Origin of the sequence: Enterobacter sp. T2 (genome assembly GCF_010692925.1) — a bacterium.
Lineage (GTDB): Bacteria > Pseudomonadota > Gammaproteobacteria > Enterobacterales > Enterobacteriaceae > Enterobacter > Enterobacter kobei.
Map to the genome: position 1 here is coordinate 2,009,311 of NZ_CP048736.1, position 56,218 is coordinate 2,065,528.

Annotated in this window: 56 protein-coding genes and 1 pseudogene (2 of these 57 running past the window's edge); 21 read left to right on the forward strand and 36 right to left on the reverse strand. The window is 55.8% G+C overall.

Annotated features, from left to right (window positions below):
• The 4 genes from tus to rstA all read right to left on the reverse strand — a co-directional run.
• Positions 1-783 carry the 5' portion of a DNA replication terminus site-binding protein gene (gene tus, locus G0034_RS09580; RefSeq protein WP_023330261.1) on the reverse strand. Its footprint begins 147 nt before the window's first position, so 783 of the gene's 930 nt are visible here — the first part of the coding sequence; the start codon lies at positions 781-783; its stop codon lies beyond the left edge, outside the window.
• Between the two features lie 73 nt (positions 784-856).
• Positions 857-2,155: a two-component system sensor histidine kinase RstB gene (gene rstB, locus G0034_RS09585; RefSeq protein ID WP_014883593.1), complete on the reverse strand. Its 1,299-nt coding sequence runs from the start codon at positions 2,153-2,155 to the stop codon at positions 857-859.
• 75 nt (positions 2,156-2,230) lie between these two features.
• Positions 2,231-2,491 (reverse strand): hypothetical protein, encoded by a 261-nt coding sequence (locus tag G0034_RS09590; RefSeq protein WP_014883594.1) that lies wholly within the window; start codon positions 2,489-2,491, stop codon positions 2,231-2,233.
• A gap of 237 nt (positions 2,492-2,728) precedes the next feature.
• Positions 2,729-3,445: a two-component system response regulator RstA gene (gene rstA / locus G0034_RS09595; protein ID WP_045269494.1), complete on the reverse strand. Its 717-nt coding sequence runs from the start codon at positions 3,443-3,445 to the stop codon at positions 2,729-2,731.
• A 128-nt stretch (positions 3,446-3,573) separates the two neighbouring features.
• Here rstA and G0034_RS09600 point away from each other — a divergent pair, with 128 nt between their 5' ends.
• The gene (locus G0034_RS09600; protein ID WP_014883596.1) at positions 3,574-3,909 is read left to right on the forward strand and encodes a GlpM family protein; all 336 of its coding nucleotides are present in this window, start codon (positions 3,574-3,576) and stop codon (positions 3,907-3,909) included.
• On the opposite strand, the gene folM is transcribed toward G0034_RS09600, so the two are convergent.
• The 3 genes from folM to ydgH form a co-directional block, all read right to left on the reverse strand.
• Positions 3,906-4,628 (reverse strand): dihydromonapterin reductase, encoded by a 723-nt coding sequence (gene folM / locus G0034_RS09605; RefSeq protein ID WP_179120756.1) that lies wholly within the window; start codon positions 4,626-4,628, stop codon positions 3,906-3,908. The two genes, G0034_RS09600 and folM, sit on opposite strands and share 4 nt — an antisense overlap.
• Positions 4,629-4,668: 40 nt before the next feature.
• On the reverse strand, positions 4,669-6,051 hold the full coding sequence (locus tag G0034_RS09610) for an amino acid permease (RefSeq protein WP_023330267.1): 1,383 nt from the start codon (positions 6,049-6,051) through the stop codon (positions 4,669-4,671).
• Between the two features lie 185 nt (positions 6,052-6,236).
• Positions 6,237-7,181: a DUF1471 family protein YdgH gene (gene ydgH / locus G0034_RS09615; protein ID WP_014883599.1), complete on the reverse strand. Its 945-nt coding sequence runs from the start codon at positions 7,179-7,181 to the stop codon at positions 6,237-6,239.
• A 535-nt stretch (positions 7,182-7,716) separates the two neighbouring features.
• Between ydgH and pntA the strand changes: the two genes are divergently transcribed.
• From pntA to G0034_RS09630, 3 genes are all read left to right on the forward strand, one after another.
• Positions 7,717-9,246 carry a Re/Si-specific NAD(P)(+) transhydrogenase subunit alpha gene (gene pntA, locus G0034_RS09620; RefSeq protein ID WP_179120757.1) on the forward strand — a complete coding sequence of 510 codons (1,530 nt, stop codon included), beginning with the start codon at positions 7,717-7,719 and terminating at the stop codon, positions 9,244-9,246.
• 10 nt (positions 9,247-9,256) lie between these two features.
• A complete protein-coding gene (gene pntB, locus G0034_RS09625; RefSeq protein WP_023330269.1) occupies positions 9,257-10,645 on the forward strand; it encodes a Re/Si-specific NAD(P)(+) transhydrogenase subunit beta in 1,389 nt (462 codons plus the stop codon).
• Positions 10,646-10,752: 107 nt separating this feature from the next.
• Positions 10,753-11,862 (forward strand): mechanosensitive ion channel family protein, encoded by a 1,110-nt coding sequence (locus G0034_RS09630; protein WP_023337201.1) that lies wholly within the window; start codon positions 10,753-10,755, stop codon positions 11,860-11,862.
• A gap of 39 nt (positions 11,863-11,901) precedes the next feature.
• On the opposite strand, the gene uspE is transcribed toward G0034_RS09630, so the two are convergent.
• From uspE to G0034_RS09665, 7 genes are all read right to left on the reverse strand, one after another.
• On the reverse strand, positions 11,902-12,852 hold the full coding sequence (gene uspE / locus G0034_RS09635) for a universal stress protein UspE (RefSeq protein WP_014883603.1): 951 nt from the start codon (positions 12,850-12,852) through the stop codon (positions 11,902-11,904).
• Between the two features lie 109 nt (positions 12,853-12,961).
• A complete protein-coding gene (locus G0034_RS09640; RefSeq protein ID WP_014883604.1) occupies positions 12,962-13,144 on the reverse strand; it encodes a hypothetical protein in 183 nt (60 codons plus the stop codon).
• A 146-nt stretch (positions 13,145-13,290) separates the two neighbouring features.
• Positions 13,291-14,043 (reverse strand): fumarate/nitrate reduction transcriptional regulator Fnr, encoded by a 753-nt coding sequence (gene fnr, locus G0034_RS09645; RefSeq protein WP_006174991.1) that lies wholly within the window; start codon positions 14,041-14,043, stop codon positions 13,291-13,293.
• 183 nt (positions 14,044-14,226) lie between these two features.
• Positions 14,227-14,742 (reverse strand): methylated-DNA--[protein]-cysteine S-methyltransferase, encoded by a 516-nt coding sequence (gene ogt / locus G0034_RS09650; protein WP_014883605.1) that lies wholly within the window; start codon positions 14,740-14,742, stop codon positions 14,227-14,229.
• 10 nt (positions 14,743-14,752) lie between these two features.
• The gene (gene abgT / locus G0034_RS09655; protein WP_179120758.1) at positions 14,753-16,279 is read right to left on the reverse strand and encodes a p-aminobenzoyl-glutamate transporter; all 1,527 of its coding nucleotides are present in this window, start codon (positions 16,277-16,279) and stop codon (positions 14,753-14,755) included.
• 41 nt (positions 16,280-16,320) lie between these two features.
• Positions 16,321-17,766: a M20 family metallopeptidase gene (locus tag G0034_RS09660; protein WP_179120759.1), complete on the reverse strand. Its 1,446-nt coding sequence runs from the start codon at positions 17,764-17,766 to the stop codon at positions 16,321-16,323.
• Positions 17,766-19,076 (reverse strand): M20 family metallo-hydrolase, encoded by a 1,311-nt coding sequence (locus tag G0034_RS09665; RefSeq protein ID WP_179120760.1) that lies wholly within the window; start codon positions 19,074-19,076, stop codon positions 17,766-17,768. Before G0034_RS09665 ends, G0034_RS09660 begins: the two co-directional genes overlap by 1 nt.
• Positions 19,077-19,251: 175 nt before the next feature.
• Here G0034_RS09665 and G0034_RS09670 point away from each other — a divergent pair, with 175 nt between their 5' ends.
• Together G0034_RS09670 and smrA are read left to right on the forward strand one after the other, a co-directional pair.
• Positions 19,252-20,169: a LysR family transcriptional regulator gene (locus tag G0034_RS09670; protein ID WP_179120761.1), complete on the forward strand. Its 918-nt coding sequence runs from the start codon at positions 19,252-19,254 to the stop codon at positions 20,167-20,169.
• Between the two features lie 347 nt (positions 20,170-20,516).
• On the forward strand, positions 20,517-21,080 hold the full coding sequence (gene smrA / locus G0034_RS09675) for a DNA endonuclease SmrA (RefSeq protein WP_014883610.1): 564 nt from the start codon (positions 20,517-20,519) through the stop codon (positions 21,078-21,080).
• Between the two features lie 38 nt (positions 21,081-21,118).
• On the opposite strand, the gene tcp is transcribed toward smrA, so the two are convergent.
• Entirely contained in the window at positions 21,119-22,780 is a 1,662-nt protein-coding gene (gene tcp / locus G0034_RS09680) for a methyl-accepting chemotaxis citrate transducer (protein WP_014883611.1), read from the reverse strand.
• A 144-nt stretch (positions 22,781-22,924) separates the two neighbouring features.
• Between tcp and G0034_RS09685 the strand changes: the two genes are divergently transcribed.
• From G0034_RS09685 to G0034_RS09700, 4 genes are all read left to right on the forward strand, one after another.
• Entirely contained in the window at positions 22,925-23,803 is an 879-nt protein-coding gene (locus tag G0034_RS09685) for an aldo/keto reductase family oxidoreductase (protein ID WP_045269499.1), read from the forward strand.
• 109 nt (positions 23,804-23,912) lie between these two features.
• On the forward strand, positions 23,913-24,347 hold the full coding sequence (gene umuD / locus G0034_RS09690; RefSeq protein WP_014883613.1) for a translesion error-prone DNA polymerase V autoproteolytic subunit: 435 nt from the start codon (positions 23,913-23,915) through the stop codon (positions 24,345-24,347).
• Entirely contained in the window at positions 24,331-25,593 is a 1,263-nt protein-coding gene (gene umuC, locus G0034_RS09695; protein ID WP_014883614.1) for a translesion error-prone DNA polymerase V subunit UmuC, read from the forward strand. The genes umuD and umuC overlap by 17 nt, the downstream gene beginning before the upstream one ends.
• 68 nt (positions 25,594-25,661) lie before the next feature.
• Positions 25,662-26,108 carry a hypothetical protein gene (locus tag G0034_RS09700; protein ID WP_045269500.1) on the forward strand — a complete coding sequence of 149 codons (447 nt, stop codon included), beginning with the start codon at positions 25,662-25,664 and terminating at the stop codon, positions 26,106-26,108.
• Positions 26,109-26,125: 17 nt separating this feature from the next.
• Here G0034_RS09700 and G0034_RS09705 read toward each other — a convergent pair whose 3' ends face one another.
• Complete coding sequence (locus G0034_RS09705; protein WP_045134986.1) at positions 26,126-27,562, reverse strand: aminotransferase-like domain-containing protein; 1,437 nt, start codon at positions 27,560-27,562, stop codon at positions 26,126-26,128.
• A 95-nt stretch (positions 27,563-27,657) separates the two neighbouring features.
• On the opposite strand from G0034_RS09705, the pseudogene G0034_RS09710 reads away from it, so the two are divergent.
• Positions 27,658-28,424, forward strand: a pseudogene (locus tag G0034_RS09710) (arylamine N-acetyltransferase family protein).
• Between the two features lie 50 nt (positions 28,425-28,474).
• Here the strand turns inward: G0034_RS09710 and yajD are convergent.
• Together yajD and G0034_RS09720 are read right to left on the reverse strand one after the other, a co-directional pair.
• Complete coding sequence (gene yajD, locus G0034_RS09715) at positions 28,475-28,822, reverse strand: HNH nuclease YajD (RefSeq protein WP_006808895.1); 348 nt, start codon at positions 28,820-28,822, stop codon at positions 28,475-28,477.
• Positions 28,823-28,899: 77 nt separating this feature from the next.
• Positions 28,900-29,793 (reverse strand): PhzF family phenazine biosynthesis protein, encoded by an 894-nt coding sequence (locus G0034_RS09720; protein WP_014883618.1) that lies wholly within the window; start codon positions 29,791-29,793, stop codon positions 28,900-28,902.
• A gap of 195 nt (positions 29,794-29,988) precedes the next feature.
• Between G0034_RS09720 and G0034_RS09725 the strand changes: the two genes are divergently transcribed.
• Positions 29,989-31,014 carry an LLM class flavin-dependent oxidoreductase gene (locus G0034_RS09725; protein ID WP_014883619.1) on the forward strand — a complete coding sequence of 342 codons (1,026 nt, stop codon included), beginning with the start codon at positions 29,989-29,991 and terminating at the stop codon, positions 31,012-31,014.
• 110 nt (positions 31,015-31,124) lie between these two features.
• On the opposite strand, the gene G0034_RS09730 is transcribed toward G0034_RS09725, so the two are convergent.
• Positions 31,125-32,159 (reverse strand): AI-2E family transporter, encoded by a 1,035-nt coding sequence (locus tag G0034_RS09730; protein WP_014883620.1) that lies wholly within the window; start codon positions 32,157-32,159, stop codon positions 31,125-31,127.
• 133 nt (positions 32,160-32,292) lie between these two features.
• On the opposite strand from G0034_RS09730, the gene G0034_RS23610 reads away from it, so the two are divergent.
• The 3 genes from G0034_RS23610 (at position 32,293) to mdtI (ending at position 33,261) form a co-directional block, all read left to right on the forward strand.
• Entirely contained in the window at positions 32,293-32,463 is a 171-nt protein-coding gene (locus G0034_RS23610) for a protein YdgV (RefSeq protein WP_418756997.1), read from the forward strand.
• Positions 32,464-32,582: 119 nt separating this feature from the next.
• Positions 32,583-32,945, forward strand: coding sequence for a multidrug/spermidine efflux SMR transporter subunit MdtJ (gene mdtJ, locus G0034_RS09735; RefSeq protein WP_014883621.1), 363 nt, complete (start codon positions 32,583-32,585; stop codon positions 32,943-32,945).
• Complete coding sequence (mdtI, locus tag G0034_RS09740) at positions 32,932-33,261, forward strand: multidrug/spermidine efflux SMR transporter subunit MdtI (RefSeq protein ID WP_014883622.1); 330 nt, start codon at positions 32,932-32,934, stop codon at positions 33,259-33,261. The genes mdtJ and mdtI overlap by 14 nt, the downstream gene beginning before the upstream one ends.
• A gap of 37 nt (positions 33,262-33,298) precedes the next feature.
• Here mdtI and G0034_RS09745 read toward each other — a convergent pair whose 3' ends face one another.
• From G0034_RS09745 to puuD, 9 genes are all read right to left on the reverse strand, one after another.
• Positions 33,299-34,120, reverse strand: a complete 822-nt coding sequence (locus G0034_RS09745; RefSeq protein ID WP_014883623.1) for a trypsin-like serine peptidase — start codon at positions 34,118-34,120, stop codon at positions 33,299-33,301.
• A 102-nt stretch (positions 34,121-34,222) separates the two neighbouring features.
• Positions 34,223-34,306, reverse strand: coding sequence for a small membrane protein YdgU (gene ydgU / locus G0034_RS23615; RefSeq protein WP_086527784.1), 84 nt, complete (start codon positions 34,304-34,306; stop codon positions 34,223-34,225).
• Positions 34,307-34,397: 91 nt separating this feature from the next.
• On the reverse strand, positions 34,398-34,769 hold the full coding sequence (gene asr, locus G0034_RS09750) for an acid resistance repetitive basic protein Asr (protein WP_063433831.1): 372 nt from the start codon (positions 34,767-34,769) through the stop codon (positions 34,398-34,400).
• 149 nt (positions 34,770-34,918) lie between these two features.
• Positions 34,919-36,406, reverse strand: a complete 1,488-nt coding sequence (locus tag G0034_RS09755; protein WP_179120762.1) for a carboxypeptidase M32 — start codon at positions 36,404-36,406, stop codon at positions 34,919-34,921.
• 123 nt (positions 36,407-36,529) lie between these two features.
• Entirely contained in the window at positions 36,530-37,801 is a 1,272-nt protein-coding gene (puuE, locus tag G0034_RS09760) for a 4-aminobutyrate transaminase (RefSeq protein ID WP_179120763.1), read from the reverse strand.
• Positions 37,802-37,826: 25 nt separating this feature from the next.
• Positions 37,827-39,107, reverse strand: a complete 1,281-nt coding sequence (locus tag G0034_RS09765) for an NAD(P)/FAD-dependent oxidoreductase (RefSeq protein WP_014883627.1) — start codon at positions 39,105-39,107, stop codon at positions 37,827-37,829.
• Complete coding sequence (gene puuC, locus G0034_RS09770) at positions 39,104-40,597, reverse strand: aldehyde dehydrogenase PuuC (RefSeq protein ID WP_179120764.1); 1,494 nt, start codon at positions 40,595-40,597, stop codon at positions 39,104-39,106. The genes G0034_RS09765 and puuC overlap by 4 nt, the downstream gene beginning before the upstream one ends.
• Positions 40,598-40,752: 155 nt before the next feature.
• Positions 40,753-41,310 (reverse strand): HTH-type transcriptional regulator PuuR, encoded by a 558-nt coding sequence (puuR, locus tag G0034_RS09775; RefSeq protein WP_013096835.1) that lies wholly within the window; start codon positions 41,308-41,310, stop codon positions 40,753-40,755.
• A gap of 25 nt (positions 41,311-41,335) precedes the next feature.
• On the reverse strand, positions 41,336-42,088 hold the full coding sequence (puuD, locus tag G0034_RS09780) for a gamma-glutamyl-gamma-aminobutyrate hydrolase (RefSeq protein ID WP_196238017.1): 753 nt from the start codon (positions 42,086-42,088) through the stop codon (positions 41,336-41,338).
• 226 nt (positions 42,089-42,314) lie between these two features.
• Between puuD and G0034_RS09785 the strand changes: the two genes are divergently transcribed.
• The 3 genes from G0034_RS09785 (at position 42,315) to G0034_RS09790 (ending at position 45,481) form a co-directional block, all read left to right on the forward strand.
• Positions 42,315-43,733 (forward strand): glutamine synthetase family protein, encoded by a 1,419-nt coding sequence (locus G0034_RS09785; protein WP_179120765.1) that lies wholly within the window; start codon positions 42,315-42,317, stop codon positions 43,731-43,733.
• A gap of 181 nt (positions 43,734-43,914) precedes the next feature.
• Positions 43,915-44,100 carry a YmjE family protein gene (locus G0034_RS23620; protein ID WP_418251745.1) on the forward strand — a complete coding sequence of 62 codons (186 nt, stop codon included), beginning with the start codon at positions 43,915-43,917 and terminating at the stop codon, positions 44,098-44,100.
• Entirely contained in the window at positions 44,090-45,481 is a 1,392-nt protein-coding gene (locus G0034_RS09790) for an APC family permease (RefSeq protein WP_014883631.1), read from the forward strand. Before G0034_RS23620 ends, G0034_RS09790 begins: the two co-directional genes overlap by 11 nt.
• 75 nt (positions 45,482-45,556) lie before the next feature.
• On the opposite strand, the gene ynfM is transcribed toward G0034_RS09790, so the two are convergent.
• Positions 45,557-46,810 carry a multidrug efflux MFS transporter YnfM/SxtP(Kp) gene (ynfM, locus tag G0034_RS09795; protein WP_023337217.1) on the reverse strand — a complete coding sequence of 418 codons (1,254 nt, stop codon included), beginning with the start codon at positions 46,808-46,810 and terminating at the stop codon, positions 45,557-45,559.
• Between the two features lie 121 nt (positions 46,811-46,931).
• On the opposite strand from ynfM, the gene ynfL reads away from it, so the two are divergent.
• The 3 genes from ynfL to bioD all read left to right on the forward strand — a co-directional run bounded on the left by ynfL (position 46,932) and on the right by bioD (position 50,004).
• The gene (gene ynfL, locus G0034_RS09800) at positions 46,932-47,837 is read left to right on the forward strand and encodes a multidrug efflux transcriptional activator YnfL/SxtR(Kp) (RefSeq protein WP_014883633.1); all 906 of its coding nucleotides are present in this window, start codon (positions 46,932-46,934) and stop codon (positions 47,835-47,837) included.
• Between the two features lie 120 nt (positions 47,838-47,957).
• Positions 47,958-49,178 carry a sugar metabolism global transcriptional regulator Mlc gene (gene mlc / locus G0034_RS09805; protein WP_179120766.1) on the forward strand — a complete coding sequence of 407 codons (1,221 nt, stop codon included), beginning with the start codon at positions 47,958-47,960 and terminating at the stop codon, positions 49,176-49,178.
• Positions 49,179-49,308: 130 nt separating this feature from the next.
• Positions 49,309-50,004: a dethiobiotin synthase gene (gene bioD / locus G0034_RS09810; RefSeq protein ID WP_014883635.1), complete on the forward strand. Its 696-nt coding sequence runs from the start codon at positions 49,309-49,311 to the stop codon at positions 50,002-50,004.
• Here the strand turns inward: bioD and clcB are convergent.
• The 7 genes from clcB to G0034_RS09845 form a co-directional block, all read right to left on the reverse strand.
• Positions 49,939-51,249 (reverse strand): voltage-gated ClC-type chloride channel ClcB, encoded by a 1,311-nt coding sequence (gene clcB, locus G0034_RS09815; RefSeq protein ID WP_179120767.1) that lies wholly within the window; start codon positions 51,247-51,249, stop codon positions 49,939-49,941. The two genes, bioD and clcB, sit on opposite strands and share 66 nt — an antisense overlap.
• A gap of 102 nt (positions 51,250-51,351) precedes the next feature.
• Complete coding sequence (gene osmV / locus G0034_RS09820) at positions 51,352-52,500, reverse strand: osmoprotectant ABC transporter ATP-binding protein OsmV (RefSeq protein ID WP_179120768.1); 1,149 nt, start codon at positions 52,498-52,500, stop codon at positions 51,352-51,354.
• Positions 52,500-53,147, reverse strand: a complete 648-nt coding sequence (osmW, locus tag G0034_RS09825) for an osmoprotectant ABC transporter permease OsmW (protein ID WP_014883638.1) — start codon at positions 53,145-53,147, stop codon at positions 52,500-52,502. The genes osmV and osmW overlap by 1 nt, the downstream gene beginning before the upstream one ends.
• Positions 53,148-53,155: 8 nt before the next feature.
• Positions 53,156-54,055, reverse strand: a complete 900-nt coding sequence (osmX, locus tag G0034_RS09830) for an osmoprotectant ABC transporter substrate-binding protein OsmX (RefSeq protein ID WP_179120769.1) — start codon at positions 54,053-54,055, stop codon at positions 53,156-53,158.
• Positions 54,056-54,073: 18 nt separating this feature from the next.
• On the reverse strand, positions 54,074-54,784 hold the full coding sequence (gene osmY, locus G0034_RS09835) for an osmoprotectant ABC transporter permease OsmY (protein ID WP_032636727.1): 711 nt from the start codon (positions 54,782-54,784) through the stop codon (positions 54,074-54,076).
• A gap of 273 nt (positions 54,785-55,057) precedes the next feature.
• Positions 55,058-55,801, reverse strand: a complete 744-nt coding sequence (locus G0034_RS09840; RefSeq protein WP_014883641.1) for a YoaK family protein — start codon at positions 55,799-55,801, stop codon at positions 55,058-55,060.
• 170 nt (positions 55,802-55,971) lie between these two features.
• Positions 55,972-56,218, reverse strand: the 3' end of a protein-coding gene (locus tag G0034_RS09845; protein ID WP_179120770.1) for an MFS transporter. 953 nt of this gene lie beyond the right edge of the window; 247 of the gene's 1,200 nt are visible here — the last part of the coding sequence; the start codon falls outside the window, past its right edge; the stop codon is at positions 55,972-55,974.

Consider the following 56,218-nt stretch of genomic DNA (forward strand, 5'->3'; position numbering starts at 1 on the left):
TGCAATCAGCGGCGTCGGGCAGGCATATTGTACCTGTTTTTGCTGACCGGAATACCAGACGCGAGCGATAGGCTGCACCTTTACCGGACGCTTAATTTTGAGGCGCGTATCCGCCGGTAACGAGGCGATGCTGTGATACTCCTGCTCCAGACGCTCAATCCACTGTTCACGCGACCACGGTGCAACGGTACGCGGTGCCTTAAGACTTTTTTCCAGCTGCGCCAGCACCTCATCCCGGGTGAAGTTTTTAATGATGTGCTTATTCGCCCAGCCGAAGCGCAGCGTGGCGGGGTGACGCAGTGCGGTCAGCGTGCGGTAGGCATTAAGGGTAATTAATCCCGGAAGCTGGCGGTGCACCCACTCAAACCGGGCGGCCGGAGCGAGGCCGGACTCTTCGGTCACTATCTTCTCAAACGTTGCTTTCAGGGCGTTGATATGCGCAATCTGGTTTTCCAGCGCCTCGCGCGTGGTGGCATCGGTTTGCAGGCAGATCACGCCCGGCAGGCGCACGGCCGCCTTGCTGCTGCGCTGTTCCGACTGCTGCTGAATAAAAAGGTGGCGGTAGTGCTTCAGGGCCAGCTCAAGCGCGGCGCTGCCGATATGCTGCTTCACCTCAATGGCGTCGAGCGGATCGTGCTCCGCGCCTTTGGCGATATCGGGCAGGGTAAAGACGCGCGCGGCCAGCAGGCGGCAGGTTTGTAAACGCGCGGTCAGCGTCAGCAATTCGTGTTCTATTTCGCGGAACGTGCTGTTCAGCCGTTCGATGAGATCGTAGGTTGCCATAAACACCCTCATTAGTTACAACATACTTATCATATAGCACAGCACGCCGGGTCAGGCCAGCGTGCGGTTAAGGTCAGACAGGGACGGGAAGGGCGATGTTATGGTACACCGGCCAGTTAAAGCAGAAGCGTGCGCCGCCGAGTTCGCTCTCCTCACAATGCACCGTGCCGCCCATGGCCTGCGCAATAGAGTAAACAATGGCCAGCCCCAGTCCGCACCCGCCGGTGGCGCGATCGCGGCTGGGATCGAGGCGGACAAACGGTTCAAATACGGTTTCTCGTGCTTCCGGGGCAATTCCCGGTCCATCGTCTTCAACTGTCAGGCTTGCCTGGTTACCCTGCAAATCCAGTCCAATCTGTAGCGTACTTTCGCTGTAGCGCATGGCGTTGTTCAGCAGGTTATCAAGCACGCGCTCCATCAGCCGCATATCGAGCGCGCCGTAATCGCCGGGCGTGACGCGCGTCAACAGCGTGCGTTGCGGGTTCACGCTCTGGACATCATCAATATGGGTTTGCAGCCAGGCGGGCAGATCTGGCGCACTGAGGTTCAGCTCGTTTTGTGGGCGGTCGAGGCGCGCGTAGGTTAGCAGCTCTTCAATCAGCGCTTCAAGCTGACCAATATCGCGGTTTAGCGCGAGTGACTCCGCTTCTGTCAGATTCTCGCTCATCTCCAGACGATAACGCAGGCGAACCAGTGGCGTGCGCAGCTCGTGGGCAATACCGTCGATTAGCTGTTTTTTACTGGCGATCAGGGCATTGATGTTATCGGCCATCTGGTTAAAGGCCACGCCCAGCCGTTCAAAGCTGGAACCGCTGTCGAAGTGAATGCGCTCGGTGAAATGCCCCTCGCCAAAACGCTGTGCGGCGGATTCCAGCTTCAGCATGTCCTGCCAGTGGGGACGCATCCAGATAAAGACCGGAAACGCGAGCGAAATGGCGATAAAGGCCATCAACGCCATGTCCAGCAGGCGCATCTGGTGAAGATAATAGAGATAAGGAACCGGCCCGACAGCCAGCACATAATGGCTGCGCGGAATACGCTGGATAAAGGTGTATTTCTCATCCAGCGCCACGATATCGCCATCGCGCAGGCGCTGCATTGCGGGCGGATCTAACTCGAAATCTTTTAATGGCTCGATGCGTAAATCAAATGACAGGTTCAGATCGAGTTCTTTGAGGGTGTTCGCCCAGTCGTGCGGCGGGATCTCTCTGAGTTCGCTCCGCATCAGATACAGCGAGCTTTTCATCAAATCGTCCAGCGACTGCCTGCCCGCACGTTCGGCGGTAAATTTATAGACCAGCCCGACCAGCATGGTCATGACCAGGAAGCAGACAAACAGTAAAAGATAAAACTGCACAAACAGCTTTTTCATTCCATCTCACCGGAAAAACGCGATAGGCAGAATATACATGAAAAACCTCACCTGTTTTCATGTCTGTGACGCCTCTTACATTGCGTGCGCACTTCTTTTGACCTTGGCGATGAGTTTTTCCGTGACGGCCAGGCCTTCCGCAATGTGCGTATCAATCACGTCCGTTCCGAAGTCCCTGATTAAGTCCAGGAGCATTTCGTAAGACTGAATCAGTTCCAGCAGGTCAAAGAGCGCTTTTAGGTCGGTACCTGAGGGGGAGGATTGCTTAAAGGTTAGCTGATTAACAATCCATTCAAGATTGGTTTTGATGGCTTCTACTTCATGGTAGCTATACATATTTCATAGGCTTAAATCCTCACTTCAAGATTTCATGGGAGGGAATGTGCGGAACAGGTGTAAGCAGGTAGCGGGGCCGGTGCGGCCTGAAGAAGAGACAATTGAACTTTAATTATGGATTAGATAGCGTGCTTAGCAAGTATTTGTTGCGCAAACGGGTAATTAAACGCGAGAAAGAGAAGGCATCGCGGTGTAATGCCTTCATTTCGAGCATGTTTGGTTAGCCGGTGAGCGTAATCAGGTTTCCCAGGCGTGCGGGGCAAACAGATAACCTTTGTTACGCACGGTTTTAATGCGGTAGGGCTCGGTGGCATTATCCTGCAACTTTTTGCGCAGGCGCGAAATCGCAACGTCGACGCTGCGGTCCATGCCGTCATAGCTCACGCCACGCAGGTTTTTCAGCAGCGCGTCACGGTCCATGATTTGCCCGGCATGCGTTGCCAGTTCCCACAGCAGGTCAAAGTCGGCGGTGGAGAGGGCGATAAGCTCGCCGGAAAGCAGCACCTGGCGGTTGATCGGATCGATAGACAGCGTACCAAAACGTATCGCTTTGTGCGGCGTCAGAGAGGGGGCGGGCGATTCGCGTTCGACACTCGCGTGCTGGCGCAAATGCAGGCGCAGGCGGGCAAGCAGAACGGCAGGCGGTGTGGTTTTCAGAATGTAATCGTTGGCCCCCATCTCCAGCGACAGGATATGGTTCATATCGCTGTCCAGAGAGGTGAGCAACACGATAGGGCCTTCCCAGCGGGCGCGCAGGTCGCGGCAGAGGGTCATGCCGTCTTTGCCTGGCAACATGATATCCAGCAACACCAGGTCCGGGTTTTCACGGACGACCACCTCTTCGGCCCGATCGCCGCGAGGCTCAACAATGACGTCCATATCATGTTTGCCCAGATAGGCGGCGATCAACTGCCCGACTTCGGGTTCGTCTTCAACATAAACAATCTTATTCATACAACGTCTGTTTTCGTGAAAAAAGCCAACATACACCGCGGAACCTTAACCTTCCATTAATCTTTCAAAATTAACGCCGCTTCCGTTATTCTGGCTCATATTGTTATTTGATTGTTATAGGAAAAAGTATGGGGCTGGTGATCAAAGCGGCGCTGGGAGCGCTGGTGGTGTTACTGATAGGCATTCTGGCAAAAACCAAAAACTACTATATTGCCGGGCTGATCCCGCTGTTCCCGACCTTTGCGCTTATTGCCCATTATATTGTGGCGTCTGAAAGGGGAACCGAGGCGCTACGCACCACCATTGTGTTTGGTATGTGGTCTATCATCCCCTATTTTCTCTACCTGCTTTCGTTATGGTATTTCACCGGTTTTCTACGGCTTCCCCTGGCGCTGGGCGGGGCAGTGGTTTGCTGGGGGCTCAGCGCCTGGGTGTTAATTTTCTTCTGGAGCCGCTTTCACTAGCGTAACGGGCGACCGCCGTCCACGGCAAAGGTTCTGCCGGTGACATAGCAACTGGTGAGCAGGTAATCCACAAGGTCGATCACCTCTTTCTCGCCTGGGGCTATTTTCATGAGCGACTTATTGAGCGCCTGCTGGCGATACTCCGCATCATCGTTTTCATTAAATAAAATCATCGCCGGAGCGATGGCATTCACCTTCACCTCAGGCGCGAGCTTGCGGGCGAACGAACGCGTCATGTTATCCAGCGCGGCTTTACTGGCCGCATAGGCGATGTGCTTGTCGCTGCCGCGTTCCACTACATAGTCGGTGAAGTGAATAATGTCCCCCGCAGCATGACCATGGCCACGCAGCAGATCCTGCAGGGCGTGGTTAAGCAGATAAGGGGCATTGACGTGGATCTGCAGCATCGCGGAGAGCGTTTCGCTGAGTGACGTGCCGGGTTTCTCGGCCCGCCAGGCGCTGGCGTTATGGATCACGGCGCGCAACCCCGTGGTGGTGGCTTTCACTTTCTCCGCAAAGGCCAGAATGCCCTCATCAGTGGAAAAATCGGCCTGAATACAGACGGCTCCGGCTTTGCGCAAACCCTCAATTGACGGGTATTCCGTACGGTAACTGACAATGACCGGATGGCGAAAGTTGAGAAAATGATGGGCGAGGGCGAGGCCGATACGGCGGCCTCCACCCGTGATCAGTATTGGGCGAAGCGGTGTATTTCCCATCGTATTCTCCTTTACAGTTCAACAATGGGAAAGACGAGGGCTATCCCATTAACATCCAGGTTGCCGGAACGGCAGCAACCAGTAACAGTCCGATTAAGGCCATCTCACGCCGTCTCAGCGCGTTCTCCAGCTGATGCGTGCGGCGGGCGTAGATAAACACCAGCAGACCCGGCGCATACAGCACTACCGACAGCAGCAGATGCATAGGCCCGGAAGCATACAACAACCACAGACCGTAAATACAGGCCCCGATACCCACGATATAATGCGCCGGACGCGTGGCGATTTTTAACAAATACGCGCCCACTAAGAAATAGGGTACCAGAATCATCTCTGAGGCGATGGTCAGCAGGGTGTTATAGTCTGAACCTGTGAGCCAGATCAGCACCAGACAGACCTGAACGCTAATATTGGTCAGCCAGAGAGACGCTGAAGGGGCATTATTTTGGTTTTGACGGGCAAACAGGCGTGGAAACGCTTTGTGCGTCGCGGCCAGGAACGGCACTTCAGCCGCCATGATGGTCCAGCTCAGGTACGCGCCGCAGACGGAGACGATCAATCCCGCGGCAATCACAACGTCACCCCACGGGCCAAGCATTTTCACCATCAGCCCGGCCATTGACGGGTTACGCATTTCGGCCAGTTCAGGACGCGCCACCACGCCCAGCGACAGCAGCGTGACCAGCAGATACACGCCCAGCGCCGCCAGGACGGCCAGCAGCGTGGCACGGCCCACATCACGTTTGTTGCGCGCGCGGGCAGAGACCACGACTGCCCCCTCAACGCCGATGAATACCCACAGGGTGATCAGCATCGTGTTTTTCACCTGCTCCCAGACCGGAACGCCCAGCGCAATGCCGCTGAAATCAAGCGTAAACACATCAAGACGAAATGCAATAAAGGCCAGTACGATAAACAGGCCGAGCGGCACCAGTTTCGCCAGCGTTGCCACCAGGTTGATGCTGGCGGCGGTCTGGACGCCGCGCAAAATCAGCCAGTGAACTACCCAGAGCAGCACCGAGGCACCGACAATTGACTGCCAGGTATTGCCGTCACCAAACAGACGCAGTTCAGGCGTATCGGTAAAGAAGCTGAGCGCTGAGAAAACGATCACCAGATAGGAGACGTTGGCGATCACCGCACACAGCCAGTAGCCCCAGGCGGAGCAGAAGCCGATCAGCTCGCCAAATCCTTCACGCGCATAGGTGAAAATACCGCCGTCCAGATCGGGGCGAATGCGGGTGAGCAGCAGCATGGCGAACGCCAGCAGCAATATCCCGACGCCGGTAATCCCCCAGCCGATGAGTAACGCGGCGGGGCTTGCGACGGCAGCCATGTTCTGCGGTAAACTGAATACGCCCGCACCCAGCATTGAGCTTAAAACGAGTGCAGTCAGAGCACTCAGGCCAAGTTTCTTTTCCATTGGCTTCCTGTTATGAAAAGTCCCAATCCAGAATAATTATTTCGCTGCGGCGCATAAAAATGGTGGATTACACTAAGGCGCGGGATTTTACGGAGTGTCACGAAAGCATGCAATGATGTGTGGCAGAAATTCGAAAAAAGTAACAAAAAAAGGCGGCATTGCGCCGCCTTTGGTCAATGATTTTGTTACTTGTACAGATCGGCGCTGATGGTCACGTTGTTACCACGTTCCTGCCACTGGCGGGTGATATGGTAATACTTCGCCCCTTTCTTCGCCGCACGCTTCGCGACCTGGTAAGAGACTTCCGTCATGTTGCCGTAGTTGCCGGTAAACTTGATGCTGTCGAACGGCACCATCTGTGCAGCAGTGGCTTTGTTCAGCTCTTCAATTTTGGTGCCGTCTGGCAGCGTCACGGAATAGCGGCCACCTTTCGTGGATTGCGTTTCAAAGAAACGGCCCACTTCTGCGCTTGGCGCGGCAGTCGTCGCTACGCCTGGAATTTCAACTTTCTTCGCTTCTTCGCCGCCTTTCGCTATCGCCGCGCGACCCGCTTCGGAGTCAGCAGGGATGGCATCCGGGCTCTGCAGAACGCGTTTCTTCGCATCTTCTTTATAGATGAATGCGGTAATACGCTGGTTGCCGCCCTGGTTAGCATCCACCTGGCGCACGATATAGAACGAGTAGGCCCCTTTCTCTTTCGCGGCTTTGGTGATGGCATCGTTCACTTCAGGCTGGCTGCGATAGAAGCCCTGAACGGTAACGGTGTCGTACGGTTCCAGCTCAATCGCCTGATCTTTTGGCAGCTCAACGATACCGTTAATCACACGGTTTTTCGGTGCGTCTGCTTTTGGCGCATTGTCTTTATACAGCGCAATGGTTACGCGCTGGTTGCCGCTGTTGCCATAATCAGACTGGTCAACAACGTAAAACGAGGCCGCCCCGTTTTTATCAGCGGCTTTTGATGCGGCGGCGACGGCATCGCCAATAGAATTATAACGACCCACAATGACCGTATGGTCAAAAGGTTTTAACGCTGCCGCTTGCTCTGGCGTTAACTCTGTTGCGGCATTCGCAGACAGGGCGGTCGCACAGAGAAGTGCGGACGCCAGGAGTGTGTTCTTAAGCTTCATAAAAATAATCCTTCGCCTTGCGCAAACCATGTACTGGTATTGTTGTTAATTTGAGACGGCCCCGATTATGGCATTTAAAACCCGTCGCTGTCTGCGCCATTTTTCACTGCCTGTGCTCACTGAATTAACGAATTCGATAACATTTAGTGATATGTTGAAAAAACAGGCGTTTGACAAGTAAAACTGATAAAGCATATGACTTTTACAAGTTAATTTAATGTTAATAACTTGTTCTCTTATGGCGCTATATCATGTTTTTACCGCTTCGCTTGCGCTATTTATCGGTTCTGGCGATGAATTTAAGGTAAATATCACTGTCAGTGACGCCGATCGCTTATTTTTCACAGATAAAGTAAGAAATAGTGTTTTCTGGCGGTAGATCACGGGCGCTATTTTCAGTAGGTTATAGACAGTTTGTTACTGTTTTATTTTCCGGGGTTAATCATCTCTCATCGCTATGAGAATGGCGAAAATTGATACAAACCGCGGGCATTTATCGACAAACCATCATCAAAAACCGATGGAAGGGAAAACTATGCGTATTGGGGTACCAAAAGAACGGTTAGCCAATGAAACCCGCGTAGCGGCAACACCGAAAACGGTGGAGCAACTGCTTAAGCTGGGTTTTACCGTCGCGGTTGAAAGCGGCGCAGGCAAACTGGCGAGTTTCGATGACGAGGCCTTTATCCAGGCGGGTGCGGAAGTGGTGGACGGTGCTGAAGTCTGGCAGTCGCCGGTTATTCTGAAGGTTAACGCACCGGAAGAGAGTGAGATTGCGCTGCTGAATCCGGGCACCACGCTGGTGAGCTTCATCTGGCCTGCGCAAAATCCAGCGCTTATGGAGAAGCTGGCTGCACGTGGCGTGACCGTGATGGCGATGGACTCCGTGCCGCGCATTTCGCGCGCGCAGTCGCTGGATGCCTTAAGCTCCATGGCTAACATTGCGGGTTATCGCGCGATTGTGGAAGCGGCTCACGAATTTGGACGCTTCTTTACCGGTCAGATCACCGCGGCGGGGAAAGTCCCTCCGGCAAAAGTCATGGTGATTGGTGCGGGTGTCGCAGGGCTTGCCGCAATCGGTGCGGCAAACAGCCTCGGCGCTATCGTGCGCGCATTTGATACCCGTCCGGAGGTGAAGGAACAGGTCCAGAGTATGGGTGCCGAATTCCTTGAGCTGGACTTCAAGGAAGAAGCGGGCAGCGGTGACGGTTACGCGAAAGTCATGTCCGAAGCCTTTATCAAAGCCGAAATGGAACTCTTCGCCGCTCAGGCGAAAGATGTCGACATTATTGTGACCACCGCGCTGATTCCGGGTAAACCTGCGCCGAAGCTTATCACCCGTGAGATGGTGGATTCCATGAAGCCGGGCAGCGTGATTGTCGACCTGGCGGCGCAAAACGGCGGTAACTGTGAGTACACCGTTGCTAATCAGGTGACGACCACCGCCAACGGCGTGAAGGTGATCGGCTATACCGATCTGCCAGGCCGCCTGCCAACGCAGTCGTCTCAGCTGTACGGCACCAACCTGGTTAACCTGCTGAAGCTGCTGTGCAAAGAGAAAGACGGAAACGTCACCGTTGATTTCGACGATGTCGTGGTGCGCGGTGTTACCGTTGTCCGTGATGGTGAAATCACCTGGCCGGCACCGCCGATTCAGGTTTCTGCTCAGCCTCAGGCCGCGCCGAAAGCGGCGCCAGAGCCAGAAGAACCCGCTAAACCGGCGTCTCCATGGCGTAAATACGCCATCATGGCGCTGGTCATTATCCTGTTCGGCTGGCTGGCTGACGTCGCGCCGAAAGAGTTCCTCGGCCACTTTACCGTCTTCGCGCTCTCCTGCGTGGTCGGTTACTACGTGGTGTGGAACGTCTCCCACGCGTTGCACACGCCGCTGATGTCGGTAACCAACGCCATCTCCGGGATTATCGTGGTCGGGGCGTTACTGCAGATTGGTCACGGCGGCTGGATCAGCTTCCTGAGCTTTATTGCGGTGCTGATCGCCAGTATCAATATTTTCGGTGGTTTCACCGTGACTCAGCGCATGCTGAAAATGTTTCGTAAAGGCTAAGGGGTAGCATATGTCTGGAGGATTAGTCACAGCCGCATACATTGTTGCTGCAATCCTGTTTATTTTCAGTCTGGCGGGGCTTTCCAAACACGAAACGTCTCAGCAGGGGAATAACTTTGGTATCGCCGGGATGGCGATTGCGCTGATCGCCACCATCTTCGGGCCGGACACCGGCAACGTGGCGTGGATCCTGGTGGCGATGATCATCGGCGGCGCGATCGGTATTCGCCTGGCGAAACGCGTTGAAATGACCGAGATGCCGGAGCTGGTTGCTATTCTGCACAGCTTTGTGGGTCTGGCGGCCGTACTGGTGGGCTTCAACAGCTACCTGTATCACGAACCGGGTCTGGAACCGATTCTGGTCAACATTCACCTGACCGAAGTGTTCCTCGGCATCTTTATTGGTGCGGTGACCTTCACCGGCTCAATTGTGGCGTTCGGCAAACTGCGCGGTAAGATTTCGTCTAAACCGCTGATGCTGCCAAACCGTCACAAGCTGAACCTGGCGGCGCTGGTGGTATCGTTTGTGCTGATGGTCATCTTCGTGCGTACCGAAAGCGTGGGCCTGCAGGTGCTGGCATTACTGGTGATGACCCTCATCGCGCTGGCATTTGGCTGGCACCTGGTGGCGTCTATCGGTGGTGCGGATATGCCGGTGGTGGTCTCCATGCTGAACTCCTACTCCGGTTGGGCGGCGGCGGCGGCAGGCTTTATGCTGAGCAACGACCTGCTGATCGTCACCGGTGCGCTGGTGGGTTCATCTGGTGCGATCCTGTCTTACATCATGTGTAAGGCGATGAACCGTTCGTTTATCAGCGTTATCGCCGGGGGATTTGGTTCTGACGGCTCCTCTACCGGTTCTGATGAAGAAGTGGGTGAGCACCGTGAGATCAGCGCGGAAGATACCGCAGAGATGCTGAAAAACTCGCACTCGGTCATTATCACCCCGGGCTATGGCATGGCGGTGGCGCAGGCGCAGTATCCGGTCGCAGAAATTACTGAGAAGCTGCGCGCGCGTGGGATCAAGGTTCGCTTTGGTATTCACCCGGTGGCGGGACGTCTGCCAGGCCACATGAACGTGCTGCTGGCGGAAGCGAAAGTGCCTTACGACATCGTGCTGGAGATGGACGAGATCAACGATGATTTCGCCGATACCGACACCGTGCTGGTCATTGGCGCTAACGACACCGTTAACCCGGCGGCGCAGGACGATCCGCGCAGCCCAATCGCGGGTATGCCGGTTCTGGAAGTATGGAAGGCGCAGAACGTGATTGTCTTCAAACGCTCCATGAACACCGGCTATGCTGGCGTGCAGAACCCGCTGTTCTTCAAAGAGAACACCCACATGCTGTTTGGCGACGCCAAAGCCAGCGTGGATGCGATTCTGAAAGCACTGTAATTTCGCTTCACCCTGACAAACCGCTCTTCGGGGCGGTTTTCTTATTTCTGCGGTCAGCTTTTCTCCTCTGTCTATACTTTACCCTTTGTGTAAGACGAGGAGGTGTAATGCAATTTCTGTCCCGCTTCGACATCATCGCGTTGATGATGACGCCGACATTTTGGGTAGGCGTCGCCACGGTTGTCTTTGTCACGCTGCTGGTGTACTGGCTGCTGACGCGCCTGATCGCGTTCGTTAAGAAAGGGATCACCACCTGGGGCGACAAACACCCGACCACCAACCGGATGCGTTTTATCCTGAGCGATATGCTTAACAGAACGAGTCGGATCCTGCTTTTTGTCGTAGCACTTCTGTTCAGCCTGCGTTTTGTTGACTTACCCGATCATCTTTTTGGCACGGTCAGCCATGCCTGGTTCCTGGTTTTCGCGATTCAGGTGGCACTGTGGATGGATCAGGGCGTTGTGTCGTGGCTACGTCACGTCATGCTGGCACCGGGAAGTCATAAAAACCCGGTTACGCTGGTGATCACGGGGCTTATTCTCCGTGCCATTGTCTGGTCAGTGATGCTGCTGTCTATTCTTGCTAACGCGGGCGTCAACATCACTGCTCTGGTTGCCAGCCTTGGGGTGGGGGGGATTGCCATCGCTCTCGCCGTACAAACGATCCTGAGCGACGTGTTTGCCTCCCTGTCCATTGGTTTTGATAAGCCGTTTGAAATTGGTGATTTTGTGGTGTTCAACGACGTGGCGGGGACGGTAGAGCACATTGGCCTTAAAACGACCCGCATACGCAGCCTGAGCGGGGAGCAGATCGTCTGCGGCAACGCCATTTTGCTCCAGCAAACGCTCCACAACTACAAACGTATGCAGACACGTCGTATCGTCTTTACCTTTGGCGTGGCCAGCGACACGGCGCCTGATAAGCTGCGCTACGTGGGGGATATGGTCAGGCAAATCATCACCGATGTGGGTGAGACAAAATTCGATCGTGCCCATTTTCTCGGATTTGACCGCGACCGTCTGACGTTTGAAGTCGTTCATATCGTCAATACCGCGGATTACAACAAATACATGGATATCCAGCAGGAGATCAATATCCGTATTCTTGAAGGGCTGAATGCTCAGGAGATTAAGCTGGCACTGCCGAGCATGGTATTGCACGCGCCGTGGATGCAGGATGAGCCGGGTGAACAGCCGAAGCCGGTGATGGAGAGCTGAAAAAAAAGCCCGCCGGAGCGGCGGGCTGACAGGGTTATATTAATCGTCTTCCGGATCGTCCAGCTCAATCGGCGTCTGGAACTCATCTGGCTTAATGACCAGCAGGTCACAGCGTAGATGGTCGATCACCTGTTCGGCGGTATTGCCGAGGAACGCGGCAGAAATACCGGTCCGGCCAATGGTCCCCAGGACCACAATCCCGGCCTGCAAATGTTCTGCTAAATCCGGGATCACCTCTTCAGGCAGCCCTTTCTCTACGTGCGTCATGTTCTCATCAATGCTGAACTTCTGGCGCAGCGCTTTCATGGCCAGCAAATGCTGGCCGCGAATGGCGTCGTTATAGACGCTGGGGTCAAATTCAGGCAACTCAATGGCGATATTGATTGGGGTGACTGGATAGGCGCCCACCAGATGCACTTCAGTGTGATTGACCTGGTCAGCGAGCTGGATGGTTTCCTTCACCAGCTTCTCGTTGAGTGAATTATGATAATCCTCTTCGCTGGCGAGGTTTACTGCCACCACGGCTTTCCCGCCCTCCGGCCACGGCTGGTCTTTCACCATCCAGACCGGGCAAGGGCATTTACGCAGCAAGTGCCAGTCGGTTGGGGTGAAGATCACGGATTCCAGCTTGTCGTGCTGGTGCGCCATCTTCAGCAGCAGGTCGTGTCCACCGGCAACGACTTCCTGGATAATGGCTTCAAAAGGTCGGTTATGCCAGACCACTTTAATATCAATAGGAACCCCCGCTTCAAGGTAATACTTCGCCTGTTCACGGATCCACGCGGTACGCTGACTGATGACGCCCTGACGCATAGCGGTGCGCTCGTCAGGCGACAGAAGGGTGGTCATCTCATACGAGAAGTCATAGATCGGCAAAAACGCTTTGATTTTGCCGCCAATCCGTTGATGTAGATACACAGCACGTCGTAATGCCGGCTGATCGTCCTGATTAGGATCGATAGCTACCAGCATGTTTTGATACTTGGCCATACAGGTCTCCTTACTACTGTCACCACAGTCTGTAAGTAAAAGAGTAACCTATATATCCTGAATGAAACAGAGGAGAGCTTTTGTCAGATCAATAATTCATGAAAATTTATCAGAGGAAAAGCACCGTGGTTGTCACCGCGATAAACGCAATAAACAGCAGCACCATCACCGCTATTGCAAACGTTGTGGAGTCCTGCACGTAGGTTTTTTCCTCCCCCTTCATTGGGCCGACAAGCATGATCCAGATGAAGATAAAGGTCACTGAGGCAATCACGACTGAAACGAAAAACAAACTTTCTCTCAATTCATAACCTCAACGACAACCTTTCAGGCGCTGTGTGGGGATGTGCTACGGTGAAGACGGCTTAAAGCGGAAGTGATTATACCAGACTAATAAATCATGTGAATTTATCAGTCTGGTGATCAACATGCGGAGAGTTATGCCACGTTGCGGGCATGACCGGCAAGCACGGCCAGTGCTTCACCGTTTTCGATAGTGATGTATTTACCCTTAACGGCCAGCATCCCGCTTTTCTGGAAACGACCCAGCAGACGGCTGATGGTTTCCACGGTCAGGCCCAGGTAGTTACCGATATCACCACGGGTCATGGTCAGACGGAATTCGCGCGGCGAGAAACCCCGTTCGGCGAAGCGGCGGGAGAGGTTGTAGATAAACGCGGCCAGGCGCTCTTCTGCATTCTTTTTAGAAAGCAGCAGAATCATGTCCTGATCGCCTTTGATCTCACCGCTCATCAGACGCATCATCTGCTGACGCAGGTTAGGCATCTTACCGGACAGGTCGTCCAGCGTTTCAAACGGGATTTCGCAAACCATAGAGGTTTCAAGCGCCTGAGCAAAGCTCGGGTGATGGCCTGTGCCGATGGCATCAAAGCCCACCAGGTCACCCGCCAGATGGAAGCCGGTGATCTGCTCATCACCCTGTTCGGTGATGGTATAGCTCTTGATGGTGCCAGAGCGGATAGCATAGAGCGATTTCAGTTCGTCTCCGGCTTTAAACAGCGTCTGCCCTTTCTGAATAGGCTTTTTGCGCTCGATGATATTATCAAGCTGATCGAGTTCATGCTCATTCAGGGTAAACGGGATACAGAGCTGGCTGATGCTGCAATCCTGGCAATGGATAGCACAACCGCCAGACTGAATGCGTCGTATAATTCGCTTTTCCGGGATCATAGGTTTGCTCAAGCCTTAATTGATATTGGTCAATTTTAACATCTTTTTGGTAAGTACGTAAGCCTGACAAACCATCAATAAGGACAAGAGACGGCAATGTGTCGCCATCTTCTTGAAATTCCACAGCTTGATTATGGATTTTTAGCCTAACCGGTAGAAAATTAAGCACAAAAAGCCTGGGATCTACAGCAGAAGATATCCTTCGTGACGCAGCAACCACTCCTTGCGCTGCACGCCACCGGCATAGCCGGTCAGGGTACCGTTGCGTCCGATGACGCGATGGCAGGGAACGACAATACTAACGGGATTAGAGCCATTGGCGGCCCCCACCGCACGCGCGGCGCCTGCGCGGCCCAGCTGCTCCGCGAGCTGGCCGTAATGCATGACCTGCCCGCAGGGAATGGCCCGCAGCGCCTGCCACACTTCACGCTGGAAAGGGGTGCCAGCCGTGGCGGTGGGGAGTGTATCGATGATGCTGAGATCGCCCTCGAAGTACGCCGCAAGCTTATCGCTCAGCCCACCCGGATTGGTGGCGCGGATACGTTCAAAACCTTGCGCCCGATAATGAATGTTCAGCAGCTCTTCCATGCGGTCGCTGTGCTCTTCCCATTCAACGGCGCGCAGACAAGACTGCTCGTCCGCGATCACCCACAGCGGCCCAAGCGGCGTCGCAATTTTATCTTCGAGTAATCTCAGCATCCTCATTCCTTTAGCTCAGCCTCGGGTAGATCCCCGGCCCAATCGGCAGGCCGACAAGATACCATGCCACCAGCATCACCAGCCATACCCCTAAAAAGATAAGCGGGTAGGGCAAAACCAGCGAATAGTAGGTACCCAGTTTTGCCTCGGGTTTATAGCGCTGCAGAAAGCCTAAAAACAGCGGGACAAACGGCGAAACCGGTGCAAGCGGGATCACTGACGAATCGGCGATGCGGAACAGGATCTGCGCAAACGCCGGATGGAAGCCCAGCATCATAAACATCGGCACGAAGATGGGGGCCAGAATCGACCAGATGGCGGAGCCGCTGGCGATGAACATGCACAGCAGGGACGACAATAGCGCCAGGCCGACAAACGCCGGTACGCCGCTTAATCCGGCAGCTTCCAGCGCGTCGGTCAGGCCCACGGCCATAAACTTGCCCATGTTGCTCCAGTTAAACATCGCCACAAACTGCGCCAGCGGGAACACCATGACGATAAAACCCGCCATCTCTTTCATCGGTTCGATCATCAGCTGCGGCAGATCGCCCTGACGGCGAATTTTGCCGGTGGCGATACCATAAGCGAGCGAAATGACAAAGAAGAAGAGAATGATCAGCGGCACAATACCCTGTATAAACGGCGAGGGCAGGACAGTATGTTTAACCGGATCGCGCAGAATACCGTTTTCCGGCACCACCATCAGCGCGACCATGGCGATGAATACCAGCGAGACAATACCGGCCACGCGCAGGCCGAATTTCTGCTCTTTGCTCAGCGTCTCCAGCGTTTCATCGCTACGGCCTTCCCATTTGCCCAGACGCGGCTCGATGATCTTGTCGGTAATCAGCCCGCCGACAATCGTCAGAACAATCACTGAGCTGGCCATAAAGTACCAGTTGTCGATTACGCTGACGTGCATTGCTGCGTCAATGGTTTTCGCCGCCTCCGTGCTGATGCCCGAGAGCAATACGTCAGTGGTGACAATCAGCAGGTTGGCGGTAAATCCGCAGCCGACACCCGCAATTGCCGACAGCAGGCCCGCCACCGGGTGCCGCCCGACGGCGAGGAAGATCAACGCCCCCATTGGCGGCATGATCACCAGCGCGGCGTCGGAGGAGATATGGCTGAAGAAGGCGATAAACAGTACCATATAGCTGGCGTAACGTGCGCTGACGTGGGATGCCATCTTTACCATCAATGCAGGCAGCAAACCCACGCGCTCTGCCAGCCCGGCCCCTAATACCAGTGCCAGAATGGCGCCCAGCGGGGCGAAGCCGCTGAAGTTTTTGATGACGTTAGGTAAAAACCAGTGCAGCCCGTCAACGCTGAGCAGGTTTTTCACCGCCACCAGGCTGCCATCGGCCGGACTTCGCACGCTCACGTCAAAGGCGGAGAGCACGGCGGTGGCAACCATCAAAATGACAATCAGATAGATAAACAGCAGGAAAGGGTGTGGCACTTTATTGCCGATCCTTTCAACCCAGCCATAGAGCTTACCGGATGGGGAATGCGAAGGTATGGATGACATACTCATGGGCGTTCCTCGGGAGTGTTGTGTTGTTGTGTTGTGTTTTTTTATTTTAAAGGTGACGGTGTCACGCCCTGTGGGATCGGACACACGTACGGTTTTTCTTGTATTTGTTGTTCGAACTCTTCACGACATTTTTTTAGCAGGGCTGCATCCTGCAGCAGATTCAGTGCCGTGGCGCCCATGACTTTCCCGGCCAGCAGCATGCCTTTGTGAGCAATGGAGGTTCGCCCCTGTGCCACCAGTTGCCAGGTATGCAGCGGCGTTCCCACGGTAAAGCAGGGACTGAAGCACTGGGCGACCGGCATTTTCCAGCTGACGTCACCCACATCCGTTGAACCCGCCAGCACGTTATCGGTAATGGCATAGGGCGCAATCTCATCCACCAGGAGTGTCTCCTGATGACGGCGGGCAAAGGCTTTACCGGCGTCTCCGCCCGTGGCGGCTATATTTTTGAGGCTGTTCTGCAGGTCGTTGGGCGTGAGCGTAGCGCGGATCTCACGGGCAAAATCGCACTCTTCAGCAGTCCACGCCGGCGTGCCGTAGTGTTGTAACGCCCGATACATTGCCGCCTCAAGCGTGCGGTTTGGCAGGTAGCTGGAGCAGGCTTTATCAAAGCGACACTCCACGGTGGTTTCGGTCATCATTGCCGCGCCCTGGGCGATTTTCTCAATGCGTTCGTAGATCTGCTGCGCATCGGCCATCTCCGGGGCGCGGATCAGGTACAGCACTTCGGCCTGGGCCTGCACCACGTTGGGCGAAATCCCGCCGGTATCGGTGATGGCGTAATGGACACGCGCTTTCTCAATGATGTGTTCATTAAGGAAGTTGGTGCCGGTCGTCATCAGCGTCACGGCATCCAGCGCGCTGCGCCCCAGATGAGGGGAGTTGGCCGCATGCGCCGCCACGCCGTGAAAACGCCAGGCGGCCTGAATATTGGCCAGGGTGCTGACGTTAAACATGCCGGCAAAGGCTTCCGGGTGCCAGGTGACGGCGGCATCGACGTCATCAAACAGTCCTTCCCGCACCATAAAGGTTTTGCCGGAGCCGCCTTCTTCCCCGGGGCAGCCGTAAAAACGCACCGTTCCGCTACCGCCATGCTGTTCAAGCCAGCTTTTTAACGCCACCGCACCGGCCAGCGCCGCGGTGCCCAGGAGGTTATGCCCGCAGCCGTGACCTTTCGCTCCCGGCGTGGCGGATTGCGCGGTTGCACAATGCGCCTGCTGGCTTAGCCCGGCCAGCGCATCGTATTCACCGAGCAGGGCGATAACCGGTTTTCCACTGCCGTAGCTCGCAATAAAAGCGTTTGGAATACCGCCCGCCTCGCGAGTCAACGTAAAGCCTTCGGCTTCCAGCGCCCCAGCGAGTCGTTCGGCGGACCAAAATTCTTCAAAGCGGGTTTCAGGGTGATCCCAGATGGCATCGGCTATATCGGTTAGCGTTTGACATCGCGTATCGATGGCATCGGCAATAAAAGCGTAGTTCTCCTGCATTACACACCTCGCGTCCACGGAAAATTGAGCGCAGTCCGCGCCAGCGTTTCGATGGCGATAGCCATAACCTGTTCATCGAAGTCGAATTTTTCGTTGTGATGGCCAGCGCTCAAATCCGTGCCGAATACCATATACGACGCCATGCCGCCGTTTTGCTGCACGCGGGCCATCATCAGCGTGGCGTCTTCGGAGCCGGCGGGGGCTTTGACCTTATCGATAGCGCGATCAATGCCGGAAACCTGGCTCGCCTGTTCGCGCAGATAATCAACCCAGGCCGGTGTGGGCGCGCTGGAGGTGGCGGCCCCCATCAGACGCATCTCCGCCTTCACGCCGTAGAGTGCGGCCGCCCCGGTAATGACGGCCTGCGCGCGTTCAAAGACATACTGATTTATGGCTTCGCTTTCCCCGCGGGTTTCAACTTTGATGAGCGCATTCGCGGGCACCACGTTGCGGCCGCTTCCGGCCTGCATGACCCCGACGTTGACGCGGGAAGCCCCTTCACTGTGCGGTGCGATGCTGTGTAAGGCGAGAGCGGCCTGCGCGGCGGCGAGCAGGGCGTTTCGCCCATCCTCCGGTTTTCCGCCTGCGTGTGCGGCAACGCCCGTAAAATTCACGTCGAACTTGGTGGTCGCCATAAAGTTATCGCTGCCGCAGATCGCCGTTCCGGCAGGCACGCCGGTACCGATATGGATGGCAGTAAAATAGTCCACGCCATCCAGAGCCCCGGCGGCAACCATAGCGCGTGCGCCGCGCGTCCCTTCTTCGGCAGGCTGAAAGATGAGCCTGATGGTGCCGTTGAGCTGCGCTTCATTCTGCTTAAGCACCTGCGCCAGTCCCAGACCAATGGTGGTATGGCCGTCATGCGCGCAGGCGTGCATCATTCCCGGGTTGCAGGAGGCAAAACCGTCGCGGAACGGGCGATGGCTGTTGTCCTGCGCTTCGCTTAAATCAAGGGCATCCATGTCTACGCGAAACGCCAGGGTTGGCCCCGGGCGGTCGGTCTTAAGGGTCGCCACAATGCCGGTAAATCCGCCTTCAAACGGTGCCAGCCATTTTTCGGGGGCGCCTTGCGCACGCGCTCGGGCAAATTCTCGCGCCAGCGTTGCGTCATCGGGCAATCCCATTCGGCTTTCGGCATCCACCACATCACGGCCCATCGCCAGTTCGTACCCCAGCGAATCAAGAATTTCAGCGACTTTCGCTGCAGTTCTAAACTCTACCCAGCCGGATTCCGCAAAATGGTGAAAATCGCGACGCCACGCGCTCAGCTGCGGCGTTAATGTCTGGATGTACTGCGCCAGTGTGTCCATATCTCTTCCCGTCATCATTAAAAAATGTGAACTGCTTCACGCTGTGATAGTTTTTACTTATCACTAACCGATTTTTCACAGTTTTAACCGTTCAGGAATTACCCTCGCACATCCCTTTCCATTAAAGTAGATGACAGTTTCTTTACTCTGATAAACAACGGTTATCGGTCGGGCTATGACATTTCAGATTAAATTTCATCAAATCCGGGCGTTTGTTGAAGTCGCGCGTCAGGGCAGTATTCGCGGTGCCAGCAGGACGCTGAATCTTTCGCAGCCAGCGCTGACCAAATCGATCAAAGAGCTGGAAGAGGGTATGGCGGCACAGCTTTTTGTGCGCCGGAGTAAAGGTGTTGCCTTGACCGAGTGTGGCGAGGGCTTCTACCAGCGCGCCAGACTGATTCTGGAAGAGTTGCGTGCGGCGCAGGATGATATTCGCCAGCGGCAGGGGGAACTGGCCGGGCAGATCAATATCGGGATGGGCGCCAGCGTTTCACGCAGCCTGATGCCCACCGTTATTACGCGCTTTCATGCACAACACCCCCAGGTCAAGGTGCGGATTATGGAGGGGCAGCTGGTGTCGATGATCAATGAATTACGCCAGGGTGAGCTGGATTTCACCATTAACACCTATTATCAGGGGCCTTACGACCATGAATTTACGTTCGAAAAGTTGTTTGAAAAACCGTTTGCGGTATTTTGCCGGGAAGGGCATCCGGCGACAGGGGCAACATCCATTAATGAACTTTTGCATTATAACTGGACAATGCCGACGCCGCGGGGAAGCTATTATAAGCAATTAGAAGATCTATTTCGCCACCGCTCGCAAATACCGCGAATTGGGGTGGTGTGTGAAACATTTTCGTCCTGTATAAGCCTGGTTGCGCAAAGTGATTTTTTAAGTATCCTGCCGCAGGAGTTGGGCTCTGACCCGCTTCTGGCGCACCGTCTCGTCATTCTGCCGGTTGTCGAATCGCTTCCAAAAGCCGCGTATTATTTAATTCAGCGACGTGATTCACGTCAGACACCTCTTGCTGAATCCTTAATTACGCAATTCAGAAGGGAAGCGAGAAAAATAGACGCAGCGGAAAATTGAAAATAAAAAAAACAGAGTCTGCCCGACATCAGACAGACCCTACAGTACACACAGCAGTACGTCCTTTTGCCAGTCCTGAGTATTATTTCCATGGGGCAGGTTTATTTAGTTATAACACCTTTTCCGAAAAAAGACAGGTTGACGAGTGATTGATTTCACGAATTTTTAACGTAAATCACTTATTTTACCTTCACTGAAGTTTTAGTTAAGTCTGGTTTAAGTGCGTATCACCCTTATTATATATTCGCCGGGTAAATATATATGCCGTGAGTGGGCCGCTGACGGTTATTGAGACACATGTCTGGCACAGGTATAGTACCTCCCTCAGAAGTAGCCGGAGGATCCCCATGAACCCTGACGACAAATCACTTTTTCTTGACGCCATGGAGGATGTCCAGCCCATGAAGCGCTGCTCGGATATCCACTGGCAGCCGATGAGAAACGCACGGGCGCGGCAGGAGATGGATACTGAACAGCTGGACAACTTTCTGACGCTGGGGTTTCTGGAACTCCTGCCCCTTGAAGAACCGCTGGCGTTCCAGCGCGAAGGGGTACAGCAGGGCGTTATAGAGAAGCTGCGTTCGGGGAAATACGACCGACAGGCCAGCTTAAACCTGTTGCGTCAGCCCGCCGAACGCTGCCGACAGATGCTGTATTCCTTTATCAGTCAGGCCCGTCGTGACGGATTACGTAACCTGATCATCATTCATGGGAAAGGGCGCGAACAGAATTCGCATCCCAATGTGGTGCGCAGCTATCTGGCACGCTGGTTAACTGAGTTCGAGGAAGTGCAGGCTTTCTGCGTGGCGCTGCCGCATCACGGCGGCAGCGGGGCATGTTACGTTTCACTGCGGAAATCCGATGAAGCGAAACAGGAGAACTGGGAACGGCACGCCAAGCGCAGCCGTTAAGGCGGTTTTCGCGGGCGAGGCGATCGCCCGCCTGTGACTCAGAAGGTTTCCCAGTGACTGTCAGGCGTGGCGTTAGCCGTTGCCGGACGCAGTAGCTGCGGCGTTTTCACATTTGCCGGACGTGAGGCGACCGCGTGTTCTTTTCCGTTCAGACGAAACGCGGCCACAGCCTGACGCAGCTGTTCGGACTGATCTTCCAGTGCCGCCGCCGCCGTCGCGGACTGCTGCACCAGCGCGGCGTTTTGCTGCGTCACGCTGTCCATTTGCGAAACGGCCAGGCTCACCTGTTCAATACCGCGGCTCTGCTCATCGGAGGCCGACGAAATCTCACCCATGATATCGGTTACGCGGGTCACGGCGGCGACAATCTCCTTCATGGTCGCGCCCGCTTCGCTAACCTGCTCAGAACCGGTATTCACCCGGCTGACGGAGTTCTCGATAAGCCCTTTGATCTCTTTCGCCGCCTGTGCACTGCGGCTCGCCAGCGTACGGACTTCGCCTGCGACGACCGCAAAACCACGCCCCTGTTCCCCGGCGCGTGCGGCTTCTACCGCGGCGTTAAGTGCCAGAATATTGGTCTGGAACGCGATGCTGTCAATCACGCCAGTAATGTGGGCAATCTGCTGGGAACTGTCGGCAATTTCGGTCATGGTGCGAACCACGTTATCCACGACGTGGCCACCACGTGCTGCGGTTTCAGAGGCATTCTTCGCCAGTAACGTAGCCTGACGGGCGTTATCGGAGTTCTGTTTAACCGTCGCGGTCAGCTCTTCCATGCTGGCGGCCGTCTCTTCGAGCGAGGCGGCCTGCTCTTCGGTGCGAGCGGAAAGATCGTTGCTGCCTGCGGCAATTTCACCTGCGCCGGTGTAGATGGAGTCGGTACTGCCGCGCACGGCGCTGACGGTAGTCACCAGAGATTGTTGCATCTCATGCAGGCCTGCGGCCAGTTGACCCATTTCATTGCGGCCAGAGAGCGCGATATTCTGCGTCAGGTCGCCCCCCGCAATGGCGCGAATATGGTTCATAATGGTGTTGAGTGGTTTTAACAGCAGGTGTTGTAACCCCTGCCAGATGACCACCAGCACGGCGATAACGGCCAGGAAAATGACTGCCAGCGTCCACTGCATTTGCGTAAAGCTGCTTTGGTTCTCTTCGGTTGCCGCTTTCAGCAGCGTGTTGTTTTCGGCGCGCCAGCGGTTGTAGACCGCTTCCATATCATCCTGAGCCTGCTGAGCATCCAGATCGCCATAGGCCTGGTAGTTGTCGGCGCGAAGATACTGAATCGACAAACGCATGACCTCATGCATTTGATTCCAGGATTTTTGCATCTCGTCAGTTAACGCCGCATTCTGGCCGTTAACCTGCGGCAGTTTCTGCCACGCTTTGTTATAGGTTTCTGCTTTAGCCAGCGAGTCACTTGCGGTATCAAGCAGTTTGTTGATCGCGGCAAGGGAAGCCGGATCGCGCTGGTTTTTCAGGTAGCGGATCGCCACGCGGGTCACGGTGACGCGCGTTTTTACCAGCGTGTTTACGCTGTCGCTCAGATTTTCCTGCTGGGCATTGAGCACGCCGGAGTTCTGGAAGTTATGGCGATCGTTGCTGACGGCGGAGTAGAACAACCCTCCCGTGACAACTTGCAGCAGACAGAATATGGTGAGGGCAAAGATAATACCGGTAATCACGTGCAGATTTTTCAGCATAGCGGTCGTCCGTTAGAGAAGAGGCAGAGGTACACCAATACTATCGTCGTATAGAATTTAAACTTTAATTTAACTCGCGCTTAACGAAGGGCTCCGGTCAGGAACCTGTTGTAAATCCGGATCATTTTTATGAGGAAGGTCAACATGAGCAGCATTGATAAAAGCGGGACGTACGCGCTCGGTACGCGGACGGTTAAACGACTGGGGTATGGCGCGATGCAGCTTGCCGGACCGGGCGTATTTGGCCCTCCGAAAGATAAAAATGCCGCGCTGGAGGTGTTACGCGAAGCCGTGGCGGCGGGGGTGAATCATATTGATACCAGCGATTTTTATGGTCCCCATGTGACCAATCAGCTGATCCGCGAGGCGCTTCATCCGTACCGGGACGATCTCACTATCGTCACCAAGATCGGGGCCCGCCGCAACGATAAAGGTGCCTGGCTGCCGGCCTTTTCCGCGCAGGAGCTGACTCAGGCGGTGCATGATAACCTGCGTAATCTGCAGGTGGATGTACTGGATGTGGTGAATCTGCGGATCATGTTTAGCGCTCACGGCCCGGCAGAAGGATCGATTGCTGAACCGCTTTCCATCCTCGCAGAGTTACAGCAGCAAGGGCTGGTACGCCACATTGGTCTGAGCAATGTCACGGCCACTCAGGTTGCGGAAGCGCAGAAGATGGTGCCTGTTGTCTGCGTGCAGAACATGTACAACATAGTGAACCGCGGCGACGATGCGCTGGTGGATTTACTGGCGCAGCAGGGGATTGCCTATGTGCCGTTTTTCCCATTGGGCGGCTTTACGCCACTGCAATCCAGCGATCTGCAGGCCGTCGCGGATTCCCTTGGTGCAACCGCGATGCAGGTTGCGCTGGCATGGCTGCTGCAACGTTCCCCGAATATTCTGCTGATCCCCGGCACCTCTTCCGTGGCGCATCTGCGGCAAAATCTCGCAGCAGGAGAACTGCAACTGCCGCCTGACGCTCTGGAAACGCTGAATACGCTGGTAGGCCGATCGTTGAACTAAATCCGTTCAAACTTCAATACGTTCGGCTTCACCGCCGGAAAGCATCTTGATCCTGGCCCATAATCCGTAATACTGTATTTATATACAGTATTACGGCAGGAAAGCATTTATGGGCACTCTCTTTTCTTATCACTCTAATCAAGTCATTGAATTACCTCTCTTTCTGGAGCGCGTCGCCTGCGGCTTCCCCAGCCCGGCGCAGGATTATGTGGAGGATCGTCTCGATCTTAACCGGCTGGCGGTCAGGCACCCCAGTGCGACCTACTTTATAAAAGTGAGTGGTGACTCGATGATTGGGGCTGGGATCGGCGACGGCGATCTGCTGGTGGTCGATCGTTCGTTAAATGCCGAACATGGGGATATCGTCGTGGCGTCGGTTGCCGGTGAGTTTACGGTGAAAGAGCTACAGACCCGTCCGGTTTTGAGGTTGCTGCCGCATAATGCCCGCTATCAGCCGATTACCTTCCAGTCAGAAGAGGAGCTACAAATCTTCGGCGTTGTCACTCACACCCTCAAAACGTATAAACATGTTCGCACTGGTTGATGTGAATAGCTTTTATGCCTCCTGCGAGAGGGTGTTTCGCCCCGATCTGGAGGGCAAACCCATCGTGGTGGTCTCGAACAACGACGGCTGCATTATTTCGCTGTCGCGGGAGGCCAAACAGTTCGGCATAAAAATGGGTGAGCCCTACTTTAAATTCAAGGAGAAGGGTTATCCGGCGCGGGTGTATGTTTTTAGCTCGAACTATGCGCTGTATGCCGATCTCAGCAGCCGGGTGATGCAAACGCTGACCGATCTTGCTCCGGCAATTGAGATCTACTCGATTGATGAAGCCTTCGTGAACGTGTCGGGCGTCAGCCGCTGCATGTCGCTGGAGGCTTTTGGCCATCAGATGCGCAACCAGGTCGCTAAAAATACGGGGTTGACCGTTGGGGTCGGTATTGCCCCGACCAAAACGCTCGCGAAGCTGGCCAACTATGCGGCGAAGCGGTGGTCTGCCACCGGCGGCGTGGTCGATCTATCGGATCGCGAACGGCAGCGTAAGCTGCTGGCGAAGGTGCCGGTAGAGGAAGTGTGGGGTGTCGGGCGACGCATCACGAAAAAACTCAACGCCATGGGGATTACCACGGCGCTGGAGCTGGCGGAAGCGTCCTCCTGGGTCATTCGCAAACATTTTAACGTGGTAATGGAACGCACGGCGCGCGAGCTTCGCGGTGAGCCTTGTCTTGATCTGGAAGAGTTTACCCCGACGAAGCAGCAAATTATCTGTAGTCGTTCGTTTGGACACCGTATTACGCAATACGAAGAGATGCACCAGGCCATTTGTGCCTACGCGGAGCGTGCCGCCGAAAAACTGCGCGGCGAGCATCAGTATTGCCGCTTTATCAGCGTGTTTGTGCGCACCAGCCCGCATGCCGACAACGAAATTTATTACGGCAACCAGGCCTCAGTCACCCTGATGACACCCACTAATGACACGCGCGATATCATCCGTGCTGCCACGGAGGCGCTGGGGCGTATATGGCTTGACGGGTATCGCTATATGAAAGCGGGGGTGATGCTGGCGGATTTTTTCAGCAGCGGCGTCGCCCAGCTGAATTTGTTTGATGATAACCGCCTGTGTGCCAATAGCGCAGCGCTGATGGAGATAATCGACAGCGTAAACCATTCCGGCAAAGGGAAGATATGGTTTGCCGGGCAGGGGATTGAGAAATCCTGGGCGATGAAGCGTGAGATGCTGTCACCGGCGTATACGACGCGGTACGCAGATTTGCCGGTGGCAAGGTAGGATATTGTCATAAACGATCGCCGCGTTATACTCACGGCGTTAATAAGAATGTATGACGGGGCAGGGATATGTACGAGAGCCTAAAAATGATATCAGTCGCGCTGCCCCTCATTGCGCTTTTCATCCTGTTAAGATTTGTTGTCAGACGTATTCGCCAGGCAAAGCGCCTTATTTCAGATCATAACGGGATGAAAAAGATATCTGCTAACCCCTCAATTTTTGGCGGGAATGCAGGTAAAACATGGTTTTATGATGACCAGTTTTTATATGAAGTTAAAAACAACGCCACCCGTAAGATTGCGCTGGCTACTATCATTAAAATCGGGCCGGGGAATATCGAGATAAATAGCCGACGGGTCTGGATTGTTATTTACCGTGACGGTCCTAATGAAAAGCAGGTGCAGTTTTATAACAATCTCACCCTCTGGAATCATAACTTCACGGCTTTTCTGGCCGCGATAAAAAGTGCCAATCCGGACGCTGTCGTTAAAGAGCGCGCAATCCTCAATTTGTGAAAAAGGACCGCAGACCGTCACGGCCGCGCATCCGCCAGTTCATAACACAGCGCCCCAATCCGCTCCACGGCATTCAGCAGACGGGGCGTCGGTTCGTTTGCGCAGTTTAGCCGCAAAAAGTGAGACAGCTCTGCGGCAGGGGAAAACAGCGGGCCGGGGCTGACGCCAATACCCAGCGCCAGCGCGCGACGATGTACCTCCAGCGCGTTGACCTGCAAAGGAAGTTCTACCCACAGCAAGTAACCCGCGGCGGGCGCGTTAACACGCGTGCCGGGAGGAAAACTTGCCTCGACCCGCGCCACGACGGCGTCTATTCCCTCCGCAACGCGACGCTTGAGCCGCCGCAGATGGCGATCGTAATCGCCGCTCGCCAGGACTTCGCTCGTTGCGGCTTCCAGCAGCGGAGCGCCTGCCCAGTCTCCGGCCATGCGGGCCTGTAAAACCTGCGGAAAGTAGCGTCCGGCGGCAATCCAGCCGATTCGCCAGCCGGGCGCAAGCGTTTTAGACAGGGAGCTGCAATAAATGACATTTCCACTCTGGTCGAACGCTTTACAGGCTGGAGGACGTTGCCCCTCGCCGACAAGATCGCCATAAACATCATCTTCAATGAGAGGAATATCTGCCGCGTCAAGCAGGGCAACGAGTTCCTGCTTACGCGTGACGGGCATACTGGCGCCCAAAGGGTTTTGCACCGTAGGGGAGGCCAGAACGGCGGCCGGGCGGTGGCACCGAATGGCGTCCGCCAGCGGTTCCAGCAGCAGGCCCTCAACAGGATCGGTGGGGATCGATAAGGCCTTCAGCCCCAAATCCTCCAGCAGCAGGAGCGTACCAAAGTAGGCTGGCTGCTCAATCGCCACCACATCACCGGGCTGGCACACGGCTCGTAGCGCAAGGCGCAACGCCTGCGTCGCACCTGCGGTGATAATAAGGTCATCCGCGCTGAAACGGGCTCCCCACTGTGCAGAACGCGCGGCAATCTTGCTTCGCAAATCACGTCTTCCCGGCGGCAGGCTATAGCTCTGACCGTGCGCGTCCAGACGTCGGCCCGCGGAGTGCAACGCCCGCTGTAGCGTCTCGCCCGGCAGCCAAGCAGGATCGGGCAGGGCTGCACCCAGAGGCACCAGACGGGCTTCTGAACTGCTGAACAGCGACCGGGCCATAGCCGACAGGGTGACGGGAACCGGGCCTGGCGGAGAACGAGAAGGCTCCACAGGCTGCGGAAGGCTTGTCTGGTGGATGTAATAACCTGAACGCGGACGTGCAACAATCAGCCCCTCGGCCTCAAGGCAGCGCAGCGCTTCAAGCGCCGTCGGAAGACTGACATGCTCGCGTTCGGCCAGTTTACGCGCGGAGATGATCTTGTCACCGGCTCGCAACGCGCCAGACGTAATTGTAAGACGCAGCATATCCGCAATACGGCGATAGTGAGGAGAGGACGGGGATGGGGCAGACATGGTATCTGTTCAGGCTAATTTTCGATAAAACTGACTATACAGCCAATAATGCACGCCATCTATAGTGTCCGACATGTTCAGGACAAGGAGGCATTATGCACAGCGATAATTTTGATATTTCCACGTATTTCAAACGCATAAACTACACCGGCCCTGCGGCTGGCGATACGGGTACCCTGCATGCGCTTATGCGTCATCAGCTTTTTGCAATCCCGTTTGAAAATCTGGATGTACTGGCGGGGAAAATTGTCTCGCTGGCACCTGACGATATTGCCGATAAGCTGTTAACACCGGGGCGCGGCGGCTACTGCTATGAGGTGAACGGGCTGTTTGCCATGGCGCTGGAGGCGTTAGGTATTCCTTACCGTTTTGTGGCGGCACGCCCGATGTTCTACCCCGTACGGCGGCCAAAAACCCATATGGCGTTAATTGCTGAGGTGGAGAGTCGACAGTGGCTTTGCGACCTCGGGTTTGGCAGCTATGGCATTCGTGCGCCAATGGCTCTGGACACGCTTGATGTTGATATCGCACAGGTTTTGACACGTTCCGGCTTAGCCGCAGCGCTGAGGGCGAATATCTGCTTCAGGCGAAGGTGGCGGGAGAATGGGCCCGTCAGTACGGCTTTGATCTCACGCCACAGGAGTGGATTGATTTCGTTCCGGCCAACTACCTTAACTCCACGCACCCGGATGCCATTTTTGTGCAGAAGCGTGTGGTGGTGCAGCATCGACCGGAGGGACGCGAGATTTTACTGGGGAATATGCTGAAAACCATTACGGCGAAGGGCACGGAAACCCGGCAGCTGGCGGAGGACGACATCCCCCGTATTCTGAAAGAGCGTTTTGCGTTGATCGCGGCGTAAAGCAGAAGGGGGCCTGTGCCCCCTGAGCCTCACGCACCGCGGTTGAAGCATTACTTCTTCTTGTTCATCATCGCTTTTAAATCGGCAAACGGGTTAAACGTGGCGACGCCCACGTCTTTTTGCGCGTCTTCCCCGGCGACCACGGTGGTACCGTACTGATCCGCTTCGGTGTATTTCGAATGTTCGTGATCGTGGCAAAACAGGCACAACAGCTCCCAGTTACTGCCATCTTCCGGGTTGTTGGTATGGTCGTGATCGATGTGGTGAACCGTCAGTTCGCGCAGATTGGAATAGACAAACTCGCGCGAGCAGCGTCCGCATACCCAGGGATAGATTTTTAACGCTTTTTCGCGATAGCCACTTTCAAGTCTCGCGTAGTTTTTGGGGATCAGAGCCATTGCTGGTTTTACCTGTGATAAAAATAGTGGGCCAATATATCCCATCAGGCACGGTAAATGTACAGGACCTTCCTCCGCTAGAGCGAGAATGTGCCTTCAAGCGTCATCACGCAATTTCCGCCAACGCGAACCACCGCCTCTCCCGACGAGGCATCGTATCCCGCGAACAGCACGCTTGCTCGTCCCATATCAACGCCCTGACTGACGTTAAGATTAAGCGTCGTTTTATTGCGGTGCAACGCCAGTAGCGCTGTCGCAGCGGCAGTCGCGCTGCCTGTGGCAGGATCTTCTGTCATGCGGGGAGTAAACATGCGGGCCTGCACATCATGAGGTTCATCAGCATTCGTATCCAGGGTGTAGGCATAGAGGGAAACGGCGCCATCCAGCGGTAAGGTCGCGCGAAAACCCTGTAAATTCGGCACGCATCGACGAAGCGCCTCACGAGAAGCCAGCTCGGCTATCAGAAAGGGCAGACCTACCGACGCGACCACAGGCCTATGTACCTCGGTACGGATATCTTCCGTGTTCAGGGATAAGCAGGCAGCCACGCTTTCCGGGCTGACTTCAGAGCGGCACGAGAGTGCCTCAGGCACCAGGAGTTCTGCGCCAGTGACCGTATCGTTGTCGCGCAACAGGCGAACGGGCACCACACCGGCTATTTCCTCGAAGTGTAGCGTATCAGGCAGGCGCTGATGATTCATCGCGGCGTAATGGGCAAGCACGTAAGCCGTTCCAACATTCGGGTGCCCGGCGAAGGGGATCTCGCGCGAGGGCGTAAAGATTCGCACGCGTGCTGTATGGGAAGGATTGTCTGGCGGCAAAACGAACGTGGTTTCGCTGTAGCCAAATTCAACGGCGACCTGCTGCATTTGTGCTTTGTTCATGCCTTGAGCATCGAGTACGACGGCAACAGGGTTACCCAGAAACGGAGTATCAGTAAAAACATCCGCAACAACATAGCGTCTTTTCATTTTCTGTCCGATGTAAAAGTCCTGATATAGAGATGTAACGTTAAATCAAACCGATAACCAGCCGTTTTTCACCCGACGGACCTGAAAAAAATTCAATCAATTTATTTGAATCATTCCGTTAAAGAAACGCCATTTATTCTCCACAGGTAATGCGTACAGTAGGGAGAACGCAACGCATTATCAGGACACAGAATTATGAAAAAGATCGGCTTTTTATCGTTTGGTCACTGGACGCCTTCTCCGCAGTCCGGCACGCGCTCGGCAGCAGACACCCTGCTGCAGTCCATCGACCTGGCCGTAGCGGCCGAAGAGCTGGGGGCGGACGGCGCCTATTTTCGCGTGCACCACTTTGCTCGTCAGCTGAGCTCTCCGTTCCCTCTGCTGGCCGCAATTGGGGCCAAAACGAAAACCATCGAGATCGGTACCGGCGTGATTGATATGCGCTATGAAAACCCGATGTACATGGCCGAGGATGCCGGTGCGGCGGATCTGATTTCCGGCGGTCGTTTGCAGCTTGGCATCAGCCGGGGCTCCCCGGAGCAGGTCATTGATGGCTGGCGTCATTTCGGCTATGTCCCGCAGGAAGGGGAAAACGAATCAGATATGGCACGCCGTCATACCGAGGTGCTGCTTGAGGTTCTGCGCGGCGAAGGATTTGCGAAGCCGAATCCACAGCCGATGTTTCCGAATCCACCGGGGCTGCTGCGACTGGAACCCTATTCCGAAGGGCTGCGCGAGCGTATCTGGTGGGGCGCCGGTTCGAATGCGACCGCAGTATGGGCCGCTAAGCTCGGCATGAATCTGCAAAGTTCTACGCTGAAAGACGATGAAACCGGTGAGCCGTTCCATATTCAGCAGGCAAAACAGATCCGCGCGTACCGCCAGGCGTGGAAAGAGGCAGGGCATACGCGTGAGCCGCGCGTGTCGGTCAGCCGCAGTATTTTTGCCCTGATGGACGACCGTGACCGGATGTACTTCGGTGCAAGCCGCAACGACAGCGATAGCGTGGGGTATCTTGACGAGAAAACGCGCGCGATCTTCGGACGCAGCTATGCCGCGGAGCCGGACAAGCTTATCGAACAGCTGAAAAAAGACGAGGCGATTGCTGAAGCGGATACGTTATTGTTGACCGTACCGAACCAGCTCGGTGTGGATTACAATGCGCATGTGATTGAGTCCATTCTCAAACATGTCGCACCGGCAATGGGCTGGCGCGAGTAGTCGACGCGCTGGGATAAGCCCCGTCGCCGCACGTGGCGTGAATCTTCATTTGTAACTATTCGGGCGCTTATCGCGAAGACAGGAGGATCTATACATTCCTCCTGTCAGCGCTATTTCTGGCTCATATCGCTCAGCAGCACGGCGATGCTTTGTCCGCCCTCGGTCTGTTCCAGACCAATCTTCACAATGATGGTCAGCGGGACGGAGAGCAGCATACCGACGGGACCGAGCAGCCAGCCCCAGAAAATCAAAGACAAAAAGACGACCAATGTGGATAGCCCCAGCCCGCGTCCCATCATCCGTGGCTCAAGAATATTGCCGAACAGCAGGTTAATGGCCAGATATCCGGCCAGCAGAACCAGCGCATCATACAGCCCGCTGAAAACCAGCACCTGAAGGATAGGGGGGATCGCTGCCAGCACGGAACCGATGTTGGGAATGTAGTTGAGCGCGAAGGCCAGTAATCCCCAGACGAACGCGAAGCGGACGTCCAGCGCCAGCAGCATCACCCAGACGACACCACCCGTAACCAGGCTAATGGCGGTTTTCAGCACCAGATAGCGTGAGACGCTGTCCAGCGCGCGTTGAATCGCCCCCATGCCCTCAACCGGACGGACCATTATCTGCTGCAGCTTTGCCGGCAGTTGAGGCACCTCCAGCAGCATAAACACCACCGTTAAAAACAGCAGAAAAATGGAGGTCATGGCATTCGAAAGCTGCGCCAGCAGGCTGGTGACGATCGTCATGGCCGCATTGGGGTCGATATATTTAAGGAGTTCCTCAACCGAGACTTCAATACCTGCGCGTTGCAGCCAGGGTTCAAGCTGCAGCAGCGGTATCGCCAGCGACGATCGGTACTTCGGTAACGTGCGCGCCAGTTCATTCAGCGAGGTGCCGAGATAGGCAACCAGTAATACCATGGCAACAATAATCACGCTGATGAGCAGGGTAATCGCCAGCACGCGCGGGATGCGTAGCCGCGTCATGCGCCGTACCAGCGGGTTAAGGATCACCGCAATAAACAGCGCCAGAATAAAGGGCACGATGATGTCGGCTGCAAATCGCACGCCCGTCAGTATGATCACCAGCATGCCCAGCATGATGACAATTTTTAACCCGTTCAGGGTAATAATGGGTTTAGCCATGGTGACTCCGAAATACGCTTTTTATTTATAATAAAGGTGAAACGCGTTGCAATAAACTAACCAAAATCAAACGGTGTGGGTAAAGAATTGCAAAGACTTTGAGTAAAATCCTGGCTTATGGTACAAATTTAGCGTGTTTAACTACCGAGGACAATTTTCATCCGCAAAGACGAGAAGCAACAACGCGGATAATTGTAATTTTATGGACAATGTGTTCAGGACGTATTCTTCAAACAACACCGCTGTATTTTCCACCTCCTTCTGCCTGGTTGCTGGTGAGCAACACTGGCGCACCGCCCTATAGTTATCTCTTCTGCCTGAGCTGGCGCTACGCGCTTAGCTGTCTGATTTAATTTCATATTTTTTTTGGTTTGCCGCATGCGGCGGGCCACGATGGATTATATTCTCAAGCAGGAGAAAAACATGTTTTACTGGATTTTACTCGCTCTGGCTATTATCGCTGAGATTACCGGCACGCTGTCGATGAAGTGGGCGAGCGTCAGCGATGGCAATACCGGTTTTATTTTAATGTTGGTGATGATTTCACTTTCCTATATTTTCCTCTCATTTGCGGTGAAAAAAATTGCGCTGGGTGTGGCGTATGCGCTGTGGGAAGGGATCGGTATTTTATTGATTACACTCTTCAGCGTCCTGATATTTGACGAAACATTAACAACAATGAAAGTCGCCGGGTTAACGACGCTGGTCGCGGGTATTGTGCTGATTAAATCAGGTACCCGTAAACCGACCAAACAGCAGAAGGAGCAGAACCATGCAACAGTTTGAATGGGTTCATGCGGCCTGGCTGGGTTTCGCCATCGTGCTGGAAATTTTCGCCAACGTTCTGCTGAAATTCTCCGACGGTTTCCGTCGTAAAGTCTATGGCCTGATGTCGATAGCCGCGGTTCTGGGGGCGTTCAGCGCCCTGTCGCAGGCGGTCAAAGGTATCGATCTTTCGGTGGCCTATGCGCTGTGGGGCGGTTTTGGTATCGCCGCCACCCTTGCCGCCGGTTGGGTACTGTTCGGCCAGCGGTTAAATAACAAAGGCTGGATAGGACTGATATTGCTGCTGGCGGGTATGGTCATGATAAAACTCGCCTGATAACCCGTTACCCTTTTTCACCCGCAGCCGCGCTGGCTTACTCTTGAGCCAGCGCTTCCAGCTTATCGCGAAAACCGGTGACGGATAAGGCCCGGTTATCGGCTCGCCATCGGTCTTTCGCCGCCGGAGCGGAGCTTTGAACACCAATCAATTGCCAGCCGTTATCGGTTTTCAGCATCAAGGGCGAACCACTGTCACCCGGTAACGTATCGCACTGGTGCGACAGCACGCTGGTTTGTGCCCAGCCCGTTACAACACAGTCGGTATGGGTGTAAAGCGCATCCAGATGATCGACCGGGTAGCCTGACTGCGTGACCTTACGGTCGGCGGCTTTCAGCGCGGCGGTGAGCGCCGCTTTATCTCCGTCGAATAACGGCAGTGGCGTAATGCCTGAAGGCGGGTAGCGCAGAATGATCAGACCAAAATCCCATGACGCTGCCGCGGGCGGCACTATCCAGCCATCACCATCCGGTTTCAGTCGTTTACCCAGAGAAGGATCAACCCGGCCTTCGATGCCGTGGATTTCATAGCGCCAGACACCTTTTTGCGACACAAACCGTAAGGCTACCGCTTTGTCTGGCTTTCCGTTAGGGGGCGTCAACAGGCAGTGGCCTGCCGTCAGGGCTAATTGCGGGGTGATCAACGTCGCGGTGCACAGATTGCCGCTGGCGGTTTCCAGTTGTCCAATAGCATCCCAGGGGGCCTGTGTTGGGTCGGTGACGCGAGTACGATCGTCATGACCGAAAAAAAGCGTCTTAAGCTCTTTCGCGCTAATGGCGTCATCGCCGCCATCATCCGCCTGTGAAAATCCAGAAAAAAGACCAAACGTTCCCAGCAACAACACAACAGATTTACGCATATCACACTCTGGTGGGGGTAATTATGATTATTAAAAGTGAACCCTATGAAAATACTATAGACGGGACAGCACGAAAGTGGGAGTAAAATCAGCGTGCTACAATCAGGAAAGATAAAAATGGCTTGCGATGAGCGCGCATAAAATAAGCAGGAACAGAATGAGCTCAAACCGATAGCGTCGCAGCATACGCCCTCCGGATAAAAAAACGGCGCAGAACCTTTTCCGGTTCAGCGCCGGTTTACCAACGTGCCCCGAAGGGCACGGTTAAGCTTGTACCTTACGCAGCTGGCTGAGCAGCTGGTTTAGCAGCTTCGTGTTTTACTGCTTTTTTGTGATGCTTTTTAGCGGCCTGGGCTTTCTGCTCTACAGCAGGTTTAGCGGCTTTTTTATGGTGCTTTTTAGCGGCCTGGGCTTTCTGCTCTACAGCAGGTTTAGCGGCTTTTTTGTGGTGCTTTTTAGCGGCCTGCGCTTTCTGCTCTGCAGCAGGTTTAGCGGCTTTGTGGTGTTTTTTATGATGTACAGTTTTTGCTGGCGCAGTGGTCGTTGCAGTTGGCGCAGCGGTCGCTGGTGCAGCAGTGGTTTCTGCAGCAAACGCAGCAGAAGACAGACCCATAGCAGCGGCAACAACCAGAGCTAATACTTTTTTCATGTTCATACCCTCGAATTTGGTTTTTCATTTAACCCCACTGCGGGGCCGTTGAAATAACTATATCCCTGTAAATTCGAGGTTTCCGTGAGTGATTGGTATCGGCGTGTAACCATATGTACAACGCCGGGGGAGCCTCCCCGGCGTTGTTATTACAAATAGCGCGAGGTGAGATGTTCGCGGAAGTAGCGGATATTCAGATCTTCGCCCGTCGCCTGGGTGATTAATTGCGACGTGCTGAAGCGGCTGCCGTGCTGCCAGATGTTCTGACGCAGCCACTCAAACAGGGCCGAAAAATCGCCCTCGGCGATAGAGGCCTGTAGCCTCGGTAGTGCGGTTTTTGCGGCATGGAACAACTGTGCAGCATACATAGCGCCCAGCGTGTATGACGGGAAATAACCAAACCCACCGTCGGTCCAGTGGATATCCTGCATACAGCCGTTGCGATAGTTGTCTTTGGTTGATAACCCGAGCCAGGCCTGCATTTTTTCATCCCACAGGGCGGGAATATCGTCCACCTCGATCTCGCCGTTAATCAGCGCACGCTCAATTTCATAGCGCAGCACCACGTGGGCCGGGTAGCTCACTTCGTCTGCATCAACGCGGATGTAACCTGGCTTCACGCGCTGGTTCCAGGCGATAAAGTTATCTTCGCTGAAGGCGGCCTGGCTACCAAAGCGGGCGTGAACGGCAGGGAGCAGATGCTTCAGGAAGGCCTCGCTGCGTCCCAGCTGCATTTCAAAAAACAGGCTCTGAGATTCGTGGATGGCGGTTGAACGCGCCAGCGCCACGGGTTGTCCTGCCCAGGCTCGCGGCAGGTTTTGCTCGTAGCGCGCGTGTCCGGTTTCGTGGATCACGCCAAACAGCGCGCTGAGCAGCTCGTCCTCGTCATAGCGCGTGGTGATACGCACATCTTCCGGCACGCCGCCGCAGAACGGGTGGGCACTGACGTCCAGACGACCGCCGTTAAAATCGAAGCCGAGCATCTTCATGGCTTCCAGTCCGAGTTCACGCTGGGTAGCCGTCGGGAAAGGGCCTTGTGGCGGGACGAACGACCGCTGAGCCTGTTTTTCCACCACGTTCGTCAGCAGGTCCGGCAGCCAGGTTTTCATATCACCAAACAGCACGTCCAGGCGCGCGCTGGTCATGTCCGGTTCGAAAATATCCAGCAGGGCATCGTACGGGGTACAGCCTTTGGCCTCGGCGCGAAGACGGGCTTCTTCACGGCTGAGTTTGACGACGTCTTTTAGATTGGCGGAAAAACCCTGCCAGTCGTTAGCGGGACGCTGAGTACGCCAGGCGTGCTCACACTTGCTGCCCGCCAGCGATTTGGCTTCAACCAGCGATTCCGGCAGCAGGGTCGCCTGCTGGTAGTGGCGCGTCATTTCACGCAGGTTAGCCTGTTCGACGTCATTCAGATCTTCCTCTGCCGCTGCGGTCAGCCATTCGCCCACTCTTTTATCGGTAAGGAGCTGGTGCTGCAGGACGCTCATTTCCGCCAGCGCTTCACCGCGCGCGGCACTACCGCCGGGCGGCATCATGGTAAACATGTCCCAGCTGGCGATGGAGGAGAGATGCGAGAAGCGGGAGAGGCGCTGGAAGGTTTTCACAAGTGACTGATAGGCGGATGGATTTTGCAATTCTAATTTCCTCTTGCCAGGGATGTGTTTCAGGGAGCATACAATGAAACAGGCCAAATTCCCCAACATTTCCTCCGTGGAAACCGTCTTCCGGAAGTCCGGGAGACGGTTCTCAGTGGGCACTTATGCCTTATCACGCATAACCTGTTGCAGGATCGCCAGCGCCTGGGTGAACTGGGCATCCGGTATGGTCAACGGATAAAGGAAGCGGATCACGTTTCCGTACTGGCCGCAGATCAGTAACAGCAGGCCCCGGGAAAGTGCCTTTTGCTGAATTGCCTGCGCGATGGCGGCCGACGGTTCACGGCTCTCGGGATCAAAAAACTCTGCCGCAATCATCGATCCTCTTCCTCTTATCGCCACGAGCGCAGGGAAGGTGCCCTGAATCTCCTCCAGCGTGGCGCTCAGTCGATCGCCCAGGTGACAGGCGCGCGCGCACAGTGACTCGTTGTCGATAATATTCAGCACCGCGTGCGCGGCGGCCACCGCAAGCGGATTGCCTGCATAGGTTCCCCCGAGTCCACCGGGGGCTGGTGCATCCATGATCTCAGCGCGGCCCACCACGCCGGACAGCGGCATTCCGCCTGCCAGGCTTTTGGCCATCGTCATCAGGTCAGGCTTGTCAGCGTAGTGTTCCATGGCAAACAGCTTACCGGTACGGGCGAAACCGCTCTGCACTTCATCGGCAATCATCACGATCCCGTGCTCATCACAGATGCGGCGGATGGCGGCCACCAGCTCTGGCGGCGCGACGTTGAATCCGCCTTCACCCTGAATGGGTTCAAAAATAATCGCCGCTACCTGTTTCGCCTCAATATCTGCTTTGAACAGGCGCTCTATCGCCGTGATGGCATCCTGCGTCGTGATGCCGTGCAGCTCGGAGGGATACGGTACGTGATAAACCGACCCGGGGAAGGGGCCAAATCCCAGCTTATAAGGCGCGACCTTGCCGGTTAACGCCATGGTCATATAGGTTCGGCCGTGAAAACCTCCCCCAAAGGCAATCACGCCAGGCCTGCCGGTGTGGGCCCGGGCGATTTTAATGGCATTTTCCACCGCTTCCGCGCCCGTCGTGAAGAACGCGGTTTTAGCCGGGCCCTGTACCGGGGCCAGCTCGTTAAGTTTTTCGGCCAGGGAAACGTAGCTTTCATATGGCACAATCTGGTAGGCCGTGTGGGTGAACTGGTGCAGCTGTTTTTCCACTGCGGCCACCATTTCAGGATGACGATGGCCGGTATTCAGTACCGCGATCCCGGCGGCGAAATCAATATAGTCATTGCCTTCCACGTCGGTAAGCGTGGCATTCTCCGCCGTGCGGGTAAAGAAATTACACATTACGCCTACGCCGCGCGGGGTGGCCGAAAGTCTGCGCTGATGAAATTCCTGGTTACTCATGTCAGATACCCTTTTGTCGAAATGATCAAACGCCAAGACGATCGCGCAGGCTGTAATACGCCGCGCCCATCGCCGTAAATGGAATCCGCAGGCTGCGACCGCCCGGGAAGGGGTAGTGCGGGAGGTTGGCAAACGCATCAAAGCGCTCTGCGTCACCGCGCAGCAGTTCCGAAATCAGCCGTCCGGCCAGGTGGGTGCAGGTCACGCCGTGGCCGCTGTAGCCCTGCATGTAGTAGATGTTTTTATCCAGACGACCAAACTGCGGCATGCGCGACAGGGTCAGCAGGAAGTTGCCCGTCCAGCGGTAGTCGATTTTGACCCCTGCCAGCTGAGGGAAGGTTTTCAACAGCTTTGGCATCACCAGACGCTCGACATCGTCCGGATCGCGCGCGCCATAGACTACGCCACCGCCGTACAGTAGTCGGTTGTCGGCGGTGAGACGGTAGTAGTCCAGCAGGTAGTTGCAATCTTCAACACAGTAGTTATTGGGGATTAGCGTGCGGACGACCTCTTCCGGCAGTGGGGCGGTGGTCACCACCTGGGTGCCGCAGGGCATGCTGCGTTTTGCCAGTTCTGGTTCGACCTTATCGCCCAGATAGGCATTTCCGGCGACGATCACATAGCGGGCCGTCACCTGACCATGCTGCGTGCTTACCACGGCCGGGCTGGTGTGCTGAATGGCGGTCACCGGGGATTGTTCATACACACGCCCGCCGTTAAGGCGAATGGCGTCCGCTTCGCCGATCGCCAGGTTGAGCGGATGAATATGTCCCCCGCTGCGGTCCAGCAGCGCGCCGGTATAGCGTTCGCTGTCGACTTCCCGGCGGATCGCGCTGGCATCCAGCAACTCCAGCTGCGTGTTGCCGTAGCGTTCCCAGTTGGCTTTTTGCTCTTCCAGCGTCTCCAGCTGCTTATGGTTCAGGGCAACAAACAGCCCGCCGGGACGATAGTCGCACTGGATCTGATAGCGCTGAATACGCTCCCGGATGATTTCCCCGCCTTCAAACATCATGCTCCCAAGGACTTTGGCAGCATCGGGGCCATAGTTTTTCTCAATCACGTCGATATCGCGGCTGTAGGAGTTAACCAGCTGGCCGCCGTTGCGTCCGCTGGCACCGAAGCCGATGCGCGCCCCTTCAAGGAGCACCACGTCGTAGCCCATTTCAGCGAGATGCAGTGCGGAGGAGAGGCCGGTATAACCGCCGCCTACCACGCACACGTCACAGCTGATTGATTCGCTAAGCGTCGGGAATGGTTCGTACGCGTTCGCGCTGGCCGCATAATAGCTGGTGGTATGTTCGGTCATGATTGAGGCTCCAGGGCAATCCAGATGGTTTTCAGTTCGGTAAATTTTTCCAGCGCGTGCAGAGACTTATCGCGACCGTTGCCGCTCTGCTTATAGCCACCAAACGGTACGGTCATATCCCCGTCGTTATAGTTATTGACGAAGACCGAGCCTGCTTTCAGGCGACGGCTCATGCGGTGTGCGCGGGAGAGGTCGCGTGTCCATACCGCCGCGCCAAGCCCATATTCACTGTCGTTGGCCAGCGTTAAGGCTTCCTCTTCGGTTTTAAAACGGGTGACGACCAGAACAGGCCCGAAAATCTCTTCCCGGCACAGCGGGGAGGCAGGGTCGATGTCGACAAAAATGGTTGGACCTACCGCAGAAGGCCAGGATTGTGCCCGCCCGTCCAGCAGCAGCGTACCTTTCCGGGCGCCCTCGCGAATAAACGTGTGAACGGAATCGGCGTGCGCGGCGTCGATGAGCATTCCCATCGTGCTGTCGGGAGCGAGCGGATCGCCCGGCTGCCAGTGGCGGGCCTGCGCTTTCAGCTTTGCCAGAAAGTCATCGGCGATGCTCTCCTCAAGCAGCAGGCGGGTCCCGGCGATACACACTTGCCCCTGGTTATAAAAAATCCCGGCGGCGGTTGCGCTCACGGCCTTGTCCAGGTCCGGACAGTCGGCAAAGACAATGTTGGCGCTCTTGCCGCCAGCCTCCAGCCAGACGCGCTTCATGTTGCTTTCGCCTGCGTCCTTCAACAGCTGCTTGCCGGTACGGGTAGAGCCGGTAAACGTCAGCACCTCAACGTCCGGATGCAGGGCCAGTGCCTGGCCCGCCTCGTGGCCGTAACCGCTTATCACATTCAGCACGCCGTCCGGCAGGCCCGCCTCTTTCGCCAGCCCGGCCAGCCGCAGGGCGGTGAGGGGCGATTTTTCGGACGGTTTCAATACCACGCTATTGCCCGCGATCAGCGCCGGGCCCAGCTTCCAGCAGGCCAGCAGCAGCGGGAAGTTCCAGGGAACGATGGCGGCGACAACCCCGATCGGCTCGCGCACAATCATCGCCAGCTCGTCCGGCCCCGTAGGCGCCACTTCGCCGTAGACTTTATCCGCCGCTTCGGCGTACCAGCGAATGGCGCGCGCCGCGCCGGGAATATCGTCGCGCAGGCTGTGGCGGATGGGTTTACCGGTGTCCAGGGTTTCCAGTAAGGCCAGCTCTTCGCCGTGGCGTTCTATCAAATCGGCGAACTTATTGAGAACGTATTTGCGCTGCGCCGGTGACGCCTGCGACCAGTCGCCACGGTCAAATACCTCACGCGCAGCCTGAACCGCGAGGTCTACGTCCGCCTGCTTGCCCCGGGCCACATTCGCCAGCGTCTGACGGGTAGCGGGGTTGACGGTTTCAAACGTGGCCTTATCGGCGGCGTCACAATAGGCACCGTTAATAAATAACCGGGTCTCAATGGCACTGTTTTTTGCTTTATCCTGCCAGTAAGTCAGGTGCTGAAAATGCATATTCACTCCTTTCTTTCGCAATCAGATAAATAAAGGCATGGCCGTTTCAGGCAATACGAAGCCGTGAGGCATCCCGGGGATTAACCCGTAAAATGCCGACATTGATCGTTTTTATTTGCCCCGGCGTAAGTCTTTACGCCGGGGCTGAGTGGTCATCAGAACGTGGTGGGGGTGTGGGCACTGATAATGCGGCAGATGCCTGCCGAGGTATTGCTGAAGCTGTGCGGTATGCCGGTATTAATGGCATAGCTTTGCCCCGCAACCAGGTGATAAGGCTGGCCATTAATGGTCAGCACAATTTCACCTTCCAGTATCGTACCGATCTCCTCACCCTGATGTTTGATCCTCTCTCCGGTCGTGGTTCCAGGCTGGTAAGTTTCAAAAATCATCGCCAGCGTACGGTTCGGATTTCCGTTGTGAACCAGCTTCATCGAAACCCCCTGACTGCCTATTTCGATAAGGTCTTCCTGATTAATAACCACCTGCGGTTCATCAGGTTTTTCCGGTTCCGAAAAGAATTCCGAGAGCGACAGCCCATAGACTTTCAGCAGCTTCTGAAGCGTACTGATGGCAGGACTGACTTTATCCTGCTCGATGGTGCTGATGGCACTGTGTGTTAACCCAGACAGTTCGGCGGCACGCCGCTGCGAGAGACCCAGTTGCTGGCGGATCTCAGACAGACGTTTCCCTGGCGCCAGTCCGTCATCGCTCATAGTTGCATTTCCTTTACGGTAGTGGTCAAAGTCGTTGCTTCTCGGCAATGTGGCTTTGACAGGCGGTGATAAAACCTTCAAACAACATACGTGACAGGGCGTACTCGCTGCTGTTCCATTCGGGGTGCCATTGCACGCCGAGGGCAAAAGGATGGTCATGCACGCTGACCGCTTCAACCAGCCCGTCCGTCGAGCGGGCCTCCACGCGAAGCCGTGGTCCTAACGTTCGTGCACCTTGCCCGTGTAACGAGTTTACCCAAAATGTGTTACAGCCTGGTATTAATTGAGACAGCAGTCCTCCCTCCTGAACCTGAACTTCATGAGACGGGGCGTATTGTAGCTCAACCGGCAGTTCAGGATCTTCCCGGTGCTCAAGCAGGTCATTCTGCTCGAACAGGCGACGATACAGCGTCCCTCCCGTCGCAACAACCAGTTCCTGCAGCCCCCGGCAGATGGCGAAAATGGGGATGCGCCTTTCGAGCGCGGCGGCAATCAGCGCCATACTCAGAAGATCACGCCCGGGATCGGCGTCAGGCTCATCGCCGTTTTCACCATAAAGGTGCGGCTGCACGTTACTTGGGCTGCCCGGCAGGTAAATCCCGTCCAGGGTTGGCAGCAGAGTGGTAAGCAACTCTGGCTCTGCCAGCGCATGCGGTAAGGCAATGGGTAAGCCCCCCGCATTGATAATGGCATTCAGGTACTTTTCTTGCAGGGTCTGGGTCTCATGACCCTTAAGCCTGTTTCTGCACATCACCACGCCAATGACTGGCTTGTTCATTATATTTTCCATGATCGCCCTCACAAAGTGGACTAAATTTAGGCCAGTTTCACCTGTAAAACGGCCTTTTCGTTCAATATTTTCTCAATCTAGCAACGAGATCTGCCTTTTGCAAACTTAATTTAACATTTGACAAACAATTTATTTGCATACAGATTCGATAGGGTGGACATTATATTTGACAGTCCTGAGCAGCGAACGCAAATCCCAAAAACGGTGGTAAATCATGGAAACCAATATCGTAGAAGTTGAGAACTTTGTTCACTACACGGATGAGAGGCGGGGCAGCGCCTTTACGCAGGAGGTGAAGCGCTATTTAGAACAGTATCCGAACACCCAGTTTATTGATGTCCTCCTGACCGATTTGAACGGCTGTTTTCGCGGTAAACGTATTCCGGTTGCCGGACTGAACAAACTCGAAAAAGGCTGCTATTTCCCGGCGTCGGTGTTCGCCATGGATATTCTGGGTAACGTGGTGGAAGAGGCGGGCCTGGGGCAGGAGCTCGGCGAGCCTGACTGTGTTTGTGTGCCGGTGCCGGGCACCCTGACACCGTCCGCCGCGGACCCGGAATACATTGGTCAGGTGCAGCTCACCATGGTCGATGAAGATGGCGCTCCCTTTGACGTTGAGCCGCGGAACGTACTCAACCGGCTCTGGCAGCAGTTGCGCCAGCGCGGTCTGTTCCCCGTGGTAGCGGTAGAGCTGGAGTTCTATTTACTTGATCGGAAACGCGATGCCGAGGGCTATCTGCAGCCACCCTGCGCGCCGGGCACCGACGTGCGTAACACGCAAAGCCAGGTCTACTCGGTTGATAATCTTAACCACTTTGCTGACGTGCTGAACGATATTGATGAGCTGGCGCAGTTGCAGTTGATCCCCGCCGATGGCGCAGTGGCTGAGGCCTCGCCGGGTCAGTTTGAAATTAATCTGCACCATACGGAAAACGTGCTGGATGCCTGTGATGATGCACTGGCGCTAAAACGTCTCGTCAGGCAGATGGCAGAAAAACATAAGATGCATGCCACGTTTATGGCGAAGCCGTATGAAGAGCATGCGGGCAGCGGGATGCATATCCACATTAGTATGCAAAACAACAGAGGCGAAAACGTGCTCGCGGACGCCAGCGGCGAGGATTCCGCGCTGCTGAAACGCGCGCTGGCCGGGATGATCGATCTGATGCCAGCGTCCATGGCACTGCTGGCACCGAACGTCAACTCGTACCGCCGTTTCCAGCCGGGAATGTATGTGCCGACGCAGGCGTCGTGGGGACACAACAACCGCACGGTTGCCCTGCGTATTCCCTGCGGCGATCGCCATAACCATCGTGTCGAATACCGGGTGGCAGGGGCAGACGCGAATCCGTATCTGGTGATGGCGGCGATTTTTGCCGGCATTCTGCACGGGCTGGATAACGATTTACCGCTGCAGGAAGAGGTTGAAGGCAATGGCCTGGAGCAGGACGGCCTGCCGTTCCCGATTCGTCAGAGTGATGCGCTGTGGGAGTTTATGCAAAACGATCGCCTTCGCGAGCGGCTGGGCGAGCGTTTCTGCCACGTGTATCACGCCTGCAAAAATGATGAATTACTGCAGTTTGAACGCCTGATTACCGAAACAGAAATCGAGTGGATGCTGAAAAACGCCTGATAACGCGCCCCGGTAAGGGGCCGCTTTGTTTCATCTCATACGTATCACCATACGGCCTGCGCGGAGCCTGGCCGAACTGTTCGCTGGCACGCCAGCTATCTCCCGGGAGTCGCGTTATGGAGCGCAGGCGGCACAGGGACTTTCTTAACGACACTGTGTGACGAGGTAGGAAATGATGCAGATGTTCAACTATCCGCAGGGCGAAGGGGGCCAGTCAGGCTTCCATGGTGAATGCGAACCAGAGACGGTGCGCTGGTACGGTCGCGTTTGTTCTTCACAACTTCCCCCTTTGCTAAGCAGGTTTGCGTTAAGGTCAACGCGATTGCAAACCACGGTAAGCATGGGGGGGACGGTGTATGGCGACTAACACGTCTCTTGACGCGCCGGGCATGGCTGGCAGAACCCGACTGCGCAGTTCCCTTAAGCTCTGGCAGGTGGTGATGATGGGGCTGGCTTACCTCACCCCCATGACCGTGTTTGATACCTTCGGTATTGTGTCCGGTATCAGCAACGGCCACGTGCCCGCCTCGTATCTCCTGGCGCTGGCTGGCGTCATGTTTACCGCCATCAGCTACGGTAAACTGGTACGGCAGTTCCCGGAAGCGGGCTCCGCGTATACCTACACGCAGAAATCGATTGGACCCCACGTGGGCTTTATGGTCGGCTGGTCATCGTTACTGGACTATCTTTTCCTGCCGATGATCAACGTGCTGCTGGCGAAGATCTACCTGTCCGCGATGTTCCCTGAGGTCCCTCCGTGGGTCTGGGTGGTGGGGTTTGTGACGATCCTGACGCTGGCGAATCTGAAGAGTGTTAACCTGGTCGCCAACTTTAATACCCTGTTTGTGCTGGTGCAGGTCGCGATTATGGTGGTGTTTGTCATCCTCGTGGTGCATGGCTTGCACAAGGGAGAAGGGGTCGGCACCGTCTGGTCGCTCCAGCCGTTTATCAGCGAGAACGCACATCTGATCCCTATTATTACCGGCGCGACCATCGTCTGCTTCTCTTTCCTCGGTTTTGATGCGGTTACCACGCTATCGGAAGAGACGCCAAACGCGGCACGGGTCATTCCCAAAGCCATTTTCCTGACCGCGCTGTATGGCGGGCTGATATTCATTATTGCCTCGTTCTTCATGCAGCTCTTTTTCCCGACCATCGCGCGCTTTAAGAACCCGGATGCCGCGCTGCCGGAAATCGCACTGTACGTGGGCGGTAAGCTCTTCCAGTCGGTGTTTTTATGTACCACCTTTGTCAATACATTGGCTTCAGGTCTGGCCTCGCACGCCAGCGTCTCGCGGTTATTGTATGTGATGGGGCGTGACAACGTCTTTCCGGAGCGGGTGTTTGGTTATGTGCATCCGAAATGGCGTACCCCGGCCCTGAACGTCATTATGGTGGGGATAGTGGCCCTGTCGGCGCTGTACTTTGACCTCGTGACCGCAACGGCGCTGATCAACTTTGGCGCACTGGTGGCGTTTACGTTTGTTAACCTCTCGGTGTACAACCATTTCTGGCGACGTAAGGGGCTAAACAAAACGTGGAAAGATCGTTTCCACTATCTCCTGCTGCCGCTTATTGGGGCGGTAACGGTCGGCGTGCTGTGGATAAACCTCGAAGCGACGTCCCTGACGCTTGGCCTCATCTGGGCGGCACTGGGGATCCTTTACCTGACATGGCTAACGCGCCGTTTCCGAAAACCGCCTCCGCAGTTTGAAGCCGGTAAGATAGAGCAGGCCTGGGATTCCTGAACGATAAACGGCACCAGTACGCTGGTGCCGTTTAGGTCGCTCGTGCGTCTTACCGGACATCAGCCCGCACGTTTATTATCTCAAACGTTGATGAAGACTTGCCCCCACCAGCAGTGCGGCACAAAGCATCAGGGCGATAAACCCGCCCACGCCGTTCCAGCCGTAGTGATGCCAGAACACGCCGCCCAGCGTCCCGGCGATGCTGGATCCCAGGTAATAGCTAAACAGGTACAGCGACGATGCCTGTCCTTTGGCTCGACGCGCGCGCGGGCCAATCCAGCTGCTGGCGACCGAGTGCGCGGCGAAGAACCCGGCGGAGAAGAGCAGCATCCCGGCAAAAATCAGCCACAGTGAGGAGAAGAGCGTCAACAGCAGGCCGAGCAGCATTACCGCTGTGAAGACCAGCATGACCGGCCCGCGGCCGAAGCGTGCGGTCATCGCCCCGGCTTTCGGCGAACTCCACGTGCCGGTGAGATAAGCCACAGAAAGCAAACCGACCATGGCCTGATTCAGATGCCACGGCGAAAGCATCAGGCGATAGCCAATATAGTTAAACAACGTGACGAATGACCCCATCAGCAGGAAGCCCATCAGGAACAGGCGCGGCAACCCTTTATCACGCCAGTGCAAACGGAAGTTAATAAACAGCGTTTTCGGGCGCAGAGAAATCGGGCGGAAATGGCGTGATTCCGGCAGGATTTTCCAGAACATCAGTGCAGATGCCAGCGCGAAACACCCGATAACCGCCAGCGCAATACGCCAGCTAAAGAAGTCCGTAAAGACCCCGCTCAGCAGACGCCCACTCATGCCGCCAATTGAATTCCCGCTGATGTACAACCCCATCGAAAAGGCAACGAAGCTCGGATGGATCTCTTCGCTGAGATAGGTCATCCCGACCGCGGCCACGCCGCTTAGCGACAGCCCGATCAGCGCGCGCATCACCAGAATGCCGTGCCAGCTGGTCATCATGGTCGAGAGCAACGTACAGACCGAGGCCAGCATCAGGGCAGTGACCATCACCGGTTTACGGCCAATGGCGTCGGACAAAGGGCCGGTAAAGAGCAGGCCAATTGCCAGCATCGCGGTTGAAATCGAGAGCGAAACGCTGCTGCTGGCGGGCGATACGCCAAACTCATGGGAGAGAACGGGGAGGATCGGCTGAACGCAATAGAGCAGGGCAAACGTGGCCAGACCGGCCGAAAAGAGCGCCAGGGTAACGCGCATAAATTGGGGAGTACCACGTTTAATGAACTGAACCGGCTGCGATGCTACGGGTAAATCATTGATATCGCTGGCCGGAGAGATATCAATGGAGGTTGTACGACTCACACAGTTTCCTTGCTTAAACATCCCCGTGATTTCGGGTGACGGGTATGACCACACGATCAGGGTAGGAAAATGTAAATATTCTGTCTAATATATTAATTATCTCAAATGATACTTTAAAAATATGAATATCGAACTGCGTCATCTTCGCTATTTTGTCGCCGTTGCTGAGGAGCTGCATTTTGGCCGCGCGGCGGCACGGCTGAATATCTCTCAGCCCCCGTTAAGCCAGCAGATTCAAATCCTCGAACAGCAGGTGGGCGCGCGCCTTCTGGCCCGCACCAACCGCAGCGTGAGCCTGACGGCGGCGGGTAAGCAGTTTCTGACCGACAGCCGACAAATCCTGAGCATGGTTGATGACGCCGCCGCCCGTGCAGAGCGGCTTTACCTCGGAGAAGCCGGTGAGCTGAGAATCGGGTTTACGTCGTCCGCGCCCTTTATCAGCGCCGTCTCCCAGACGCTTTCCTCATTCCGCCGCCATTTCCCGGATGTGCATATTCAGACGCGCGAAATTAATACCCGCGAGCAAATTGCACCGCTGAATGAAGGCGCACTGGATTTGGGGTTGATGCGTAATACGCAGCTGCCGGACACGCTGGCGTGGCAGGTGATTCTGCATGAACCCCTGATGGCTATGATCCCCCTTGACCACCCGCTGGCCTCGCGTCCGGCGGTATCGCTCGCAGAGCTGGCAAAAGAACCCTTTGTCTTTTTTGATCCTCAGGTCGGAACGGGCCTGTATGACGACATTCTGGGACTGATGCGTCGCTACGATCTTGCTCCGGTTATCACCCAGGAGGTGGGCGAGGCGATGACCATTATTGGGCTGGTCGCCGCCGGACTGGGGGTCTCTATTCTTCCGGCCTCCTTTAAACGGGTACAACTGCGCGAAATGCGCTGGGTTCCCATCGCCGAAGAGGATGCCGTTTCCGAGATGTGGCTGGTCTGGTCAAAACATCGTGAACAGAGCCACGCCGCGCAGCGCTTCAAACAGCAGTTAATCAGCGCTTCAGGTGGGCAAAACCGGTAAGGAAAAGGGATAAAAATGTGCGGTAAATCACAGAGCTAAGTAAATATTTGACGACAGCTATGGAAGTGCTTCACCATAGCCCAAAGTTTATTTCGAAGCTCGAAAATAAGGGAGTACGAGGTGGTTGCTGATAGTCAGCCAGGGCACATTGATCAGATTAAGCAGACCAACGCTGGCGCGGTATACCGCCTGATTGATCAGCTTGGTCCGGTTTCGCGTATCGATCTTTCGCGCCTGGCACAGCTGGCACCTGCCAGTATCACCAAGATTGTCCGTGAAATGCTGGAAGCGCACCTGGTCCAGGAGACGGAAATTCAGGAGCCGGGCAGCCGTGGCCGTCCGGCGGTCGGGCTGGTGGTTGAGACGGAAGCATGGCATTACCTGTCACTGCGCATCAGTCGCGGGGAGATCTTCCTCGCGCTGCGCGATCTGAGCAGCAAACTGGTGGTGGAGGATCGGCTTGAGCTGCCGCTCAACGCGGAACAATCGCTCCTCGATGCCATTGTCTCCCATATCGATAACTTCTTTATCCGCCATCAGCAGCGGCTGGAACGCTTAACGGCAATCGCCATCACCATGCCGGGCATTATTGATACCGAAAACGGCATCGTGCACCGCATGCCGTTTTACGAAGATGTCAAAGAGATGCCGCTGGGAGAGGTGCTGAAAAACCATACCGGCGTGCCGGTCTATATTCAGCATGACATCAGTGCCTGGACCATGGCGGAGGCCCTGTTTGGCGCGTCGCGCGGTGCGCGTGATGTGATTCAGGTTGTGATCGACCATAACGTTGGGGCGGGTGTCATCACCGACGGGCGTCTTCTTCACGCCGGGAGCAGCAGCCTGGTGGAAATCGGGCACACTCAGGTCGACCCGTACGGGAAGCGCTGCTACTGCGGGAACCATGGCTGCCTGGAGACCATTGCCAGTGTAGAAAGCGTGCTGGAGCTGGCGCAGGTCAGGCTCAGCCAGTCCATGAGCTCCTCGCTGCACGGCCAACCCTTAACGGTCGATTCCCTCTGCGCCGCCGCGCGTCAGGGAGATTTGCTGGCGAAGGATATTATTACCGGGGTGGGGATTAACGTTGGCCGCATCCTGGCGATTATGGTGAACCTCTTTAACCCGCAAAAAATCCTGATTGGCTCCCCGCTCAGCCAGGCGGCGGAGATCCTCTTTCCGGCGATCTCGGCCTGTATCCATCAGCAGTCGCTTCCCGCCTACAGCAAGAATATTGCGGTGGAAAGCACCCAATTCTCTAACCAGGGCACCATGGCAGGTGCGGCGCTGGTCAAAGATGCCATGTATAACGGCTCGCTGCTTATCCGCCTGTTACAGGGTTAACTCTTTTCCGCAGATGTACGAAAAATTGCGCTATCTCAAGCCGGGTAGCGCACGCATCCCGTAGACTTCCTCCACTGAATTATTTACCTGGTTTATATTTTCGAAGCATACCCAAGAGGTGGAGTGAGTCATGCTTAAGCGTTTCTTTGTTACTGGTACAGATACCTCTGTCGGCAAGACCGTCGTATCCCGCGCATTGCTGCAGGCGCTTGCAGCAAGCGGTAAACGCGTGGCAGGGTACAAACCGGTCGCAAAAGGGAGTAAAGAGACGCCAGAGGGATTGCGTAATAAAGACGCCCTGGTGCTGCAAAGCGTCTCGTCGCTGGAACTGCCTTATCAGGCGGTCAATCCCATTGCCTTAAGCGAAGAGGAGAGCAGCGTGGCGCACAGCGGTCTGATTAATTATCCCCTGCTGTCCGATGGGCTGGCGAACCTGAGCGAGAAGGTTGATCACGTGGTGGTCGAAGGGACGGGCGGCTGGCGCAGCCTGATGAATGATTTGCGGCCGCTCTCTGAGTGGGTCGTCCAGGAACAGCTTCCGGTAGTGATGGTGGTGGGTATCCAGGAAGGGTGCATCAACCATGCGCTACTGACAGCGCAGGCGATTGCCAATGACGGCCTGCCGCTGGTGGGCTGGGTGGCAAACCGTATCAACCCGGGCCTGGCGCACTACGCGGAGATCATCGACGTGCTGAGCGCCAAACTGCCTGGGCCGCTGGTGGGTGAGCTGCCTTATCTGCCTCGTGCCGAGCAGCGCGAGTTAGCGCAGTACATCGATCTCTCTGCCCTCGGCGGCGTGTTGGCCGTAGATCGAGTCGTGGCGTAACGTCCGCGACAGCACGGACGCCACCACACAGGCGACCAGTAAACCGGGCAGTAAAACATACTGTCCGGTCATTTCACAGACCATCAGCGCCGACATAATGGGCGCATGCGTGGTCGCAGCAAGTAGCGTTGCCATTCCCGCCAGTCCCAGCAATATTGCCGTCTCTGAACCCGGTAACCACAGCGCGAAAAGCTGCGCAAACAGCATCCCCGTCGCCATGCCGACAAACAGCGTGGGCGTAAACACGCCGCCCGGTGCACCCGAACCGCTGCTGGCCAGTACCGCCAGCAATTTACAGATAAACACTCCGGCAATCACCGACAGCAGCGGCGGGGCGAGCAGAAAAGCCTGAACCACGCTGTAGCCATTCCCCCATACCTTCGGCGTGAGGAGGGACAGCAGCCCGACGATCAACCCCCCCAGCGCCAGCTGCCACGGCGGCGAAAGTTTGAGACGCAGAAACAGTCCGTGGCTAAACGTCATCAGCCACATCAACAGGGGTCCGCAAAGACCTGCCAGCAGACCCATGGCGACCAGCAGGGCATAATCTGTCGCGGTCAGTATGCCGCTCAGATGGACTTCATAGAGCGTGCTGGCGCCGGGTGCCAGCACGCGGGTAGTCAGAAGCGCCACCACCGCCGCAATAACCACGGGACCGAGTGAGGCCAGCATGAGCGTGCCAAACAGAATCTCTGCAATAAACAGGCTTCCGGCTAAGGGGGCATGATAAGCGCTGGACATCCCGGCCGCGGCACCACAGGCGATCCAGAGCTTCCATTCGGATTTGGGCGTAAAACGGCGAGCGAAAAAGGAGGCGGCGAGAGCGGCAAGCAGGATCATGGCCCCTTCGCGCCCGATGGCGCTTCCGCTGGCGACGACCAGCAGCGACGCCAGGGATTTTACAAGGCTGGCACCGTAATCAAACTGGCCGTCCCCGGTCTCCAGCGCCTCCATGTAATCGGTTGGTGCGTGAGGCCGCTGGGCGGTCAGTCGCTGCCATCCCCAGAGCAGTACCCCGGCGGCCAGCCCACCCAGCGCAGGCGTCAGCGCGCGCCGCCAGGACGAGAGCGATGCGGCGGCATTCACCAGGCTACCGCTGTCGTTGCTGAGAAGCAGCCACTCCAGCAGGTACATGCTGTGACGAAACACCGCAACGGCCAGCGCCGCCAGCACGCCGGTGACGGTGGCCATCAACAGTCGGCGAAACATCGCCCGGATGTCGGGGTAAGCATGAAGACGTTGCATGGGTCGCGATTACAGGGGAACGATACAATATTGTGGCGGGAAATCGCGGGGTTAGCAAAAGGTATGCGTGCGAAAGCGCCGGGCGAGGCCCGGCCAGAAGGGTTAACTCTCGCTATGAATATTCAGTGCCCGACGCGTACGCCCGGAACTCAGGTACTCGGCAATATAGTCCTGCGAAATCTCGCCGTTGTAACGCCCGTCCTCATCCACGATCGGCATCCAGCTGGTATTGCTTTCATACAGACGTGACAACACGACGCGCAGGTTGTCTTCCGCCTTGCCGGTCATGCGGAACGGATGCAGGATGTCGCCACAGGTACCGCTGGCGTTGCGCGCTTCGCGACGTTTCACAAAGCCCAGCGGTTTTCCGTGCTCGTCGACCACGGTAATTGCGCGAATGTCATTGTCGTCCATCGTGGCAAAGGCTTCAGGAAGCGGCGTAGCGCTCCGCGCCGTAATGGTCGGCTGCTGGTCGGTGACGTCTCCTGCGGAGACCAGCAGCAGCCGCTTCAGCGTCCTGTCCTGACCAACAAACGAGCCGACAAATTCATTGGCCGGTTTTGCCAGCAGTTCATCCGGGCTGGCACACTGCACGATTTTCCCCTGACGGAAGACTGCGATTCGGTCGCCGAGCTTCAGGGCTTCATCAATATCGTGGCTGACCAGCATCACCGTTTTCTTCAGCTTGCGCTGCATCTCCAGGAACTGGTTCTGGATCACCTCGCGATTGATGGGGTCCACCGCGCCGAACGGTTCATCCATCAGCAGTACCGGAGGATCCGCCGCCAGGGCGCGGATGACGCCGATACGCTGCTGCTGGCCGCCGGACATCTCGCGCGGATAGCGGCTAAGAAACTTACGCGGATCCATTGCCACCATATCCATCAGCTCTTCGGCGCGGGTTTTGCAGCGCGCTTTATCCCAGCCCAGCATGCGCGGTACAACGGTGATGTTCTCTTCGATAGTCATGTTCGGGAACAGGCCAATCTGCTGGATCACGTAGCCAATATTGCGGCGCAGGGTCACCGTGTCCATGCCGCTGGTGTCTTCACCGTTAATGAGGATTGTTCCGCTGCTGGGTGTGATAAGGCGGTTAATCATCTTCAGGGTCGTGGTTTTCCCACAGCCGGACGGGCCGAGCAGGACACACATTTCCCCTTCGGGAACGTTCAGGTTGACGTTATCGACGGCCTTAAAGGTCTGGCCGTGCTTCTGTGAAAAGTGTTTGGTGAGGTTTTCCAGTTTTATCATTATCGAATCCCCTTTGGAGTCAGAACCACCTGCAAACGGTGCAGCAGCCAGTCGAGCACAATAGCTAAAAGACAAATCATCAGCGCGCCCGCAATCAACATGCGAATATCACTTCCGCCAATACCGTTGAGCAGCAGCAGGCCCAGGCCACCCGCGCCGATTACCGCGGCAATCGCCATCACGCCAATATTCATGACGACGGCAGTACGGATCCCACCGAAAATTACCGGCAGCGCCATCGGGATTTCCACCCAGCGCAGACGCTGCCAGAAGGTCATGCCGATGCCCCGTCCGGCTTCACGCAGGCCCGGCGGCAGGCTGTCGAGCGCCGTATGGGTGTTACGTACAATCGGCAGCAGCGAGTAGAGAAACACCGCCGTAATCGCGGGCAGGGCGCCGATACCCTGACCGATCAGCGAAAAGAGCGGGATCATCAGACCAAACAGGGCGATGGACGGAATGGTCAGCACGATGGTAGCGATGCCCAGTACCGGCGTTGCCAGCCATTTATGACGGACAATCAGAACGCCCAGCGGGACGCCGATGAGGATGGCTAAACCCACGGCCAGCGCCACCAGCCACAGGTGCTGCAGCGTCAGGGTTAACAGATAGTCCCAGTTATCCAGGATGTAGTGCACGGTATCCATAGCGCCTCCTACAGCAACTGTTTGCTACGCAGGAAATCACGGGCGACCTGCTGCGGTGACTGATGGTCGATATCCACCTTCTTGTTCAGCTCGGTGATAACGTCGTTGTTGAGCTGGGCGGAGAGGGTATTGAGCGCCTCTTCCAGACCCGGATTAGCCTCCAGCGTGTCTTTACGCACCACCGGAGTGACCGCATAGCTCGGGAAGAAGCCTTTATCATCTTCCAGCACCTTCAGGTCAAAGCCCTTCACGCGCCCGTCGGTGGTGTAAATCAGACCGGCGTCGACAAAGCCGTCGCGCACCGCGTTATAGACCAGTCCCGGGTCCATCTGACGGATCTGCGGGCGGTCCAGCGTCATGTTATAGGCGGCCTGCAGCGGCTTCATGCCGTCGCTGCGCCCGGCAAATTCCAGGTCCAGGCCCAGCAGCCAGTTTTTGTCCGGGTTGGTTTGACGGATCTGCTCAATCTTCGCCACCATCTCTGACATGGTGTTGATGTGTTCCGCCTCGGCGCGCTTGCGCTGCATGGCGAAAGCATAGGTATTGTTCATGTCTGCGGGTTTAAGCCATACCAGACTGTGCTTTGCGTCCAGGCGTTTCACCGTCTCGTAAGACTCCTGCGGCGACATGCGTTTGTTGATGTGGTTAAAGATGATTAATGACGTGCCGGTGTACTCCCAGGTCATATCAATCTGTTTGTTGATCATCGCGTTACGGGAAATCACCGTGGCGATATTGGTTTGCGGCTGTACCTGGAATCCTTTCTTCTGTAAATACTGCACGGTCATAGCCGAGAGAATATGCTGCTCGGTAAAGCTTTTGGTTGCCAGGATCAGCGGGGCTGCCATTGCCTGGCTGGTGAAGAGCGCCGCGGCGCACAGCGCCGTCAGGCCGGAAAACAGTCTCATAAAAGCTCCTTGTTATTGTTATTGAGCGAGATGGGGGCTCATCACGCGACCCAGCGCCGCCAGCAGGGTGTCGAGGATCAGGGCGAACAGGGCGGTGGCCGCCGCGCCGAGGATCAGGGTCGGAAAATCGTTCAGGTAGATGCCGGGGAAAATCAGCTCACCGTAGCTGCTGGCACCAATCAGGAAGGCCAGCGGCGCGGTACCGACGTTGATGGCGGTGGCGATGCGGATCCCGGAGAGCATGACGGGCCAGGCGTTGGGCAATTCAACCTGACGCAGACGCTGCCATTTGGTCATCCCGATCCCGTTTGCGGCTTCAAGTAACGAGGCCGGAACGGAACACAATCCCGCGTAGGTATTGCGCACAATGGGCAGCAGCGAAGCAAGAAACAGCGCGATGATGGCGGGCGTATCGCCGATGCCAATCACCACCATCGCCAGGGCCAGCACGGCCAGCGGTGGCAGCGTGTTACCCACGTTGAAAATTTGCATCACATATTCGGCGATACCCCGCGCGGCCGGGCGGCTCAGCAGGATACCGGCCGGAATACCGACCAGCAGGGCAAAAAACATCGACGAGAAAACCAGTATCATGTGCTGTTGCCCGAGATAAATCAGGTCAACCTGACGCGCCTTGATTGTCTCAAGTCCGATCCCCCAGATGAGAAGGGCAAGAACCACGATAATCGCGCCAACAAACAGCAGCGAACGTTTGAGTAATGGGTGCATTGCGGTGTGTCTCCCTGTGCGCATGCGTTATAGCAACCACCGGTTGCCTGTTGTTATGCCATGTTTCGGCAGGGGTAATTGACCTATAGCAAGCGTTTGGGAAGGGTTCCAGCGAAGGGGGAAAATCAGTAACCCTATGAAAAGCGTGACAACCTTAAGTCAGGCCTTATGGCGTAAGGGCTGAATATGGCGCAGGCAGAATAGTCCTAAAGCGCAACCCATAAAGTGACAGGGTCACGTATCGCGATGTTCCTGTCACCCTGCCTGAGAGCTTTATCTGCTTAGTAGGGGGCGTACACGGCGAACACGCACTGAGATACTGATAATCGATACGGTCGCGACAACGGAGAGCATCAACCCGAGCGCCAGCATGGCGTTGAAGCCAACCCATCTGAAGAGCAGTAACCCGGCGATACCCCCGGTAATGAACGAGAAAAGGGTGGTTAAGTGGGTTTTCAACTGACTTTTTTGTGCCGCGGTATCTTTGGAGTAATCCCTGCGAAGCATGGCAACCGTGACGGAGGCCAGGGAAATTCCCGCGTCCGTCAGCGTGCCGGTAATGTGCGTCGATCTCACCCGTCCGCCGGAAAGCTGTGTGGAGGTTGAATTATGAATGCCCATCAGACAGCACAGGAAAATAATAATCTCGCGGTTGCTGGTGAGCGCATGGAAATACATCTCGTAGAGAGATACGCCGGTTAATAATATCCCTTCGACAAAAAGGATTTGGCAAAAAACCAGCCTGACGTTATGGATAATGCCCCATATCACGATAAGACGCGCAAGGATTGCACCCGCCACAAAGGAGAGAATAATCGAGCCAAAGAAAATGATATCGCTCAGATCGGTGGAGGAGACTTCGCTGGATAATTGTGAGGTGTTGCCGGTCATATGAGAGGGGAAAAAGCCAAAGGCCCCAAGGGCGATGGCGTTGAGTAAACCTGCTGAGGTCGCCAGCCAGAGAGCAAGCCGGCGATCCTCCTGGTGCGTTCGTTCTTTCTTGAGTTTAATCAGCAAGAATACCTCCGGGGTGAGCTTTGCCTGAATAATCAGGCTAGCAAAGCGTGTCGACGGGCTGTCCAGGATATTGCTTAATTATTATTCCCTCTGGCGACGTTGAGGGTTTAGTAATTAAATAAAATACCCTTTACGAAAAGTATTCCAAACTGAAACCTCACGCTACGCCATTATTTCCATGAGGCGCTTTCGCGGAGGCGTGAAAGCATAAATGTCAACGCAGCCGCACAAAGCAGCACTATGCCGCTCAGGGCAAACGTGCTCTGCCAGCCGAGGCGATTAAACACCATACCGCCCGCCGTTGAACCCAGTGCAATGGCGAGTTGGATCACCGCGACCATTAACCCTCCGCCCGCTTCGGCATCCTCCGGTAGCGTTCGGGCGACCCACGCCCACCAGCCCGTCGGTGCTGCCGTC

Excerpts from the sequence above, each read along its gene's own strand:
- rstA (WP_045269494.1), bottom strand. The coding sequence starts at position 3,445 with ATGAATAAGATTGTTTATGTTGAAGACGAACCCGAAGTCGGGCAGTTG.
- G0034_RS09700 (WP_045269500.1), top strand. The coding sequence starts at position 25,662 with ATGTACGAGAGCCTAAAAATGATATCAGTCGCGCTGCCCCTCATTGCG.
- G0034_RS09765 (WP_014883627.1), bottom strand. The coding sequence starts at position 39,107 with ATGACCGAACATACCACCAGCTATTATGCGGCCAGCGCGAACGCGTAC.
- umuC (WP_014883614.1), top strand. The coding sequence starts at position 24,331 with ATGTTCGCACTGGTTGATGTGAATAGCTTTTATGCCTCCTGCGAGAGG.
- G0034_RS09745 (WP_014883623.1), bottom strand. The coding sequence starts at position 34,120 with ATGCGTAAATCTGTTGTGTTGTTGCTGGGAACGTTTGGTCTTTTTTCT.
- G0034_RS09685 (WP_045269499.1), top strand. The coding sequence starts at position 22,925 with ATGAGCAGCATTGATAAAAGCGGGACGTACGCGCTCGGTACGCGGACG.
- ogt (WP_014883605.1), bottom strand. The coding sequence starts at position 14,742 with ATGCTGAGATTACTCGAAGATAAAATTGCGACGCCGCTTGGGCCGCTG.
- osmV (WP_179120768.1), bottom strand. The coding sequence starts at position 52,500 with ATGATAAAACTGGAAAACCTCACCAAACACTTTTCACAGAAGCACGGC.
- puuD (WP_196238017.1), bottom strand. The coding sequence starts at position 42,088 with ATGAACAAGCCAGTCATTGGCGTGGTGATGTGCAGAAACAGGCTTAAG.
- mdtI (WP_014883622.1), top strand. The coding sequence starts at position 32,932 with ATGCAACAGTTTGAATGGGTTCATGCGGCCTGGCTGGGTTTCGCCATC.
- G0034_RS09720 (WP_014883618.1), bottom strand. The coding sequence starts at position 29,793 with ATGAAAAGACGCTATGTTGTTGCGGATGTTTTTACTGATACTCCGTTT.
- osmX (WP_179120769.1), bottom strand. The coding sequence starts at position 54,055 with ATGAGACTGTTTTCCGGCCTGACGGCGCTGTGCGCCGCGGCGCTCTTC.
- umuD (WP_014883613.1), top strand. The coding sequence starts at position 23,913 with ATGGGCACTCTCTTTTCTTATCACTCTAATCAAGTCATTGAATTACCT.
- G0034_RS09670 (WP_179120761.1), top strand. The coding sequence starts at position 19,252 with ATGACATTTCAGATTAAATTTCATCAAATCCGGGCGTTTGTTGAAGTC.
- asr (WP_063433831.1), bottom strand. The coding sequence starts at position 34,769 with ATGAAAAAAGTATTAGCTCTGGTTGTTGCCGCTGCTATGGGTCTGTCT.
- clcB (WP_179120767.1), bottom strand. The coding sequence starts at position 51,249 with ATGCAACGTCTTCATGCTTACCCCGACATCCGGGCGATGTTTCGCCGA.
- fnr (WP_006174991.1), bottom strand. The coding sequence starts at position 14,043 with ATGATCCCGGAAAAGCGAATTATACGACGCATTCAGTCTGGCGGTTGT.
- rstB (WP_014883593.1), bottom strand. The coding sequence starts at position 2,155 with ATGAAAAAGCTGTTTGTGCAGTTTTATCTTTTACTGTTTGTCTGCTTC.
- G0034_RS23620 (WP_418251745.1), top strand. The coding sequence starts at position 43,915 with ATGTTCAACTATCCGCAGGGCGAAGGGGGCCAGTCAGGCTTCCATGGT.
- uspE (WP_014883603.1), bottom strand. The coding sequence starts at position 12,852 with ATGGCCAAGTATCAAAACATGCTGGTAGCTATCGATCCTAATCAGGAC.
- G0034_RS09590 (WP_014883594.1), bottom strand. The coding sequence starts at position 2,491 with ATGTATAGCTACCATGAAGTAGAAGCCATCAAAACCAATCTTGAATGG.
- G0034_RS09790 (WP_014883631.1), top strand. The coding sequence starts at position 44,090 with ATGGCGACTAACACGTCTCTTGACGCGCCGGGCATGGCTGGCAGAACC.
- abgT (WP_179120758.1), bottom strand. The coding sequence starts at position 16,279 with ATGAGTATGTCATCCATACCTTCGCATTCCCCATCCGGTAAGCTCTAT.
- G0034_RS09630 (WP_023337201.1), top strand. The coding sequence starts at position 10,753 with ATGCAATTTCTGTCCCGCTTCGACATCATCGCGTTGATGATGACGCCG.
- puuR (WP_013096835.1), bottom strand. The coding sequence starts at position 41,310 with ATGAGCGATGACGGACTGGCGCCAGGGAAACGTCTGTCTGAGATCCGC.
- G0034_RS09705 (WP_045134986.1), bottom strand. The coding sequence starts at position 27,562 with ATGTCTGCCCCATCCCCGTCCTCTCCTCACTATCGCCGTATTGCGGAT.
- osmY (WP_032636727.1), bottom strand. The coding sequence starts at position 54,784 with ATGCACCCATTACTCAAACGTTCGCTGCTGTTTGTTGGCGCGATTATC.
- tcp (WP_014883611.1), bottom strand. The coding sequence starts at position 22,780 with ATGCTGAAAAATCTGCACGTGATTACCGGTATTATCTTTGCCCTCACC.
- puuE (WP_179120763.1), bottom strand. The coding sequence starts at position 37,801 with ATGAGTAACCAGGAATTTCATCAGCGCAGACTTTCGGCCACCCCGCGC.
- G0034_RS09785 (WP_179120765.1), top strand. The coding sequence starts at position 42,315 with ATGGAAACCAATATCGTAGAAGTTGAGAACTTTGTTCACTACACGGAT.
- G0034_RS09610 (WP_023330267.1), bottom strand. The coding sequence starts at position 6,051 with ATGGAAAAGAAACTTGGCCTGAGTGCTCTGACTGCACTCGTTTTAAGC.
- bioD (WP_014883635.1), top strand. The coding sequence starts at position 49,309 with ATGCTTAAGCGTTTCTTTGTTACTGGTACAGATACCTCTGTCGGCAAG.
- osmW (WP_014883638.1), bottom strand. The coding sequence starts at position 53,147 with ATGGATACCGTGCACTACATCCTGGATAACTGGGACTATCTGTTAACC.
- pntB (WP_023330269.1), top strand. The coding sequence starts at position 9,257 with ATGTCTGGAGGATTAGTCACAGCCGCATACATTGTTGCTGCAATCCTG.
- puuC (WP_179120764.1), bottom strand. The coding sequence starts at position 40,597 with ATGCATTTTCAGCACCTGACTTACTGGCAGGATAAAGCAAAAAACAGT.
- folM (WP_179120756.1), bottom strand. The coding sequence starts at position 4,628 with ATGGGAAATACACCGCTTCGCCCAATACTGATCACGGGTGGAGGCCGC.
- G0034_RS09730 (WP_014883620.1), bottom strand. The coding sequence starts at position 32,159 with ATGGCTAAACCCATTATTACCCTGAACGGGTTAAAAATTGTCATCATG.
- G0034_RS09665 (WP_179120760.1), bottom strand. The coding sequence starts at position 19,076 with ATGGACACACTGGCGCAGTACATCCAGACATTAACGCCGCAGCTGAGC.
- pntA (WP_179120757.1), top strand. The coding sequence starts at position 7,717 with ATGCGTATTGGGGTACCAAAAGAACGGTTAGCCAATGAAACCCGCGTA.
- G0034_RS09660 (WP_179120759.1), bottom strand. The coding sequence starts at position 17,766 with ATGCAGGAGAACTACGCTTTTATTGCCGATGCCATCGATACGCGATGT.
- ydgU (WP_086527784.1), bottom strand. The coding sequence starts at position 34,306 with ATGCTGCGACGCTATCGGTTTGAGCTCATTCTGTTCCTGCTTATTTTA.
- G0034_RS09725 (WP_014883619.1), top strand. The coding sequence starts at position 29,989 with ATGAAAAAGATCGGCTTTTTATCGTTTGGTCACTGGACGCCTTCTCCG.
- ydgH (WP_014883599.1), bottom strand. The coding sequence starts at position 7,181 with ATGAAGCTTAAGAACACACTCCTGGCGTCCGCACTTCTCTGTGCGACC.
- G0034_RS09600 (WP_014883596.1), top strand. The coding sequence starts at position 3,574 with ATGGGGCTGGTGATCAAAGCGGCGCTGGGAGCGCTGGTGGTGTTACTG.
- ynfL (WP_014883633.1), top strand. The coding sequence starts at position 46,932 with ATGAATATCGAACTGCGTCATCTTCGCTATTTTGTCGCCGTTGCTGAG.
- yajD (WP_006808895.1), bottom strand. The coding sequence starts at position 28,822 with ATGGCTCTGATCCCCAAAAACTACGCGAGACTTGAAAGTGGCTATCGC.
- smrA (WP_014883610.1), top strand. The coding sequence starts at position 20,517 with ATGAACCCTGACGACAAATCACTTTTTCTTGACGCCATGGAGGATGTC.
- mdtJ (WP_014883621.1), top strand. The coding sequence starts at position 32,583 with ATGTTTTACTGGATTTTACTCGCTCTGGCTATTATCGCTGAGATTACC.